Source organism: Nocardioides luteus, from assembly GCF_014648595.1.
GTDB classification, from domain to species: Bacteria; Actinomycetota; Actinomycetes; order Propionibacteriales; family Nocardioidaceae; genus Nocardioides; species Nocardioides luteus.
In genome coordinates, this window is sequence record NZ_BMRK01000031.1 from 1 (window position 1) to 42,179 (window position 42,179).

Annotated in this window: 43 protein-coding genes, 3 tRNA genes and 3 pseudogenes; 34 read left to right on the forward strand and 15 right to left on the reverse strand. The window is 70.0% G+C overall.

Going from position 1 to position 42,179, the window contains the following annotated elements; translation table 11 throughout:
- From IEY81_RS22880 to IEY81_RS22890, 5 genes and pseudogenes are all read left to right on the forward strand, one after another.
- Positions 1-1,211, forward strand: a 1,211-nt coding sequence (locus IEY81_RS22880; RefSeq protein ID WP_189120809.1) for an HNH endonuclease signature motif containing protein, incomplete at its 5' end; no start/stop codon positions are given.
- Positions 1,212-2,057: 846 nt separating this feature from the next.
- Positions 2,058-2,819, forward strand: a pseudogene (locus tag IEY81_RS24390) (FAD-dependent oxidoreductase); the annotation flags it as partial.
- An 80-nt stretch (positions 2,820-2,899) separates the two neighbouring features.
- Positions 2,900-3,334: pseudogene (locus IEY81_RS24395) on the forward strand (DUF1365 family protein); the annotation flags it as partial.
- Positions 3,335-3,409: 75 nt separating this feature from the next.
- Positions 3,410-3,664 carry a hypothetical protein gene (locus IEY81_RS24400; protein WP_229788108.1) on the forward strand — a complete coding sequence of 85 codons (255 nt, stop codon included), beginning with the start codon at positions 3,410-3,412 and terminating at the stop codon, positions 3,662-3,664.
- A gap of 67 nt (positions 3,665-3,731) precedes the next feature.
- The gene (locus IEY81_RS22890; RefSeq protein ID WP_189120810.1) at positions 3,732-5,090 is read left to right on the forward strand and encodes a cryptochrome/photolyase family protein; all 1,359 of its coding nucleotides are present in this window, start codon (positions 3,732-3,734) and stop codon (positions 5,088-5,090) included.
- Between the two features lie 80 nt (positions 5,091-5,170).
- On the opposite strand, the gene IEY81_RS22895 is transcribed toward IEY81_RS22890, so the two are convergent.
- Entirely contained in the window at positions 5,171-6,442 is a 1,272-nt protein-coding gene (locus IEY81_RS22895) for an ankyrin repeat domain-containing protein (protein ID WP_189120811.1), read from the reverse strand.
- A gap of 160 nt (positions 6,443-6,602) precedes the next feature.
- On the opposite strand from IEY81_RS22895, the gene IEY81_RS22900 reads away from it, so the two are divergent.
- Both IEY81_RS22900 and IEY81_RS22905 read left to right on the forward strand, forming a co-directional pair.
- The gene (locus tag IEY81_RS22900) at positions 6,603-7,871 is read left to right on the forward strand and encodes a sensor histidine kinase (protein WP_189120812.1); all 1,269 of its coding nucleotides are present in this window, start codon (positions 6,603-6,605) and stop codon (positions 7,869-7,871) included.
- Positions 7,864-8,499, forward strand: coding sequence for a response regulator (locus IEY81_RS22905; protein WP_189120813.1), 636 nt, complete (start codon positions 7,864-7,866; stop codon positions 8,497-8,499). Before IEY81_RS22900 ends, IEY81_RS22905 begins: the two co-directional genes overlap by 8 nt.
- A gap of 41 nt (positions 8,500-8,540) precedes the next feature.
- Here IEY81_RS22905 and IEY81_RS22910 read toward each other — a convergent pair whose 3' ends face one another.
- On the reverse strand, positions 8,541-9,794 hold the full coding sequence (locus IEY81_RS22910) for a serine hydrolase domain-containing protein (protein ID WP_189120814.1): 1,254 nt from the start codon (positions 9,792-9,794) through the stop codon (positions 8,541-8,543).
- A 95-nt stretch (positions 9,795-9,889) separates the two neighbouring features.
- On the reverse strand, positions 9,890-10,840 hold the full coding sequence (locus IEY81_RS22915) for a metallophosphoesterase (protein WP_189120815.1): 951 nt from the start codon (positions 10,838-10,840) through the stop codon (positions 9,890-9,892).
- A gap of 117 nt (positions 10,841-10,957) precedes the next feature.
- Here IEY81_RS22915 and IEY81_RS22920 point away from each other — a divergent pair, with 117 nt between their 5' ends.
- A complete protein-coding gene (locus IEY81_RS22920) occupies positions 10,958-12,124 on the forward strand; it encodes a Fic family protein (protein ID WP_189120816.1) in 1,167 nt (388 codons plus the stop codon).
- Between the two features lie 126 nt (positions 12,125-12,250).
- On the opposite strand, the gene IEY81_RS22925 is transcribed toward IEY81_RS22920, so the two are convergent.
- Entirely contained in the window at positions 12,251-12,823 is a 573-nt protein-coding gene (locus IEY81_RS22925) for a type III effector (RefSeq protein WP_229788103.1), read from the reverse strand.
- A gap of 294 nt (positions 12,824-13,117) precedes the next feature.
- Positions 13,118-13,627, reverse strand: a complete 510-nt coding sequence (locus tag IEY81_RS22930) for a type III effector (RefSeq protein WP_189120817.1) — start codon at positions 13,625-13,627, stop codon at positions 13,118-13,120.
- A gap of 242 nt (positions 13,628-13,869) precedes the next feature.
- Here IEY81_RS22930 and IEY81_RS22935 point away from each other — a divergent pair, with 242 nt between their 5' ends.
- The 11 genes from IEY81_RS22935 to IEY81_RS22985 all read left to right on the forward strand — a co-directional run bounded on the left by IEY81_RS22935 (position 13,870) and on the right by IEY81_RS22985 (position 20,928).
- Complete coding sequence (locus IEY81_RS22935) at positions 13,870-14,898, forward strand: pirin family protein (RefSeq protein ID WP_189120818.1); 1,029 nt, start codon at positions 13,870-13,872, stop codon at positions 14,896-14,898.
- Positions 14,899-14,930: 32 nt separating this feature from the next.
- On the forward strand, positions 14,931-15,869 hold the full coding sequence (locus IEY81_RS22940; protein ID WP_189120819.1) for an ROK family protein: 939 nt from the start codon (positions 14,931-14,933) through the stop codon (positions 15,867-15,869).
- The gene (locus tag IEY81_RS22945) at positions 15,866-16,255 is read left to right on the forward strand and encodes a CidA/LrgA family protein (protein WP_189120820.1); all 390 of its coding nucleotides are present in this window, start codon (positions 15,866-15,868) and stop codon (positions 16,253-16,255) included. Before IEY81_RS22940 ends, IEY81_RS22945 begins: the two co-directional genes overlap by 4 nt.
- On the forward strand, positions 16,252-16,929 hold the full coding sequence (locus IEY81_RS22950) for an LrgB family protein (protein WP_189120821.1): 678 nt from the start codon (positions 16,252-16,254) through the stop codon (positions 16,927-16,929). Before IEY81_RS22945 ends, IEY81_RS22950 begins: the two co-directional genes overlap by 4 nt.
- Positions 16,930-16,956: 27 nt before the next feature.
- Positions 16,957-18,387 carry an amidase gene (locus tag IEY81_RS22955; protein WP_189120822.1) on the forward strand — a complete coding sequence of 477 codons (1,431 nt, stop codon included), beginning with the start codon at positions 16,957-16,959 and terminating at the stop codon, positions 18,385-18,387.
- A 73-nt stretch (positions 18,388-18,460) separates the two neighbouring features.
- Positions 18,461-18,533: transfer RNA gene (locus IEY81_RS22960), tRNA-Thr, on the forward strand.
- Between the two features lie 50 nt (positions 18,534-18,583).
- A tRNA-Met gene (locus IEY81_RS22965) sits at positions 18,584-18,657 on the forward strand.
- Positions 18,658-18,703: 46 nt separating this feature from the next.
- Entirely contained in the window at positions 18,704-18,874 is a 171-nt protein-coding gene (gene rpmG / locus IEY81_RS22970; RefSeq protein WP_091042824.1) for a 50S ribosomal protein L33, read from the forward strand.
- 236 nt (positions 18,875-19,110) lie between these two features.
- On the forward strand, positions 19,111-19,518 hold the full coding sequence (locus tag IEY81_RS22975; protein WP_189120823.1) for an FAS1-like dehydratase domain-containing protein: 408 nt from the start codon (positions 19,111-19,113) through the stop codon (positions 19,516-19,518).
- Complete coding sequence (locus tag IEY81_RS22980; protein ID WP_189120824.1) at positions 19,518-19,916, forward strand: MaoC/PaaZ C-terminal domain-containing protein; 399 nt, start codon at positions 19,518-19,520, stop codon at positions 19,914-19,916. Before IEY81_RS22975 ends, IEY81_RS22980 begins: the two co-directional genes overlap by 1 nt.
- Complete coding sequence (locus IEY81_RS22985) at positions 19,909-20,928, forward strand: UDP-N-acetylmuramate dehydrogenase (RefSeq protein ID WP_189120825.1); 1,020 nt, start codon at positions 19,909-19,911, stop codon at positions 20,926-20,928. The genes IEY81_RS22980 and IEY81_RS22985 overlap by 8 nt, the downstream gene beginning before the upstream one ends.
- Here the strand turns inward: IEY81_RS22985 and IEY81_RS22990 are convergent.
- Both IEY81_RS22990 and IEY81_RS22995 read right to left on the reverse strand, forming a co-directional pair.
- Positions 20,906-21,577 carry a response regulator gene (locus IEY81_RS22990; protein WP_189120826.1) on the reverse strand — a complete coding sequence of 224 codons (672 nt, stop codon included), beginning with the start codon at positions 21,575-21,577 and terminating at the stop codon, positions 20,906-20,908. The two genes, IEY81_RS22985 and IEY81_RS22990, sit on opposite strands and share 23 nt — an antisense overlap.
- A complete protein-coding gene (locus IEY81_RS22995) occupies positions 21,574-22,683 on the reverse strand; it encodes a sensor histidine kinase (protein ID WP_189120827.1) in 1,110 nt (369 codons plus the stop codon). The genes IEY81_RS22990 and IEY81_RS22995 overlap by 4 nt, the downstream gene beginning before the upstream one ends.
- A 169-nt stretch (positions 22,684-22,852) precedes the next feature.
- Between IEY81_RS22995 and IEY81_RS23000 the strand changes: the two genes are divergently transcribed.
- Positions 22,853-23,209 carry a DUF6223 family protein gene (locus IEY81_RS23000; RefSeq protein WP_189120828.1) on the forward strand — a complete coding sequence of 119 codons (357 nt, stop codon included), beginning with the start codon at positions 22,853-22,855 and terminating at the stop codon, positions 23,207-23,209.
- On the opposite strand, the gene rlmC is transcribed toward IEY81_RS23000, so the two are convergent.
- The 5 genes from rlmC to IEY81_RS23025 are packed head-to-tail and all read right to left on the reverse strand — an operon-like array spanning position 23,206 to position 27,683.
- Positions 23,206-24,318 carry a 23S rRNA (uracil(747)-C(5))-methyltransferase RlmC gene (rlmC, locus tag IEY81_RS23005; RefSeq protein WP_189120829.1) on the reverse strand — a complete coding sequence of 371 codons (1,113 nt, stop codon included), beginning with the start codon at positions 24,316-24,318 and terminating at the stop codon, positions 23,206-23,208. The genes IEY81_RS23000 and rlmC overlap by 4 nt on opposite strands.
- A 3-nt stretch (positions 24,319-24,321) precedes the next feature.
- Positions 24,322-24,726, reverse strand: a complete 405-nt coding sequence (locus IEY81_RS23010) for a DUF4190 domain-containing protein (protein WP_189120830.1) — start codon at positions 24,724-24,726, stop codon at positions 24,322-24,324.
- Positions 24,727-24,729: 3 nt separating this feature from the next.
- Positions 24,730-25,323: a DUF4190 domain-containing protein gene (locus IEY81_RS23015; RefSeq protein WP_189120831.1), complete on the reverse strand. Its 594-nt coding sequence runs from the start codon at positions 25,321-25,323 to the stop codon at positions 24,730-24,732.
- Positions 25,324-25,338: 15 nt separating this feature from the next.
- Complete coding sequence (locus IEY81_RS23020; protein ID WP_268244515.1) at positions 25,339-26,403, reverse strand: adenosine deaminase; 1,065 nt, start codon at positions 26,401-26,403, stop codon at positions 25,339-25,341.
- Positions 26,400-27,683, reverse strand: coding sequence for an aspartate aminotransferase type Ic (locus tag IEY81_RS23025; RefSeq protein ID WP_189120832.1), 1,284 nt, complete (start codon positions 27,681-27,683; stop codon positions 26,400-26,402). The genes IEY81_RS23020 and IEY81_RS23025 overlap by 4 nt, the downstream gene beginning before the upstream one ends.
- 151 nt (positions 27,684-27,834) lie before the next feature.
- Between IEY81_RS23025 and IEY81_RS23030 the strand changes: the two genes are divergently transcribed.
- From IEY81_RS23030 to nusG, 3 genes are all read left to right on the forward strand, one after another.
- A tRNA-Trp gene (locus IEY81_RS23030) sits at positions 27,835-27,907 on the forward strand.
- A 45-nt stretch (positions 27,908-27,952) separates the two neighbouring features.
- Entirely contained in the window at positions 27,953-28,201 is a 249-nt protein-coding gene (secE, locus tag IEY81_RS23035) for a preprotein translocase subunit SecE (RefSeq protein WP_189120833.1), read from the forward strand.
- Positions 28,202-28,263: 62 nt separating this feature from the next.
- Positions 28,264-29,079: a transcription termination/antitermination protein NusG gene (gene nusG / locus IEY81_RS23040; protein WP_229788104.1), complete on the forward strand. Its 816-nt coding sequence runs from the start codon at positions 28,264-28,266 to the stop codon at positions 29,077-29,079.
- Positions 29,080-29,525: 446 nt separating this feature from the next.
- Here the strand turns inward: nusG and IEY81_RS23045 are convergent, their stop codons facing one another.
- Positions 29,526-30,719 carry a lytic murein transglycosylase gene (locus tag IEY81_RS23045; protein WP_189120835.1) on the reverse strand — a complete coding sequence of 398 codons (1,194 nt, stop codon included), beginning with the start codon at positions 30,717-30,719 and terminating at the stop codon, positions 29,526-29,528.
- Positions 30,720-30,961: 242 nt separating this feature from the next.
- Here IEY81_RS23045 and rplK point away from each other — a divergent pair, with 242 nt between their 5' ends.
- The 8 genes from rplK to IEY81_RS23085 all read left to right on the forward strand — a co-directional run bounded on the left by rplK (position 30,962) and on the right by IEY81_RS23085 (position 38,036).
- Positions 30,962-31,390 carry a 50S ribosomal protein L11 gene (rplK, locus tag IEY81_RS23050; protein WP_189120836.1) on the forward strand — a complete coding sequence of 143 codons (429 nt, stop codon included), beginning with the start codon at positions 30,962-30,964 and terminating at the stop codon, positions 31,388-31,390.
- Positions 31,391-31,452: 62 nt separating this feature from the next.
- Positions 31,453-32,169, forward strand: coding sequence for a 50S ribosomal protein L1 (gene rplA / locus IEY81_RS23055; protein WP_189120837.1), 717 nt, complete (start codon positions 31,453-31,455; stop codon positions 32,167-32,169).
- A 154-nt stretch (positions 32,170-32,323) separates the two neighbouring features.
- Positions 32,324-33,886 carry a carboxylesterase/lipase family protein gene (locus tag IEY81_RS23060; RefSeq protein WP_189120838.1) on the forward strand — a complete coding sequence of 521 codons (1,563 nt, stop codon included), beginning with the start codon at positions 32,324-32,326 and terminating at the stop codon, positions 33,884-33,886.
- A 78-nt stretch (positions 33,887-33,964) separates the two neighbouring features.
- Complete coding sequence (locus IEY81_RS23065; protein ID WP_189120839.1) at positions 33,965-34,756, forward strand: transporter substrate-binding domain-containing protein; 792 nt, start codon at positions 33,965-33,967, stop codon at positions 34,754-34,756.
- Positions 34,753-35,571 (forward strand): amino acid ABC transporter permease, encoded by an 819-nt coding sequence (locus tag IEY81_RS23070; protein ID WP_229788105.1) that lies wholly within the window; start codon positions 34,753-34,755, stop codon positions 35,569-35,571. The genes IEY81_RS23065 and IEY81_RS23070 overlap by 4 nt, the downstream gene beginning before the upstream one ends.
- Positions 35,571-36,332 (forward strand): amino acid ABC transporter ATP-binding protein, encoded by a 762-nt coding sequence (locus tag IEY81_RS23075; protein WP_189120840.1) that lies wholly within the window; start codon positions 35,571-35,573, stop codon positions 36,330-36,332. The genes IEY81_RS23070 and IEY81_RS23075 overlap by 1 nt, the downstream gene beginning before the upstream one ends.
- Before the next feature lie 108 nt (positions 36,333-36,440).
- On the forward strand, positions 36,441-37,316 hold the full coding sequence (locus IEY81_RS23080; protein ID WP_189120841.1) for a phosphotransferase family protein: 876 nt from the start codon (positions 36,441-36,443) through the stop codon (positions 37,314-37,316).
- Positions 37,317-37,325: 9 nt separating this feature from the next.
- Complete coding sequence (locus IEY81_RS23085; protein WP_189120842.1) at positions 37,326-38,036, forward strand: maleylpyruvate isomerase family mycothiol-dependent enzyme; 711 nt, start codon at positions 37,326-37,328, stop codon at positions 38,034-38,036.
- On the opposite strand, the gene IEY81_RS23090 is transcribed toward IEY81_RS23085, so the two are convergent.
- Positions 38,016-39,218: an MFS transporter gene (locus IEY81_RS23090; protein ID WP_229788106.1), complete on the reverse strand. Its 1,203-nt coding sequence runs from the start codon at positions 39,216-39,218 to the stop codon at positions 38,016-38,018. The two genes, IEY81_RS23085 and IEY81_RS23090, sit on opposite strands and share 21 nt — an antisense overlap.
- 149 nt (positions 39,219-39,367) lie before the next feature.
- Positions 39,368-40,357, reverse strand: coding sequence for an aldo/keto reductase (locus IEY81_RS23095; RefSeq protein ID WP_189120843.1), 990 nt, complete (start codon positions 40,355-40,357; stop codon positions 39,368-39,370).
- A gap of 246 nt (positions 40,358-40,603) precedes the next feature.
- On the opposite strand from IEY81_RS23095, the gene rplJ reads away from it, so the two are divergent.
- The 3 genes and pseudogenes from rplJ to IEY81_RS24580 form a co-directional block, all read left to right on the forward strand.
- Positions 40,604-41,185, forward strand: coding sequence for a 50S ribosomal protein L10 (gene rplJ, locus IEY81_RS23100; protein WP_189120844.1), 582 nt, complete (start codon positions 40,604-40,606; stop codon positions 41,183-41,185).
- 92 nt (positions 41,186-41,277) lie between these two features.
- The gene (gene rplL, locus IEY81_RS23105) at positions 41,278-41,667 is read left to right on the forward strand and encodes a 50S ribosomal protein L7/L12 (protein ID WP_189120845.1); all 390 of its coding nucleotides are present in this window, start codon (positions 41,278-41,280) and stop codon (positions 41,665-41,667) included.
- A gap of 400 nt (positions 41,668-42,067) precedes the next feature.
- Positions 42,068-42,179: pseudogene (locus IEY81_RS24580) on the forward strand (ABC transporter ATP-binding protein); the annotation flags it as partial.

The window sequence follows — 42,179 nt, forward strand, 5'->3', positions numbered from 1 at the left end:
ACCTGAGCGCCATCGAAGCCTCCCTCGACGACCTCCTCACCCGCGACCCGGCTTACTGGCAGACCAGTCAGAAGAAGGACGCGCTCTCGCGACTCGAGAAGATCCAAGCCAAACAGGCCGCGGTGAAACTCCGGCTGCTCGCCGCCTCGGGGGACATCGCTGAAGAGACCGGCGCCAAGGACGTCTCCGGGTGGATGCGCACCGAGCTCCTCGTTGACAAGGGCGTCGCCCGATCGCAGGTGAACCTCGCCGAGAGTCTCGCCAAGTACGAGCTGGTCGCTGCGGGTCTGGCCGAAGGTGTGTTGTCGCAGGACAAGGCTCGGGTGATCACCAAAGCCCTTGACCAGATCGAGACCGACCCGGCCGCCAGCACCGAAGACCTCCTCCTGGCCGAGAAGCTGCTGGTCGAGCACGCCACCTGGTGGACCGCGAATGAGTTGAAGGTCGCCGGCAAGCGGATCCTGATGATGGTCGACCCCGACCGGTTCGAAGCCGCTGAAGCCAAAGCACTACAGCGGGAAGAAGAGCACGCCCAACGACGCACGTTCTTCCAGTCCCGCGACAACGGCGACGGCACGGTAGACATCCACGCCCGGGTCTCTCGCGCCGTCGGGCTGCGGCTACGCACCATGCTGGACTCGCTGGCACAGCCGCGGAAGTGGTCCGCGGAGGAGAAGGGCCGCAAAGCCCCCTATGACCGGTTGCTGGGTCAGGCGTTCGCGCGGGTCATCGAGACCTACGACGTAGAGAACCTGCCGCGTCATGGTGGCCACGCGACCACAGTCTTCGTGACCATGAGCCTGGACGAGCTCCGCAAAGACCTCGCCACCGCCTCCCTCGGCTTCGACGGTGAGAAGATCACCGCCGCCGAGGCCAGAAGGATGGCGTGCAACGCCGACCTCGTCCCCGTCGTGTTGGGCACGGACTCGGAGATCCTCGACCTCGGCCGCACCGCCCGCCTGGCGCATCCGATCCAACACCGCGCACTCCGGCTCCGAGACAAGTGCTGTCAGGCAGAGGACTGCGACGCACCAGCAGCCTGGACCGAAGCCCACCATCTGAAACCCTGGTCCGAAGGTGGCAAGACCAACCTTGCCGACATGGTCCTGCTGTGTCCGAGTGACCACCGGCGGATCCACGATCCGCACTACGACCACGAACGGCTGCCCAACGGGCAGATCCGGTTCAACCGACGCGCCCTCACGCCCTGACCCTCACCCCGGAGGTCGAGCTTGTCGAGACCCCTCTTCGAGCAACGTCGGCCGCCGGTCTGTTGTGGGCCCCCGGGCTGATCTTTCGCGGAGGGTGGTCTCGACGAGCTCGACCTCCGGGACGCCGGGTCTCGACAAGCTCGACCACCGGTGGTGCCGATCTCGGCGACGTCGGCCGGGTCGAGCCCCCTCCCTCTTGCGCGACGCCGGCCCCAGCCTGAGCCTGTTTCCTGGCACCGGCCTGGTCCTGCAAAGAGGTGGTCTCGACAAGCTCGACCACCGGTGTTGGTGTGTCTGCGAAGGGTATCGACAAGCTCGACCTCCGGGGACTTGGGTCTCGACAGGCTCGACCTCCGCGTCCGGGCTCAGGGCGATCGTCCTCGGCACGGACTGTGTTGGTCTCGACACGCCTTCGCCCAGGGGCTCCGGCGGCTCGACCAGCGGGGGCGAGGGGTTCCCCGCCCGAGGTCGCCGCCGGCTCTCGAAATCACATGAGCCCGCGCCACACCCCTCGCCGCCGCACCGATACTGGCGGAATCTTTCTCGATCGGGTGCCGGGTCAAGGATGGCCGGAGGCCACTGCGCAAGCGGCGCCCGAAGGGCGTCCTTGACGCGGCGCGTGATCGAGAAACACTGGGAGATCGGGTCGGCGGCGAACCTGGGAACGAAGAACACAGTCGCTGACCGATGTCCGCACGCAGGGTGGTCTCGACAAGCTCGACCACCGAGACCCCTCCAGCGAAAAAAAGTTGAAACTGAACGAAATCCGATAGCCCCTCGACCCCGAAGACAAGGTGACGGCGCGCGCTCGCGCCTACCCCCACGTCGATATCGAGGAGCCCCGGAATGAGCAGCAGCCCCGACCACCAGCCCCGCCGGATCGCGGTGGTGGGCAGCGGCATCGCCGGACTGACGGCTGCGTACGTCGCCTCTCGCCACAGCGAGGTCACCCTGTTCGAGGGCGACGACCGGCTCGGTGGCCTGGCCGGCACACCGCACCTCGCCACGGCCGTCGACACCGGATTCGTGCACGACCGGCGTACGCATCCGATGCTGCAGCGCCTCCTCGACGAGCTCGGGGTGCAGCCGCAGACCGCTGGGACGTCGATGTCGGTTCGCTCGGAGAAGGACGCCGAGTACGCCGCGGTGCGCGGGATCCACGGTCTGCTGCCCGACCGTCGTGCCGCGCGGCGGGCTCACCTGCGGATGCTCGCCGAGGTGGTGCGGTTCCAGCGCCTCGCGCGGGCGCTGATCATCGCGGCCGAGCCTGACCACCGCACCCTGGACTCCTTCCTGGACGAGCACGGCTTCACTCCGCACTTCCGCGACCACTATCTGGCGCCGCTGGTCGCCGCGGTGTGGTCGTGCGACCTGGCCATGGCGCTGGACCTCCCGGTCCGCCACCTCTTCGAGTTCTTCGACCATCTCGGTGTGCTGGATGCGGTCGGGTCGCCGCGCTGGCGCACGGTCTCCGGCGGATCGGTGACGTACGTCGACCGGGTCGCTGCGACGATTCGCGAGCGTGGTGGCCGAGTGCGGACCTCGACGAGGGTGGTCGACATCGTCGAGACGGCCGCCGGCACCGAGATCACCGACGGCAGCGGCCACGTCGAGCTCTTCGACGCGGTCGTGCTGGCCACCCACCCCGCACAGTCACTGGCCATGCTCGGCGACTCCGACGCCACCCAGTGGCAGATCCTCGGCACCGACGCCGGCCTGCCACCCGCCGACGAGGCGGACTCCGCATCCGCGCAGCCACTGGGTCCGCCGTCGACGCCTCCCGCCGAGTCCGAGGAGGCCCCCGTGACCGGCGTGTACCGAACCACGATCGGTCACGCCCGCCGAGCGCATCTGCCAGTGAGCAGGTTCACGCATCCTGCTCACTGGCAGGTGGTCGACCTGGGTCGGCTGCCCGACCACGGACTCCTCGGCCGCTTCGAGGCGCGGGACCGTCTCGGCGACCCGAGACGCGCGATCCGGGAGAACCTCGACGCCTTCCTCGCGCCGGCCACGGAATCGCTTTCGGCGACGCCCGCGTACTGCTGGCGACCCAGCCTCGTGCGCTCGGCTTCTGCTTCAGCCCGATCAGCGTCTACTGGTGCACCTCGCGGTCGGGGGAGCCGCTGGCCACCGTCGTCGAGGTGCTCAACCCCTACGGCGCCCGACGCGCCCACCTCGTCCGCCCCGGCGATCTCAATGTGCCGCCGCCCGACGGTCGGCTCACGCTGACGGTTCGGCTGCAGACCGAGGCGGGCGCGCACGTCGCGTCCGTACGCGGCCACCGGATCGCGACCGCACCGCGGCTCCGGATGCTGCTGCGCGCGGCCCCGGCGGCGCTGATCGGCGCGGGCCTGGTCCAGGCGCAACGGATCGCGCTGGCGATCCGCCGGCTTCCTCTCCGTTATCGGCCCCTGCGCGGCCAGGTCGGTGCGCCGCGCGGAGTGCTCGGATGAGCGAGCCTCGTCAGGGGTGGCGTGGTGGACTTGTGGGACGGCCACGACTCGACGCGGAGGTGAACCGATGACGGACGAGAGGCGCGTGCTCTGGTTCCGACGGGACCTGAGACTGCTCGACCACCCGGCGCTGCTGGCCGCTGCGGCGGACGGCGCCGAGGTGATCCCGCTCTACGTGCTCGACGAGCGGCTGATCTCGCCGGCAGGTCCCAACCGGGTCGCCTGGGTGATGGCCTCGGTCAAGGCGCTCGCCGACGACCTGGCCGAGCACGGCGTCACCCTGGTCGTTCGTCACGGCGATCCCGCGAAGGTGCTGCCCGAGCTGGTCGAGGAGACCGGCGCGAGCGAGGTGCACATCAGCTCCGACCACGGCCCCTATGGTCGCGAACGCGACGACCGAGTCCGGTCGGCGCTCGGCGACGTGCCGCTGATCGAGACCGGGTCGCCTTACGCAGTGACGCCCGGCCGCCTGGCGACCGGAGACGGCACCGCCTACCAGGTCTTCTCGCCCTACTACCGGGCGTGGGTCGCCCACGGCTGGCGCGACCCCGCCGAGAGCGACCCGAAGAAGGTGTCCTGGGCATCCGCCCCGAGCGAGGAGCTGCCGGAGGTGGAGCTGCCCGAAGGCGTACGCCTCGAGCCGGGGGAGGCCGCCGCGCGCCGCCACTGGGCGGACGCGCTCGACCGGGTCGCCGACTACGCCACCGCGCGTGACCGCCCGGACCTCGACGCCACCTCTCGGATCTCGCCTTACCTCAAGGTCGGTGCGCTCCATCCGCGCACCGTCCTGGCCGACCTGGCCGGTCACGAAGGGGCCGAGCCGTTCCAGCGCGAGCTCGCCTTCCGGGACTTCTACGCCGACGTCCTCCACCACCGTCCGGAGACCGCGCGGGAGTACGCCCGGCCCGAGCTCCGCGGCCTGCCGTACGTCACCGGCGATGCCCTGCTCGAGCACCTCGACGCCTGGCGCGAGGGCCGCACCGGCTTTCCGCTGGTCGACGCCGGCATGCGCCAGCTGCTGGCGGAGGGGTGGATGCACAACCGGGTGCGGATGCTGGTCGCCTCGTTCCTGGTCAAGGACCTCGGTGTCGAGTGGACCCACGGCGCCCGGCACTTCATGCGCCACCTGATCGACGGCGACCTGGCCAGCAACCAGCACGGCTGGCAGTGGGCCGCCGGCAGCGGCACCGACGCGGCCCCCTACTTCCGGGTCTTCAACCCGACCACCCAGGCCCGCAAGTTCGACCCCGACGGCACCTACATCCGCCGCTGGATCCCGGAGCTCCGCGACCTGAGCGGCAAGGCGATCCACGAGCCCTGGACCGCCCCCGACGGCCTCCCCGAGGGATACCCCGAGCCCATCGTCGACCACGCCGAAGCGCGTGCCACGACCCTCGAGGCCTACTACGCCCTCCGCGACCGCTGACCTCGGGGCGGGGTCTCGACAAGCTCGACCTCCGGTGACCGGGTCGTCCTCGGTGGTCGAGCTTGTCGAGACCCCCGAGGTCAGCCGCCGTGCTGCTCGATGATCCGGGCGACCTCGGTGAAGCTGCGGTTGCGGGCGTGCTGGAGGGGGGTCACGCCGTCGCGGTCGGCGATGTCGGCGTCGGCACCGTGGGCGAGCAGAGCGCGGACGACGCGCTGCCAGCGCTCGGACCCCTCGCCGAGGATCACCGCCTCGAGGAGGGCGGTCCAGCCCAGGTCATTGACGTGGTTGACGTCGATCTGGGTGCGAGCGACCCGCTCCACGTACTCCGCGTGCCCGCGCTCGCTGGCGGGGATGATCGAGAGGCCGCCGTAGCGGTTGCGCACGGTCAGGTCCGGGTCGACGGTGAGCAGCAGCTCGGCCATCGGGACGCTGCCGGTGACCCCGGTGACCAGCCACGGGGTGTCGTGCCGGCCGTCGAGGGCGTCCGGGTCGGCGCCCAGATGGACGAGCAGGCGGGCCGTCTCGAGACGGTCGTCGGTGACGGCGAGCAGGAGCGGCGTACGCCGGTTGCCGTCGCGCGCCTCCAGGTCGGCGCCGGCGCGGAGGGCTGCCGCGGCGGCGTCGGTCTCACCCGCGGACGCGGCCCGCAGGAGCCGGCGGTCCGCGTCGCCGACCTCGGCCTCAGCAGCGCGCAGCGTCGACACGATCGCCTCGAACCCTCGCTCCTCGGCGTGCTGGAGAGCGGTCCTGCCGTCGCGTCCCGCCTCGATCGACAGATCGACACCGGCGGCGACGAGCACCCGCACCGTGTCGGCCGCGTCCGGGCCGTCGTCGCCCAGGACTATCGCCTCGTGCAGCGCGGTCCAGCCCAGGTTGTTGACGTGGTCCAGAGCGATGCCGGCCTGCACCAGCCGGCCGACGATGTCCGCGTGGCCGCGCTCGGCGGCGCGGATGAGGGCGGTGCCGTCGTAGGAGTCCTTGGCGTCGATCCGCGCGCCGTGGCGCAGAGTCAGGTCGAGCAGCTCGACGTACCCCTCGCTGGCAGCGATGAGGTAGGCGCTCTGCTGGGTCTCGTCGGCGTAGTTCACGTCGGCGCCGGCCAGCACCAGCTCCCGGGCACGCGCGAGGTCGTTGTCCCAGGCGGCCTTGATCAGCTGCTCGTTCATCCGCTTCTGCTCCTCGGGATCGGGGGTGTTGGCTGTCGGCGTCTCGACCGGCGCGGAGGCGGCGGGAGAGGCCGAACGATCGCTCGGAGCGGTCCCGGTCGGAGTCTCCCCGCATCCTGCCAGCAGCAGCGCCAAGCTGGCGGTCGCCACCGGTCCGGTCCACCGCAGTCGGGACGTGTGCATGCTTCTCCTCGGGTCGGTCGAGCTGATGTCTCAACCATCGCCGGGAGACCGGGCCCGGACATCGGGCGACCGGCGACGCGTCGATAGCCGTCCGGCGACACCCCGGATAGCCGATCGGATGATGCCGCCGCGCCGCAGCCCGGCCTAGCCTGGGACCACCATGACCGACACAGCGGCAGCGACGAACGCAGCGCCGAATCCAGCGCCGAAACCCGGGCCCGCCGGTGGGATACTGGCCGGCCAGACGCTGCTGGACCGCTGGCTGCACATCTCACTGGTGGTGCTCGTCGTCGCCTCCGTCGCGCGCTACCTGCAGGGCCACGGCCTCGGCGACCAGGCCGCGGTGGTGCTTCCCGGCGCCGCCCTTCTCCTGGTCGCGTACGCAGCCGGCCGCCGTCTCACCGGCACGGCCGCGATCGCCTGGCTGGTCGCGGTGATCACCTGCTGGACGGTGCTGGCGCTGATCGCGCCGTCGTTCTCCTGGGCCGCGGTGCCGCTGGTCTTCGTGGCGCTTCGGGTGCTGCCGTTCCGGTGGGCGGTGGCCGCGACCGTCTTTCTGGTCGCGGTCGTCGCGGTCGCCTGGAGCCGGATGACCGGGGCCGCCGACCCGACCGTGCTGCTCGGACCGGTCTGCGTCGCGGTGCTAGCGGTGACCGCCTACCGAGCCCTCGAGCGTGACGCGGTGACCCGCCGCGCCCTCCTCGCCGACCTCGAGGCCGCCCAGGACGAGGTTGCCGACGCGGAGCGCCGGGCCGGGGTCGTCGCCGAGCGTGCCCGGCTGAGCCGGGAGATCCACGACAGCGTCGCCCAAGGGCTGACCAGCATCAACCTGCTGCTCCAGGCTGCCGACCAGGAGTGGGAGTCGCGTCCCGCCGACGCCCGCGGCCATGTCGACCAGGCCGCCACCATGGCCCGCACGTCGCTCGACGAGGCGCGCCGGGTCGTACGCGACCTCGCACCGACCGAGCTGACCGGCGGCTCCGCGCTGGTCACCGCCGTGCGCCAGGTCGCCGACGACGTCGCGGCCACCACCGGACTCACCGTCCCGGTCCACGTTCACGGCGACCCGCACGAGGTCGGCGGCCGGGTCGCCACCGCCGTCGTACGCACTCTGCGCGGCGCCCTCGCCAACGTCGCCGAGCACGCCGACGCCGCCACGGCGGTCGTCTCCCTCACCTTCCACGAGGCTGCCGTCGCCCTCGACGTACGCGACGACGGGGCCGGCTTCGACCCCGCTGCGATCAGCGACGACGCCGACGGGCTCCGCGGCCGTGGGCTGGCCGGGATGCGGGCCCGTGCCCGCCTCCTGGGCGGCGACCTGGCCGTCGAGAGCGCGCCCGGCGAGGGGACCGTGGTCGCGGTCTCGTTCGAGGCCGCCCAGCAGACGACCACCCAACAGACACCGCTACAAGGGGAGCGACGTGGCTGAGCAACACATCCGAGTGGTGCTGGTCGACGACCATCCGGTCGTCCGGGCCGGCGTACGCGCCCTGGTCGACGCCCAGGGCGACCTCGACGTCGTCGGCGAGGCGGCCGACTCGGCCCGGGCGCTCGCGGTCGTCGAGGAGACGCGGCCCGACGTGGTGCTGATGGACCTCAGCCTCGGCGAGGGACCGGGCGGTGCGGAGACGACACGGCTGGTGCGCGCGATGCCGTCGCCGCCGCAGGTGCTGGTGCTGACCACCTACGACACCGAGGCCGACGTGCTCGAGGCCGTCGACGCCGGGGCGGCGGGCTATCTGCTGAAGGACGCCCCGCCCGAGGAGCTCTTCCGAGCCATCCGCGGCACTGCCCGCGGGGAGACCGTGCTCGCACCCTCGGTCGCCTCCCGGCTGCTGCAGCGGGCCGCGTCACCGGCGCCGAAGGTGAGCCCGCGCGAGGTCGAGATTCTGCGCCTGCTCGCCAAGGGCCTCGGCAACAAGGAGATGGCCCGCGAGCTCCTGGTCAGCGAGGCGACGGTCAAGTCCCACCTCTCGCACATCTACACCAAGCTCGGTGTCGACACGCGGGCCGGCGCCGTCGCCACGGCGATCGAGCGTCGCATCCTGCGACCCTGACCTCCGGGCGGCGGCGCCGCGGCGATCACGCCGAGGGAGGGTCAGCAGGTCGCGAGCAGCATCGGCTCGAGGAGCACCCCGATGTCGAAGATGGGCTCGGTGTTCCCGGAGTAGTCCCGGCCGCTCCAGCCCAGAGTGATCTGCCGGGTGCCGTCCGGCGATCCCCAGCTGATCGACTGGGTGCCGAAGTGGGCGCCGTCGTGGCCGTAGAGCAGCTCACCCGGGTTGCACGGGTCCTCCACCGCGTAGATCCCGAAGCCGTAGGACGGGTCGGCGCTGCCCTCGATCGGCGGCAGCATCTGCTCGACGGTCTCCGGGCTGACCAGCTTGCCGGTGAGGAGGGATTCGTTGAGGTCGGCGAGGTCCTCGGTCGTGCTCGTGGCCGCACCGGCGGAGTGGAAGATGCTCGGGTGCAGACCGGTCATCGGCCGCCACTCGTCCTCGTAGAAGCCGGCGTTCTCCAGGAACGGCCCCTTCTTGCGGGCATCGGTCGGGTAGTCGCTCTGCTTCATGCCGGCGGGCTTCAGCACCCGCTTGCGGACGAGGTCCTCGATCCGCTGGCCGGTCTCCTTCTCGAGCATGACGCCGAGGGCGACGTAGCCGTAGTTGGAGTAGGAGAAGTCGGTGCCCGGCTCGAAGAGCCAGCCGGTCTCGCGCATCACGGCGAGGTGCTCGGCCTCGGAGTAGTACTCCCGCAGCGCGTCGATCGTCTGGTCCCACGAGCTCGGGTCATCGATGCGGTCCAGCATCAGCTCCTCGGGTCCGCGTGGCGCACCGGAGGTGTGGCTGAGCAGGTGCTGGATCGTCACGCCCTCCGGGAACGTGCCCGGCAGCAGGTCGTTGGCGGGCGTGTCCAGGGTCCAGCTGCCGCGCTCGACCTCCTGCATCACCAGAGTCGAGATCAGCGTCTTGGTGTTGCTGGCGATGTCGAAGCGGTCGCCGGGCTTGACCGCCGTCTTCTTCCCGGCCTCGCGTACGCCACCCGCTCCCGACCACTCCAGGTCGGGCGTCTCGACGCGGGCGGTGACGCCCACGGCCCCGTCGGCGATCACCGCGTCGACGGCCGCGTCGAGGTCGTCGGCGGTCGGGGCCGACTGGGCGCGGAGACCGCGGTGGGACGCGGCGGCCCGCTCGGCGATCGCGGTCGCCTCCCGGGTCAGCGCCATCGGGTCCGGCGCCATCGCCGTCGCGCCGGGCTCGGGCTCCGGGTCGGCGTACGCCGCCGGCATGATCGAGAGGGGGAGGAGGACCGCGGCGAGCGCTGCGGTGCCCGTGCGGACGATGGTCCGAGACATTGCTGCTCCTGTCGTCGTTGACGTTTCGCAACCATCGTTCCGGGTCGCGACGTGCACCCGCATCAGCCTCGAGTCGGAGATCGGTGCGACTTCGGTCAGTCTCGGAGCTGACGCCGCGCCGCGCGGGCTGCCTTGCCCTTCTTGGAGAAGAGCTGGCGGCGCTCCTCAGGCGTCATCTCGGTGAGCTTCGCCAGCACCGAGGACGGGAAGCCGGCCACCTCCGGCGCCTTCCCGATCGGGACGGTGGTGTGCACGACCGGTGCGCCGGGGACGCCGCCGGCGCCCTCGTCGTAGAGGTGGACCAGCGAGATCGCCTGGTGGCCGTCGACCGAGGCGGAGTAACGGTCGAGGGTCGCCGGGGCGGCGGTGTAGCAGCTGGCGGAGGCGACCGAGACGGGGATGCCGGCGAAGGTCGTGCTGGTCGAGTAGTGCAGGTGACCGGCGAGGATGGCGCGTACGTCGGTGCCCTCGAGCACCGGGGCGAGCCGGTCCTGGCCGTCGAGCTCGATGATCACGCTGGCCTCGTTGAGCGGCAGCGGTACCGGCGGGTGGTGCATCGCGAGCAGCGTGCCGTGCGGCGCCGGCTCGGAGAGCACCTCGGCCAGCCAGTCCAGCTGCGGCTGGGTGATGTCGCCGTGGTGCCACCCGGGCACGGTCGTGTCGAGGGCGATGATCCGCAGGCCGTCGATGTCGTGGACCCGGTCCTGCGGCGCGTCCGAGGCCTCGCCGAAGAGCACCTCGGAGTAGATCTCACGCTCGTCGTGGTTGCCCATCAGCCAGATGATCTCGGCGCCGAGCTCGTCGGCGACCGGCTCGACCTGCTCCCGCAGGCGGATGTAGGCGTCGCGCTCGCCCAGGTCGGCGAGGTCGCCGGTGAAGACGAGGGCCTGCGGTGGCGTCACCATCCCGCGCAGGCGCTCCAGCGCGAGCTCGAAGCCGGGGTTGGGATCGACCTTCCCGAAGATCTTCCGGTCACCGGCGTAGAGATGGGGATCGGAGAGGTGGGCGATCGCGTGGCGGGGAGAGGGGTACTGACCGAACTGCACGATCCCCAGCGTAGAGCGGTGGCGGGTTTGGAAGTTGTCCCGAAACTCCCAAGGCCCGCTTGGAAGTTCCCGTCAACTTCCAACTCGACAGGCTGTTGAGTGGTAAGTTTGCCGGTCATGGATCCGGAGAGATACCAGGCTCCGCAGTTCGGAACCGCCACTCGGGAGCCCGGCAACAAATGGGGCTACTGGTACTACCGACCTGCCCACATCCCGCGGGACCTGGCGCTGCAGCCGCTCACCGTGAAGGCGCTCTCCGACGCCGATGCCGCGCTGGGGCGGCTCCAGGGCGTGAGCGCGCTGATCCAGGATCCCGAGCTGCTGATCGGGCCATACCTGACCCAGGAGGCCGTCGCCTCCTCGCGGATCGAGGGCACCCAGACCTCCCTCGAGGAGGTCCTCCAGGACGAGGCCAGCGGGCAGGCGACCCGCAGCGAGGACGTCGCGGAGGTCAAGGCCTACCTCGCCGCCACCCGCCAGGGGTTCGAGCTCATCCGCACCTGGCCGCTCAGCCAGCGGCTCGTCCTCGAGCTCCACAAGACGCTGCTCACCGGCGTACGCGGCCAGGAGCGCCACCCCGGCGAGTTCCGGCGGACGCCGGTCTGGGTCGGGTCGCCGACCGACAACCCCACCACCGCTGCGTACGTCCCGCCGCTCCCGTCCGACCTGCCCGAGCTGATCGCCGACTGGGAGGAGTACGTCAACGTCCCCGACCTCAGCCCGACGCTGGTGCGGTGCGCGCTGATGCACTACCAGTTCGAGACCATCCACCCGTTCCTCGACGGCAACGGCCGCATCGGCCGGCTGCTGATCAACCTGATGCTGATGGAGGAGGGGCGGATGACCACCCCGCTGCTCTATCTCTCCGGCTACATCGAGGCCAACCGGCAGACCTACTACCAGCGGCTGCAGCGCGTCCGGGAGGACGGCGAGATGCAGGAGTGGCTGCAGTTCTTCCTCACCGCGGTGCGGCGCTCGGCGGAGGACGCCACGACCAGGTCGGAGCGGCTGGTCGCGCTGCGCGAGGCCTATCTGGAGGAGGCGGCCACCTCCCGGGCCAACCTGTCCGGGCTGGTCACGCTGCTGTTCGCGAACCCCTACCTGACCGTGAAGCGCGTCCAGGACGCGACCGGGCTGACCAACCAGGGTGCGCGCAACCTGATCCAGGACGCCGAGCGACGCGGGTGGATCGAGGCGGCCGGGCGCTCCGGCCGCGGCGGCCGGCACTACTGGGTGGGCAGGGCGGTCATGGACGTGATCGAGGAGCCGCTGGCGTACGACTGACGGGCTGGCATCCGGCGGCGGGAGAACGTGCAGGTGGCCCTGACCGTGCGATGCACGGACAGGGCCACCTGTGGATGGTTGCCGAGTGTTCGGTAGGGGGTGATCACTCAGCCATGCTCAGGTTCCTCAGAAGCCGAGGGGAGCCAGCGGGTTCGGGATCTGGTCCACGTCGACACCGTCGAGGGCCGGGTTGTCCTTCTTCATGAGGAAGGAGACCTGGTCCAGCTCGGCCGGGGAGAGCTCGCTCGGGAGCGCGCCGCCCATGATCTTGTCCATCACGATGCCCGGGGCGCCGACGTAGACGCCGGAGACGACCATGGCGGCACCGGTGCCGACCTGGTGAGCGCCACCGTCCCAGTTGACCCAGGCCTTCTTCTGAGCGTCGCTCAGCTCGCCGCCGGTGGCACCGGCGAGGATGAGGCCCGGAGCGCCGACCCAGGCGCCGCTGACCATGCGGGCAGCGCCGCCGGCGACCTGACCGGCGCCACAGATGAAGTCGGCCCACGCCTTCTGGCTCGAGGGGGACAGGTCGGTCGCGATGCCGGTGTTCTCCTCGACGCACTCGGTCGCGGTGCGGTTGTGGTCGTCGGTGTGGGTGAGCGGGGCGGCGGAGGCGGAGCCCATGCTCAGCGCGATGGCGACACCCGAGAAGGCGGCGACGGCCGCGGAGCGGCGGAGCAGCCCTGTCATCTTGTTCATTTCGTACCTTTCATCGATCAATTCGAATTGAAACATCACGCACGGACACGACCCCCGGATCGATAAGCTATCGATACGTTCGCGTCCGAGACTCGATGCTAGGTACGTCAACGGAGATAGTTGACAGCGACACGGGTGTTTCGCACGCAACTAAATGACAAGTAAAATGTAAAGAAGTAACGCTCTTCAAAGTGCAACGTTCGGCGTCATACCTGCGTAAAACGGCCTCAGGTGGCCCCGTTCGCGCGCGGTCTGCGCGCGTGGGGCCACCTGGAGACGGTGCAGCTGCTGGGCCTACGGGGTGGGAACGCCGTCGAGGACCGGGCTGTCCTGCGGGATGAGGAACGAGATCTCCTCGAGCTCGCTCGGCGACAGGTCGCCCGGGGTCGCGCCGCCGGCGATCTTGTCGAAGATGTAGCCCGGGGCGCCGACGTAGACGCCGGAGACGATCATCGCCGCGCCGAGGCCGACCTTGTGGCCACCCTCGTCCCAGTTCTCCCAGGCAGCAGCCTGCTCCGGGGTCAGCGGGGCGCCGGTGGCGCCCGCGATGAGCAGGCCCGGGGCGCCGGTCCAGGCGCCGCTCACCATCTGGGCGAGGCCGCCGCCGACGAGAGCGCCGCCGAGGAGGAAGTCCTCCCACGCCTTCTGCGTGGAGGGGGAGAGGTCCGAGGTCGTGGTGCTGACCGCGGTGGTGGTGGTGTCGACCGGAGCAGCCGTGGCCGTTCCCGTGGTCATGGCGAAGGCGACACCCGAGAAGGCGGCGACGGCCGCGGTGCGGCGGAGCAGCCCTGTCTTCTTGCTCATTTCAAACCTTTCGTCGTTCGATCCGATTCGGTGATCACGGATGGTGACGCGGCAACACATGAGGGTCGACAGGTCATCACCCGCCCTACGAACGTAGGAAAATCGACCGGACGCGTGTGGCTGCGACACGGCAGCACCGTTACCGATCAGATGTAAACGTGACCCAGTGGAAAGAGCGGTCGACGACCCCTGGGTCCTCGCTTCCGCGCGCCCGCGCGGGAACCAGGAGTAGCGTTCCGGGCATGACCAACCTGGATGCACATCCCACCGAAGTCGAGTGCGTCGGGGGGGCCGGGGACGAAGGCGTGGAGATCCAGATCATCGCCCCGCGCGACGTGCCACTGGGTGGTCCGCGAGCGATGAACGTACGCCGCACCCTGCCCGCCCGCACCCGCTCGCTGATCGGCGCGTGGTGCTTCCTGGACCACTACGGTCCCGACGACGTCGTCGTCTCCGGCGGGATGGATGTGCCGCCGCACCCGCACACCGGGCTGGCGACGGTCTCGTGGCTGTTCACCGGGGAGATCGAGCACCGCGACTCGGTCGGCACCGTGGCGATGGTGCGGCCCGGCGAGGTCAACCTGATGACGGCAGGGCGTGGGATCTCCCACTCGGAGAACTCCACGCCCGAGACCACGGTCCTGCACGGCGCGCAGCTGTGGCTCGCTCTGCCCGACGAGTTCCGTGACGTCGAGCCGGCCTTCGAGAACCACCGTCCGGAGCCGGTCGAGCGCGACGGTGCCACGGTCCGGGTCTTCCTGGGCTCGCTCCTGGGCGAGACGTCGCCGGTGCGTACCCGCTCCGAGATCCTGGGCGCCGAGATCCTGCTCGAGCCCGGCGCCCACCTGGAGCTCCAGGTCGACGAGCGCTTCGAGCACGGCGTGCTGGTCGACACCGGCGAGGTCTCGATGACCGGCATCGGCGCGTCCGGCCCGGCTTCGGCGACCGTGGAGAAGGACTCGCTGGCGTACGCGCCTCCCGGCGCCACCACGATGGTCCTGCAGGCCGGCGAGGCCTGGACGCGGCTGCTCCTGCTCGGCGGTCCGCCGTTCGGCGAGTCGATCATCATGTGGTGGAACTTCGTCGGGCGCACCCACGACGAGGTCGTCGGCTACCGCCAGCAGTGGCAGGACCAGATCGTCCGCGGCGGCGAGCTGGTCGAGGACTCCCAAGACGTGGACGCGGGTCGTTTCGGCGTGGTCGAGGGCAACCATCAGCGGCCGATCCCTGCGCCGCCGCTGCCCAACGCCAGGCTCCGCTCGCGGTCTTAGGGCGGGCCGTCGCTCGTGCATAGACTGCAGCCGTGAGTGACGAATCCTCAGAGCCCGGGGTGGTGCTGGCCGTGGCCGTGGGCCGCAGCCGCAGCCAGGCGGCGGTCTTCGACCTCGCCGGACGCGAGCTGGCCGGTGACACCCGTGACCACGAGGTCGGCATCTCCGCCGAGGCGCTGATGCCCGAGATCGTCGAGCGGCTGACCAAGATGGTGACCTCGATCGACCTGCCGGTGCTGGCGACCGGGATGAGCCTGCCCGGTGTGGTCAACCCCGATCTCGGGATGAGCATCGACACCCCGGCGATGGGTGGCTGGGACGGCGTCCAGCTGGCTCCCTACTTCGCCTCGCTGACCGACGCGCCCCTGATCCTCGCCCACGACGCGCACGCGCTGGCCCGCTCGGAGCTCTTCAACTCCGACCACGTCGTACGCAACGCGCTGGTCGTCAAGGCCTCCACCGGCCTCGGCCTCGGCATCATCACCGACGGCAAGGTCGTCACCGGCGCGCTCGGCGCGGCCGGCGAGATCGGCCACACCCGCATCGACGCCGCCGGCGACCGGCCCTGCCGCTGCGGCTCGACCGGCTGCCTGGAGACGGTCGCCTCCGGCTGGGCGCTGGCCCAGCGGCTCACCGACTCCGGTGTCCCCGCCGGCCACGTGCGCGACCTGGTCGCCGCCGCGCTCGCCGGCGATGCCGTCGCGCGCGGGCTGCTGCGCGAGGGCGGGCGCCAGCTCGGTGAGGTGGTGGCCACGGCCGTCAACCTGCTCAACCCGGAGGTCGTCGTCATCGGCGGCGACATGGCCGGCGCCTTCGACCTCTACACCGCCGGCGTGCGGGAGAGCGTCTACGCCCGCGCCAACCCGATCGCGACCCGCGAGCTCACGTTCATGGCTCAGCTGCACGGAGACTCCTCCGGCCTGGTCGGCTGCGCCGCGATGGCCATCGAGTCGCTGACCGACGCGCAATGATCGTCGGCCTGCTCTGGCTTCTCGGATGCCAGCTGGCCGGAACCGCGATCGCCGAGCTCACCGGGATCCCCGTCCCGGGCCCCGTGGTGGGGATGCTGCTGCTCTTCATCGTGCTGGTCGTGCGCCGCCGCGACGGCGAGAGCGACCCGGTCATCCAGGTCGGTGACTACTTCCTCTCCCACCTGCAGCTCTTCTTCGTCCCGGCCGGCGTCGGCGTCATCGTCTACCTCGCCTTCATCCGCGACGCGGTCGCGCCGATCGTCGTCGCCCTGCTCGGCTCCTGGCTGCTCGGCCTGGCCACCGTGGGGTGGGTGCTGAGCCTGTTCCTCCGTCGCCTCTCCGAGTCCGCCGGCACCGAAGGTGCTCCCGGGGAGGAGATCGAGTGAGCACGATCCTGTGGCTGTTCGTGACGGTGGCCGCGTACGAGCTGGGGCGGTGGCTGCGCAAGCGGACCCACTCACCGCTCGCCCAGCCCGCCGCGGTGGCGATCGTGATCGTCGGTGCCCTGATGACGGTCAGCGGCACGAGCTACGACGACTACGCCGACGCCACCGCGCTGATCACCTTCCTGCTCGGCCCGGCGACCGTGGCGCTGGCGATCCCGCTCTATCACCAGGTGGCCCGGCTGAAGGGGCTGCTGGTGCCGGTGCTGGTGGCGCTGACCGCCGGCGCGGTGGTCTCGATGGTGAGCGGCATCCTGCTGGTGCGCTGGCTCGGTGGCAGCGAGGTGCTGGAGCGGACGATGGCGACCAAGTCGGTCACCGCGCCCGTGACGATCGCGCTCGCCGAGCGGCTCGGCGGCTACCCGGAGCTGTCGGCCTGCTTCGCGATCGTGATCGGCATCGTCGGCGCGATGATCGCACCGCGCGTGCTCGACCTGTTGGGGATCCGTGACCGGCGAGCTCGCGGCATCGCGGTCGGCGCGGTCTCGCACGGCATCGGCACCGCCCGGATGCTGGAGGAGAGCCCGGTCGAAGGTGCGTTCTCCGGCCTGGCGATGGGACTGACCGCGGTTGTGACATGTCTCCTGCTCCCGCTCGTGGCGTACGTCCTCCACTGACCTGATCCACGCCTTAACGTTGGACTCATGGCTCGAGTCCACGCCTTCACCGACGACGTGCTCGGCACCCTCGACGCGGTCGGGGTCGCCGAGGCTCTGCGTCGCGGCGACTTCAGCACCCGGGAGGCGGTCGAGGCGTCCATCGCCCGGATCGAGGCGGTCGACCCGGCGCTCGGCGGGATGGCCTACCGCACGTTCGACCGGGCGCGGGTCCAGGCGCGAGCTCCGCGCGCGGGCTTCTTCGCCGGGGTGCCCACGCTGATCAAGGACAACACCGACGTCGCCGGCGTGCCCACCCGCAACGGCACCGACTCCTACGTGATGCCGCCCGCCTCCCGCAACGGCGAGATGACCAAGCTGCTCTTCAAGCTCGGGCTGCTCTCGCTGGGCAAGACCCAGCTCTCCGAGTTCGGCTTCTCGGGCACCGCCGAGCACGCCCGCCTCGGCGCGGTGCGCAACCCGTGGGACACCGGCCGGGTGGCTGGCGCGTCCTCGGCCGGCTCGGGGGCGCTGGTGGCGGCCGGGGCGGTGCCGCTCGCCCACGGCAACGACGGCGGCGGCTCGATCCGGATCCCGGCCGGCGCCTGCGGCCTGGTCGGCCTCAAGCCGACCCGCGACCGACTGCCGCAGGACCCGCTCTACGGGTTGCTGCCGCTCAAGATCGTCACCGACGGGGTGCTGACCCGGTCCGTACGCGACACCGCCGCCTTCTTCCGGGAGGCCGAGAAGGCCCACCACACCTCACTGCCGCCGATCGGCGACGTCACCGGCCCGGGGTCGAAGCGACTGCGCTTCGCCGTCTACACCGGCGCGCTGGGGCGGGAGGCCAGCCCCGAGGTCGCCGACCTGACGCTGAAGACCGCCGCGGTGCTCGAGGAGCTCGGTCACACCGTCGAGACCGTGGCGCCGCCGGTCCCCGAGACCTTCGCCGACGACTTCGTCCTCTACTGGGGCACCCTCGCGGTCGCGCTGGTCAACGCCGGCCCGCTCCGCGGCAAGACCTGGGACCGGAAGCGCCTCGACAACCTCACCGTCGGCCTGGCGCAGCACACGATCAAGAACGCCAAGTACGTGCCCGCCGCCATCGTCCGGCTCCGCAAGGCCCAGGCGATCGCGGAGGGGTTCCACGCTGCGTACGACGTCGTCCTGACGCCGACCGTCGCCCACGAGACCCCGGAGCTCGGCCGGCTGGCGCCGAGCCAGGCCTACGACCTGGTGATGAAGCGGCTGATGGACTGGGTCGCGTTCACCCCGTGGCAGAACGTCACCGGAGGTCCAGCGGTGTCGCTGCCCGTGCAGCAGACCCTGGCCGGGCTGCCGCAGGGGATGATGTTCGGGGCGGCTCCGGGACGCGAGCGAATGCTGCTCGAGCTCTCCTACGAGCTCGAGGAAGCGATGGGATTCGCTCCCATCTGGGAGCCGGATCGGGCTGCCGAGGACCCCTCTGACCTGGGATGATGTGGCTCTCGCGGAGAGGGGTCGCCTCGATTTGTTGCGTATGGCGGCGTGCCGTAATGTTCTCTCACGCAACGCCCCTTTAGCTCAGTCGGCAGAGCGTCTCCATGGTAAGGAGAAGGTCTACGGTTCGATTCCGTAAAGGGGCTCTGGAGTTCGGGACCCGCAGCAGGAATGTTGCGGGCCTGATTCCTGTTGAGGCGGGGTAGCTCAGGCGGTTAGAGCGCACGACTCATAATCGTGAGGTCGCGGGTTCGATCCCCGCCCCCGCTACCGCCAAAGACCGCATCACCTCGATCAGCACCGTAAGGACTCTCCCGTGGCCAGCAAGAGCAGCGACGTTCGCCCGAAGATCACCCTCGCTTGCACCGAGTGCAAGGAGCGGAACTACATCTCGAAGAAGAACCGTCGGAACGACCCCGACCGGATCGAGCTCAACAAGTACTGCCCGCGTTGCCGCAAGCACACCGCGCACCGCGAGACCCGCTGATCCTGCACTTCACAGTAAGAGCGCGACGCTGATCAGCGCTCCGAACGCCCCGCCCCCGCCACTGAGTTCCAGATGGCCGAGAGGCGGGGCGTTCGTCATTTTGCCGAGACGTCGCGCCGGTCGGCCGAGACGTCGCCTACGTCGGCCGAATGGTCAGCCGGTTGCCGCCTCGGCCGACGTACGTGACGCCTCGGCCGACGCGGGCGACTTCTCGGCAGGCCATTAGAGTTGGCCGCATGGCAGTTGATGGGTCGCTCGTAGGGCGCGTGTTTCCTCCGACCAGGCCCTATCGGGTCACCGACGAGAAGGTGCGGGAGTTCGCTGCCGCCACCGGCGTGGGCTGGGAGAGCGGTGACCCGGTCCCGGCGACGTTCCCGATCGTGCTCGCCTTCGATGCGATGAACGCCTTCCTCGACGAGGTCGAGGTCGAGCTGTCGCGGATCGTCCACGGCGAGCAGAAGTTCTCCTACACCCGTCCGATCGCGCCCGGCGACGTGCTGACCGCGACCCTGAGCGTGGCGTCGGTGCGGCAGATCGGCGGCAACGACATCATCGGCACCGTCTCCGAGATCACCGACGACTCCGGCGCTGTCGTGTGCACCACCTCGGCCACCCTGGTCCACCGAGCGGCGGAGGTCGCCTGATGACGCTGGAAGCGGGAGCCGAGCTGGCTCCGAAGACCTACCCCGTGACCCGGGCGTCGCTGGTGCGCTACGCGGGAGCGAGCGGCGACTTCAACCCGATCCACTGGTCCGACCGGGTCGCCACCGCCGTCGGTCTCCCCGGCGTGATCGCCCACGGCATGTTCACGATGGCGCTGGTCGCCCGGGCCGTCTCGGAGTGGACCGACGGTGCCGAGGTCGTCGACCTCGGCGCCAAGTTCACCAACCCCGTGGTCGTCCCCGACGACGACGAGGGCACCACCGTGACCGTCAGCGGCACCGTGAAGTCCGTCGAGGGCGGCCTCGCGACGATCGCCCTGACCGTGGTCTCCGGCGACCAGAAGGTCCTCGGCATGCCGAAGGTCTCCGTACGTGTCTGAGCTGCTCTCCCACCACACCACGTTCCATCTCGGCGGTCCCGCGGCGGAGTTCGTCACCGCGACCACCGAGGAGCAGATCATCCAGGCCGTGACCGCGGCCGACGCCGCCGGGACGGACGTGCTCGTCCTCGGCGGCGGCAGCAACCTGGTCGTCGCCGACGCCGGCTTCGCCGGCACGGTCGTCAAGCTCGCCACCACGGGCGTGACGCCGGTCCCCGCCGACGACGGGGCGATGCTCGTCACCGTGGCCGCCGGCGAGACCTGGGACGACTTCGTGGCTACCGCCGTCGACAAGGGCTGGAGCGGGATCGAGGCGCTCTCCGGCATCCCCGGGAGCGTGGGCGCCACCCCGATCCAGAACGTCGGTGCGTACGGTCAGGACGTCTCCCAGACCATCACCTCGGTCAAGGTCTTCGACCGCCAGCTCCGCGGCCCACGCACCTTCACCGCCGAGGAGTGCCGCTTCGGTTACCGCTGGTCGCGGTTCAAGGCCGAGCCCGACCGCCACGTCGTCCTCGAGGTGACCTTCCGCCTCGGCACCGACGGCGCCACCGGCTCCCCGATCGCCTACGCCCAGCTCGCCGGCGCCCTCGGCGTCGGGCAGGGCACCCGGGTGCCGTCCAAGCAGATCCGCGAGGCCGTCCTGGCGCTGCGCCGCAGCAAGGGCATGGTCATCGACGAGGCCGATCACGACACCTGGTCGGCGGGCTCGTTCTTCACCAACCCTGTCGTTGCCCCCGAGGACGTCCCCGACGGCGCCCCCGCCTACCCCCAGCCCGACGGCACCGTGAAGACCTCCGCCGCCTGGCTCATCGACCACGCCGGCTTCACCAAGGGCCACGGCAACTCCCGCGTCGCCCTCTCGACCAAGCACACCCTCGCCCTCACCAACCGCGGCGACGGCACCACCGAGGACCTGCTCGCCCTGGCGAGAGAGGTACGCGACGGGGTCGAGGCGGCGTACGGCATCGTCCTCGTCAACGAGCCCGTCATGCTCGGCGTGGAGCTCTAGGGGAGACCAGCCCCGACTCATACGCCACGACCACGAGCTGCGCCCGGTCGCGCGCGTGCAGCTTGGTCATCGCCCGGTGGATGTGCGTCTTGGCCGTCAGCACGCTGATCACCATCGCCTCGGCGACCTCGTCGTTGGTGTGTCCGCGGGCGACCAGGGCGACCGCCTCGCGCTCCCGGTTGGTGAGCTCCTCGAGACCCTGCGGGGCCTCGGTGGGAGAGGGCTGGCTGACGTAGTGGTCGATCAGGGTGCGGGTCACCGACGGCGCGAGGAGGGCGTCGCCTCGGGCCGCGACCCGGACCGCCTGCACGAAGTCCTCCGGCTGGACGTCCTTGACGAGGAAGCCGGCTGCGCCGGCGCGCAGCGCCTCCAGGACGTACTCGTCCATGCCGTAGTTGGTCAGGATGACGACGTGGACACCGTACAGGGACGGGTCGCCCGCGATCCGTCGGGTCGCCTCGAGCCCGTCGGCCACCGGCATCTGGATGTCGATCATCGCCACGTCCGGACGGTGCTCGCGGGCGAGCGTGACCGCCTGCAGCCCGTCACCTGCCTCGGCGACCACCTCGATGTCGTCCTCGATGTCGAGGAGCGCTCGGAAACCGCTGCGGATGAGCGGCTGGTCGTCGACGAGGAGCACCCGGATCACGGCGTACGCTCCACCGGCAGCCGCGCCTCGACCAGGAACCCGCCCTCGTCGCGGGGCCGGGAGCGGAGCTCTCCGCCGAGGGCGGAGACGCGTTCGTGCATGCCGAGCAGGCCGACGCCGGGCTCGGTCGACGCAGAGGCGCCGGTGCCGTCGTCCTCGACCCGGATGGCGAGCGAGTCGGGTCGATGGTCGATGTGGACGAGCGCGGTCGTCGCTGCGGCATGACGGGTCACGTTGGTCAGGGCCTCCTGGACGATCCGGTAGGCCGTACGGCCCACCGCGACCGGCACCGCGCCGGCATGGCCGTCGACGCTCAGCGTGACCTGGAGACCGGCAGCACCGGCGGACCCCACCAGGTCACGTACGTCCTCGAGCCCCCGCGGCGGGTCGCGGTCGTCGTCGCGCAGCGCCGTGAGCGTCGCCCGCAGCTCCCGGGCAGCCTCGCGTCCCGCCTCCCGGATCGCCAGCAGCGACTCGGGGACCTCGTCGCCGCGCCGCTGGGCGACGTGGACCGCAGCCTCCGACTGCACCTTGATCACCGAGATCTGATGGGTGAGCGAGTCGTGCAGCTCGCGGGCGATGTGCAGGCGCTCGTCGTCGGCCCGGCGCTGCGCTGCTGCTTCCCGGGTGCGCTCGGCCTCGTCGGCACGCTGCTCGGCCTGGCGCAGCGCCTCGCCGGCGGCTCCGGCCGCGATCAGCCACGCGATCTCGAGCGCCCCGCGCGCCTGCTCGGAGGCCGCCCCGAGGTCGCCGGTGGACGCGTAGGCCACCAGGACCAACCCGCTCTGCATCAGCACCGCCGCGACGACGGTGACCAGCCGGTGTCCCTCCCGCACCGCTGCGTAGACCGCCACGAGGAACGCGATCACGGCCACGTCCAGACCGAGCCCCTGGAACACCAGGCCGCAGCCGCCGCTCGCGAGCAGGACCGCGACCGGAGCCCGGCGGCGGACCACCAGCAGCAACCCGCTCGCGACCAGGGCGGCGTAGGCGACAGGCTCATCGGCGGGCCCGGGGTGGTCCCCGCCCAGGGCAGCGGCCAGCTGGGCCAGGGCCACTCCCGCGCCGATGACCCAGTCCACGACCGTGATCCGCCGCCTGGCCATGCGAGCAGGATATGCCCACCGCCCGGCTCGCGAGTCCGTCTCGCGCAGGACTTCCGACTACCACGGATGCAGTAGCGGCGGCGCCGAAGAGTCCACGTCAGCAGGACGACATCGGAGCGCGGCTCCGAGACGATCGAAGTGTCAACGGAACTCGTGGAAGGAGCCTCAGATGTCACTCAACGACCTACTCATCTCTGCCGACGGCGAGGTCGGCGCCTACACCCTGACCACCGCCCGACTGTGGGCGACGCTCGCCGCGTTCGCCGGGCTGGCCGGCACGGTGGCCGGTGTCGCGGCCCTGCTCCGTGCCGTACGCGGCGTCGGAAACCGCGGCCGCAACGGCGCGTACGTCGCGCTCGGCTGCGGTGCGGTCGCGCTGGTCGTCGGCGTCGTCAACCTGCTGGTCGCCGACGGCGGCCCCGGCACGGGCAACGGCGTCGTCGGCGGAGGTATGGCGATCGTCCTGGGTCTGGCCGGGATCGTCCTCGGCGCGCTCGCCCTCGGCCGGGCCCGTCGCGTCGCCTAGCGCCGCTCGAGGAGGAGCAGCACCTCGTGGTGGTCGGTGTTGGGGAACATGTCGAGCAGGCGTGCGGACACCGGCCGCAGCGAGGGCATGTCGCCCAGGTCGCGGGCGAGGGTGTCGACGTTGCACGAGGAGTAGACGACGTGCTCGACACCCGACTGCTCCAGCCATCCGGCGAGCGCTGAGCCGATGCCCCGCCGAGGTGGGTTGACGACGACCAGGTCGGGAGCGGAGCCGGCGGAGAGGGCGTACGCGGTGGCGTCGCCGGCCACCCAGCGTGTGCCGGGCAGTTCCAGCTCGGCGGCGGTCGAGGCGGCGGCCTCGATCGCCTGCTCGCTGGCCTCGACGCCGAGGACTGCCCTCCCGGGCGCGGCGACGTGGAGGCCGAAGCCGCCGACGCCGCAGTAGAGGTCCCAGACCGAGCTCGGTGAGACCGCCGAGACCAGGTCGCGGGCGTGGCGGTAGAGGGCCGCGGCGACGGCGGTGTTGGTCTGGAAGAAGGAGTGCGGACGCAGCCGGAGGCCGATGCCGTTGACCTCCATCGTCAGCGCCTCACGGGAGGTCAGGAAGATCTCCTCGGGGCCCTCGATCACGGCCTTGTGCTCGGGCTGCACGTTCACCGAGGCGACCGCGACCGGGAGCTCCTCGAGCAGCGCCGGAAGGTGCTTGCGCAGCCGCGACAGCGCCTCCGTCGAGCGCAGCACCCAGCGCACCATCAGCTCCCCGCTCGGCGCCTCGGTGACGATGACGTGCTTGAGCTCGCCGCGCCGCTCCGGCACCGAGTAGGGAGTCATTCGGGCGGTGGTGACGAACCGGGACAGGGCCGGCAAGGAAGCCTGTAGGCCGGGCGTGTGCAGCGGGCACGCGAGCAGGTCCACCCCGAGACCGTCGTGGGAGAGGATCCCGAGGGTCGGCGCCTCCGCCGAGCCGGCGACGACCATCTTCGCCTTGTTGCGGAAACCGGCCTCCGGGCTGGAGACCGGTTCCTGCCAACGTACGTCGCCGAGAGCATCTGCGACCCGGCGCTGCTTCTGGGCGAGCTGGTCGGCGTAGGCCATCTCCAGCCAGCGGCAGGAGCGGCAGGCGCCGGAGGTGAAGTAGCCGCAGTCCATCCGTCAGATTCGGGTGCTCAGCATCGCGTTGATGCTGTCGAACGTGGTGGTGTCGGCCTCCCGCGAGGTCACCACGATCATCACGATGATGAAGACGATGTAGGCGACCCAGAAGAGCAGGAACAGCGCTCCGAGGATCGTGCCGATCAGACCGGTGATGAAGCCGGCCTGCGCGTTGCCGCGGCCGCCGTAGGTGGTCGGGTTGGCGTCGATCTCGGCCATCGCCCGCTTGCCCTTGATCCAGCCGAAGGGTGCGACGAAGACGCCGAGACCGCCGCACATGACCGAGAGGCACAGGCCGACGATGCCGAAGACCATCGCGTTGTTGGCCTCGGGGTGGGGCGGAAGCTGCTGGAACCCGTACGGCGCGGGTGCGGGCTGGTAGCCCGGCGGGGGAGTGTCCGTCATCGCTCAGAACTCGCTGTCGTAGCTGTCGTAGCTCGAACCACCGTCGAACCCACCGCTGATCCCGATGATGATGAACACCACGACGAGGATGATCGACAGCACCAGCAGGACGGTGCCGATGATGCCGAGGATGAACCCTGCCTGGGCGTTGCCGCGGCCGGTCAGGGCGCCGTTGGAGGCGTCGATGCGCTTCTTCGCCGCGAGACCCATGAACAGGGCGAACGGCGAGAGGACGATCGGGAGACCGCAGACGATCGACCCGGCGAGACCAATGATGCCCAGCACCATCGACGTGGTCGCGCCGCCGTCGGGGGTGCCGACCTGGCCGCCGTACGCCGCCGGCGAGCCGTAGGGCGCCTGGCCGTAGCCCGGCTGAGCACCATGACCCGGCTGAGCGCCGTAGCCGGCCGGCGGTGGGGTCTGTCCGTAGGCGGCCGTCGGCGCCGGCGGGACCGGCGGGTTCTGGTCGTAGCTCGCGCCGCCGTAGGGGTTCGGCGGCTGCTCGGTCGGGGTCTGCTCGGTGGGCGACGGCGGAGGCGGAGTGGGGGCGTCGGCCGGCTGGTTCGAGTCGTTCTGCTCGTCGGACGGGTTCGTCATGGCCGACATTCTGTCTTAACTCTGCGGTTCCGTGCTCTCCGAGGGCTTCTCGAGCCAGTCGTCGACCTCGGCGAGGAGCCCCTTCTTGGTCGACTCGGGCGCGGTCGAGGCGGTGATCGACATCCGCGCGAGATCGGCGAGCGTCTCGTCGCTGAGCTCGTGGGCGGCTCGCATGGTCGCGTACTGCGCCGCCAGCCGGGACCCGAACAGCAGCGGGTCGTCGGCCCCCAGCGCCACGGTCGCTCCCGCCTCGAGCAGCTGCGGGAGCGGCACCGAGGTGAGATCGGAGTAGACCCCGAGCGAGACGTTGGACGTCGGGCAGACCTCCAGCGCGACGCCGGCCCGCACGATCTCGTCGAGCAGCGCCGGATCCTCGGCCGCGCGTACGCCGTGACCCAGCCGGGTCGCGTGCAGCCGGTGGAGCACGGTGCGGATGTGCTCGGGACCGCGCAGCTCACCGCCGTGGGGCATCAGCCGCAGTCCGGCCCGCTCGGCGATCTTGAAGGCATGGTCGAACTCCTCGGTGCGCCCACGCCGCTCGTCGTTGGAGAGCCCGAAGCCGACGACACCGCGGTCGACGTACTGCGAGGCCAGCCGCGCCAGCGTGCGCGCGTCCAGTGGGTGGCGGGTGCGGTTGGAGGCGATGATCACCGCGATCCCGAGCCCGGTCTCCCGCTCGGCGTCCGCGACGGCCGAGAGCACCAGGTCGGTGAAGGCGGTGATGCCGCCGAACTTCGCCGCATAGCCAGACGGGTCGACCTGGATCTCGAGCCACCGCCCGCCGTCGCGGACGTCGTCCTCGGCGACCTCCATCACGAGCCGCCGGATGTCGGCCTCCGTACGCAGCACCGACCGCGCCACGTCGTAGAGCCGCTGGAAGCGGAACCAGCCCTTCTCGTCGGCCGCGCTCAGGGTCGGCGGCCAGTCCGAGACCAGCTGCTCGGGCAGCCGGATCCCGTCCCGGGTCGCCAGCTCGAGCAGGGTCTCGTGGCGCATCGCACCGGTGAAGTGCAGGTGCAGATGCGCCTTCGGGAGCGTACGCAGGTCGCGCCGGTCGGCAGGGGTGGACACGGACGTCACGCGAGCAACTTCTCCGCGGCTGCCAGCTTCACGCACACGGTGACGACCTCCATGGCCCCGCTGACCTGCTCCAGCGGCGGGAACGAGGGGGCGAGCCGGATGTTGGTGTCCTCCGGGTCGACCTTGCCGGGGAAGGCGGAGCCGGCCGGGGTCAGCGCGACGCCGGCGCCCTTGGCCAGCTCGATCACCCGGCTGGCGGTGCCGGGGAGGACGTCGAGGCTGACGAAGTAGCCACCTGCGGGCTTGGTCCACGTCGCCACACCGAGCGAGCCGAGCTCGGCGGCGAGGGCGTCCTCGACGGCGGCGAAGCGCGGCGCGAGCAGCTCGCGATGCTTGGCCATGTGGTCGCGTACGCCCGCGGCGGAGCCGAAGAACTCCGCGTGGCGCAGGTGGTTGACCTTGTCGGGGCCGATCGCACCGTGGCTGAGGTGGCCGAGCCACCAGGCGACGTTCTCCTTCGAGCCGCCGAAGAAGCCGACGCCGGCGCCTGCGTAGGTGACCTTGGAGGTCGAGGCGAAGATCAGCGGACGGTGGGGGTGGCCGGCGGCGTTGGCCAGCGAGAGCACGTCGGCGGTCTTGGTCTCGGCCGGGGTGAGGTGGTGCAGCGCGTAGGCGTTGTCCCAGAAGATCTTGAAGTCGGGCGCCGCCGTCGGCATCGAGGCGAGTCGCTCGGCGATCTCCTGCGATGTGGTGTCACCGGTCGGGTTGGCGTAGGTCGGCACCAGCCACATGCCCTTGATCGCGGGGTCGTCGGCGACCAGGGCGGCGACGGCGTCCGCGTCGGGACCGTCGGGACCCATCGGGACGGTCACCATCTCGATCCCGAACCACTCCAGCAGCGTGAAGTGGCGGTCGTAGCCCGGCACCGGGCAGACGAACTTCACCGTCTCCTCGCGACCCCACGGACGCTCGCTGTCGACGCCGCCGTGGAGCCAGAGGTACATCAGCGTGTCGCGCATCATCGTGAGGCTCGAGTTGCCTCCGGCGATGAGCTGGTCGGTCTCCAGACCGAGCAGCTCGGCGTAGATCTCACGGATCTCGATGCCACCGGCCAGACCGCCGTAGTTGCGCGTGTCGGTGCCGTCCGGGGCCGTCGTCGACTTGGGGAGCTGGAGCAGGCCGTCGGAGAGGTTGAGCTGGTCGGCCGAGGGCTTGCCCCGGGTCAGGTCCAGCTTCAGGCCCTGGGCGACCAGGCCGTCGTACGCCGTGCGCTGCTCCGTCGCGAACGCTTCGAGTTCCTCGCGCGAGAGCTCGGCGAGGGGGCGGGGATCTGAGGTCATGACAGCAATCCTATGTGTCAGCACACCCCGTAGGTCGACCCCGGCGACCCCGGTTTTGTGCGCGTCATCGCACAGTGCGTAGACTCACCGTTGGTGGTCTTCCCACATGGTCAGCTGCGCCCTCAACCGCGCCGTTGATGCAGACCTCCGTAGGGCACTAGCTCAACTGGCAGAGCATCGGTCTCCAAAACCGAAGGTTGGGGGTTCAAGTCCCTCGTGCCCTGCAAAGCCGGACCAGCGATGGAAACGTTTCGAGAGAAGGTGGCGGCGTGACGGACAGCAAGGCAGCAGTCCCGACTCCGAACGAGAAGAAGTCGGAGAAGCGCACCAGTCTCCCGACGTTCTACCGCCAGGTCGTGGCCGAGCTCCGCAAGGTCGTCTGGCCGACGCAGCAGCAGCTCACGACGTACTTCATCGTGGTTCTGGTCTTCGTCCTGGTCATGATGGCGATCACCGCGGGCCTTGACCTCGGGTTCGGCAAGTTGATGTTCTGGGTGTTCGGCGGCCGCGACGCGTGATCGCGTGGGCCCCGGCCCGCGGAACACACCCGATACACACATTCAACGGTTTGGAGCAGGACGTGTCTGAGCAGGACTACACCGAGGAGACCGAGGTCCTCGAGACGGCCGAGGCTGCCTCCGACGTGCCTGCAGAGGCCGAGGTCGACGAGGCTGACGAGTCCGGCGAGGCCGGCGACGCCGCCGAGACCGAGGGCTCCTTCGACGAGATCGTCGAGGGTGAGGCCCCCGAGGCCGCCGACGACGACCCGCTCGAGGCGTTCCGCCGTGAGCTGTGGGCGAAGCCGGGCGACTGGTTCGTGATCCACACCTACTCGGGCATGGAGAACCGGGTGAAGTCCAACCTGGAGAACCGCATCGTCTCCCTCAACATGGAGGACTACATCCACGAGATTGTGGTCCCCACCGAGGAGGTCCCGGAGATCAAGAACGGCCAGCGCAAGATGGTCAAGCGCACCGTTCTCCCCGGTTACGTCCTGGTCCGCATGGACCTCACCGACGAGTCCTGGGCCGCCGTACGCCACACCCCCTCCGTCACCGGTTTCGTCGGCCACAGCCACCAGCCCGTGCCGCTGTCGATGACCGAGGTCGAGAACATGCTCGCCCCGGCCGTCGTCGCCCAGGCCGAGGCCGAGGCTGCCGCCGCCGGTGAGGCCGCGACCGCCACCTCCGGCGCCACCGGCACCGCCAAGAAGCCGGTCGAGGTCGTCGACTTCGCCGAGGGCGACTCGGTCACCGTCGTCGACGGCCCCTTCGCCACCCTCCACGCGACCATCACCGAGCTCAACGCCGAGTCGCAGCGCGTCAAGGCGCTCGTCGAGATCTTCGGCCGCGAGACCCCTGTCGAACTGTCGTTCAACCAGATCGAGAAGGTCTGAGCCTGCGGCCCTGCGAGCGAAGCGAGCAGGGTCGCAACGCGAAGAGGTCGAGCGAGCGCAGCGGGTGAGCCTGCGAACCCGCGAAGCGGGTCGAGACCCAGCGTAGAAGCTTCATCACACCGAATGCCCGGGCATCGAGCCCGGGCATTCGGCATTTGTCGGGAGTCGGCAGCAGGACTGGCTCGCCGTGGGTCCCTTCGCTGGTCGAGCCGCCGGAGCCGCTAGGCGGAGGCGTGTCGAGACCAACACGGCCCCCTCGGCGCTCGATGAGACCGTGTTGGTCTCGACACGCTCGGCCGCAAGCGGCCTCGCGGCTCGACCAGCGGAGGCTCAGGTGGCCTCGGCCTCGGGGCTTTGAGTCGCTGGGCTTTCGTTCGGGGGTCTCGACAAGCTCGACCTCCGGTTCCCCCGCTGGTCGAGCCACCGGACACGCTGAGCGGAGTGCGTTACGGGATCGTCTTGATCAGCCACTCGACGTACCCGGTGATGTCGGTGACGACACCCGGGACGGCGGCTTTGGTCTCGGGGACGGACTTGCCGAGCAGGCGGACGCCGCAGGCGTCGATGGCGCGGTTGGTGTCCCAGCCGGAGGCGAGGTCGGGGAAGCGGGCGGCCAGCTCGTCGGCGCAGATCGCGCGGCGCTCGGTGCGGGTGGCCGCTTTGCCGTCGTCGGTCGGGGTGGCGCTGGGGCTGGGGGTGGTCGAGGGGGAAGCACTCGGCTTGGTGCCGGACTGGGCGCCGGGCGTCGGCTTCGGGGCGGATGCCGTGGCCTGCTTCTTCCCCGGCTTCTTCTCACCCTTCTTGCCGGCGTTCTTGCCGCCCTTCTTTCCGGCCTTCTCCCCGTGACCAGGGCCGGGCTCGGCGTGCGCGGGGGCGGCGGCGAGCTCGATCTCGTCGCTGCCGTAGGGGCTGTCGGCGTAGCCCTTGGCGATCTTCAGCACGGTCGAGACGTACGCCTTGCTGTGGTTGTAGCGCTCGAGCGCGGCGAGCTGACCCTCGCGGGTGGAGAGGTCGTCGTCGCCGGAGCAGAGGTAGACGGCGGCGGCGAGGGCGGCGTCGTCGATGTCCTGCGGGTTGCGTACGCCGTCGCCGTCCCCGTCGACGGCGACCAGCGGCCACGTGGAGGGCACGAACTGCATCGGGCCGACGGCGCGGTCGCCGCTGGTGAGCTCGTCGACGGCGCCGGCGTCGGTGTCCGGGGCTGGGTCGCCGGCGGGGGTCTTCAGCGTGGGGCCGTAGATGGCCGGGACGGCCAGGCCGGAGTCGTTGAGACGGCTGCTCTTCAGGCGGCCGTGGTCGGATTCGACCATCCCGACGGCGGCGATCAGCGTCCAGTCGAGGGCGCAGGCGCGGTCGGCGGTGGTCACCACGGCGGAGGCCCGCTGGTAGGCGGCCAGTGCGGCCATCGGGATGTCACGGCCGTTGGCCAGCGCGATGGCGATGGTGCCGGTGCGGGCGCCCTTGTGGGAGCTCTGCGCCGGGGCGGGCTCGGTGACGCTCGCGGGCTGGTCGATGACCGAGGTCACCATGGTCTCGCCGCCGGGCAGCTTGACCGGTCCCTCGGGAGCGAAACCGGCGCCGGTGGCGGCAGCGGTCCAGGCGGCCGAGAGGGCGGCGAGCGGTACGAGTGCGGCGAACATGGACAGTTTGCCGAGGCGCTTGTTCAACAACGAGGCTCCCTTTGTAAATCCCGGGGGGAGTATGTCAGGAGGAGTGGCGGCCGTCACCCGCCGGGTCTCACTCAGTGGGTCGGCCTCGCTGATTTCGTGAACTCCGGTGGATCACGGACAATTGACAAGTTGCGAGAGCAACACAGCAGGTGGCAGAGGCCAAAACCAACGTTCGGCTTCGTCATGACCACGAGAAGGAAGAGATCTCAAGAATGCCTCCGAAGAAGAAGATCGCAGCGCTCGTCAAGGTGCAGCTGCAGGCCGGCTCCGCGACCCCCGCCCCGCCGGTCGGTACCGCACTCGGTCCGCACGGCGTGAACATCATGGAGTTCTGCAAGGCGTACAACGCGCAGACCGAGTCCATGCGCGGCAACGTGATCCCCGTCGAGATCACCATCTACGAGGACCGCTCGTTCACCTTCATCACGAAGACCCCGCCGGCCGCCGAGCTGATCAAGAAGGCCGCCGGTCTCAAGAAGGGCTCGTCCGTCCCGCACAAGGACAAGGTCGGCAAGCTGACCAAGGACCAGGTGCGCGAGATCGCGACCACCAAGATGCCCGACCTCAACGCGGAGGACATCGACGCCGCGATGAAGATCGTCGAGGGCACCGCCCGCTCCATGGGCGTCACCACCGACTGAAACCGTGGGAGAGCCGCGCTGGCTCGCTAACCACATCTCCTCTTAACCACTAAGGAATCATCATGCAGCGCAGCAAGACCTACCGCGCGGCGTCGGAGCAGTTCGACAAGAACGAGCTCTACGCCCCGCTGGCCGCGATCAAGATCGCCAAGGGTGCCAGCAAGAAGAAGTTCGACGAGACCGTCGACGTCGTCATGCGTCTCGGTGTCGACCCCCGTAAGGCCGACCAGATGGTGCGCGGCACCGTCAGCCTGCCGCACGGCACCGGTAAGACGATGCGCGTCATCGTCTTCGCCGCTGCTCCGGACAAGGCCGAGGCCGCTCGCGCCGCCGGCGCGGACGTCGTCGGTGGCGACGACCTCATCGAGAAGGTCTCCGGTGGCTGGCTCGACTTCGACGCCGTCGTCGCGACCCCGGACATGATGGGCAAGGTCGGCCGCCTCGGTCGCGTGCTCGGCCCGCGTGGCCTCATGCCGAACCCGAAGACCGGCACCGTCACCCCGGACCCGGCCAAGGCCGTGACCGACATCAAGGGCGGCAAGATCGACTTCCGGGTCGACCGCCACGCCAACCTTCACTTCATCATCGGCAAGGCCTCCTTCTCCGAGACCCAGCTCGCTGAGAACTACGCCGCTGCTCTCGAGGAGGTGCTTCGTCTGAAGCCGTCCTCCTCCAAGGGCCGCTACCTGAAGAAGGTCACCCTCTCGACCACCATGGGCCCCGGCGTCCAGGTCGACCCCAACCGCATCAAGAATGTGACGGGTGAGGACGAGGCCTGAGCCTCTCCGACCAGCTGATCGAGCGCCGCTGCCCAACCGGGCGGCGGCGCTCGGTGCATTTTGTGCGCTGCGTACGTCTTCTTTCTGTTCCTCCGGCACTGCCGGGCGAAGGCGCCGACCTCCTAGCCTCGGGAGGTCGACGAAAGGAACATCTGTGCTCAGACTCCGCGTTCTCGTCCCGGCTCTCGCCTCGGCCGCCCTGGTCCTCACTGGCCTGACCTCCGCCTCGGCGGCCCCTCCCGGCTCGTCCGACCCGGTGGTCGCAACCGACAAGGGCCTGGTCCGGGGCCTCGCCCACGACGGTTACCGCACCTTCCAAGGCATTCCGTACGCAGCGCCACCCGTCGGTGAACGACGCTGGCGCGCGCCGGCACCCGCCGCGCGATGGACCGGCGTGCGGCCGGCCACCGAACCCGGCAGCCAGTGCGCGCAGATCGGCCCGGCGTACGGAGGAGAGACGACGTACGAGGAGGACTGCTTGTTCCTCAACGTCTTCACCCCCACGCGGCCGGGGAAGCGGAAGCCGGTGATGGTGTGGTTCCACGGCGGCGGCAACACCACCGGATCGAGCTCGAGCTACGACGCGAGCAAGCTTGCCGTCGAGGGTGACGTCGTGGTGGTGACCGCCAACTACCGGCTGGGCGCGATCGGGTGGTTGGCGCACCAGGCGCTCGACGGGACGTACGAGTCCGGCAACTACGGGCTGCTCGACCAGCAGGCCGCGCTGCGCTGGGTGCAGCGCAACGCCGGCGCGTTCGGCGGCGACCGTCGCAACGTGACCGTCTTCGGCGAATCCGCAGGGTCGATCGACACCTGCGCCCAGATCGCCTCGCCGGCGGCGGCCGGGCTGTTCCACAAGGCGATCCCGCAGAGCGGCTCGTGCGCGTCGCCCTCCAGGACCGAAGCCGGTGCCGAGGCGGAGGGCCAACGGCTGGCGAGCGCAGTCGGCTGCGCGGACGCCCCCGATGTCGCGGCATGCCTGCGGGCGGCTCCGGTCAAGGAGCTGAACGAGGCGTTCGCCGCCGGCGGTCTCAACGCCGGACCGGTCGTCGGCGACCCGCGCGTGCTGCCCCGCACCTACTCCGAGGCGATCGCGTCGGGGCGGTTCAACCGGGTCCCCGTGCTGCACGGCTCGACCCTCGACGAGATGCGCCTCTACGTCGGGCTCGAGTATCCGCAGCCGATCACCGCAACGAAGTACGAGGAGGTCGTACGCAGCACCTACGGCCCCGCGGCCGATGCCGTTCTCGCCCTCTACCCGGCCGATGCCTACGACGACCCGCGCCTCGCGCTGGCGGCGATCCGCACCGACTCGGCGGGCGGCCTCTCGACCTGCGCTCACCAGGACGCGTTCGAGGAGCTCACCGACGCCGGGGTGAAGGTCTTCGCCTATCAGTTCGCCGACCGGGGTGCGCCGCCGCTGATCGACCTACCGGGATTCGATGAAGGTGCCGAGCACGCCACCGAGCTGACGTTCCTCTTCCCGGGCCTGCTCGGAGAGCTCGATGCCGCGCAGACGAAGCTGTCCGACACGATGGTCTCCTACTGGACCTCGTTCGCCCACCACGGCCGCCCGGTCGCCCCGGGCGCACCCCGTTGGGCGGCGTTCCGGGGTTCTGACGACGTACTCCAGCTGGCCCCTGGCGCAGACGGCATCCGGACGGTCGACACCGCCGAGGCGAGCAACTGTTCCTTCTGGCGGAACGTCCTCGGGTGACGTACGACACAGTCCGCTGGCCCGTAACCCTGAGGGGTGGCGGGTCAGCGGCGTCTAAAGCGTCGTAGAGTTCGCCGCATGAATCTGCGGAAGCTTGCTGCGGCCCTGACCGTATCTGCCCTGGGGATCGCACTCACCGCCTGCGGCGGCGGTGACGAGGGTGGCACCTCACCGTCGGGTGCGAAGCTGGTCAAGGCCGACACCCTGACCATCTGTACGCACCTCCCCTACAAGCCGTTCGAGTTCAACGAGGGCGGCGAGGTCGTCGGTTTCGACGTCGACGTGCTCAAGATCGCGGCCAAGGCCGAGCAGATCGACACCGAGGTCGTCAACATCGGCTGGGAGACCATCGTCTCCGGCGAGGCGCTCAACTCGGGCAAGTGCGACGTCGCCGCGGGCGCGATGACGATCAACGAGGAGCGGGAGAAGGTCATGGACTTCACCGAGCCTTACTTCGAGGCCACCCAGGCGCTCCTCGTCAAGAAGGGTGCGGGCTTCGCCTCGCTCGACGACCTCGGCGGCAAGACCATCGCGGTCCAGGAGGCCACCACGGGTGCCGACTACGTCAAGGACAACGCTCCCAAGGACGCCAAGATCATCACGCTCGAGGACTCGGCGCTGATGATGCAGGCGGTCAAGAGCGGCAAGGCCGACGCCGGCGTCAACGACAACGGTCTGCTCTACGACTTCGTCAAGTCGAACACCGACATGGAGATCACCAGCGAGTTCCAGACCGGTGAGGCCTATGGCTTCTCGGTCAAGAAGAACGGCAACGACAAGCTGCTCGACGTGCTCAACAAGGGCATCAACGACAAGGCCGCGTACGACGAGGTCTACAAGAAGTGGTTCGGGGAGGCTGCCGCGCAGTGACCGACGCGGCGGTGGTTCCCAAGAAGCGGATGTCGCCGCGCAAACGCGCGGCGCTCGTCCGATACGTCCAGTACGCGCTGCTGCTGCTGCTGGTCCTCTTCATCATCCTGATCGCTGACTGGGGCGAGATCAGGCGTGCGTTCCTCGACCTGGACATCGCGGGTGCGCAGTTCCCGAACGTGATCGTGATCGCCCTGAAGAACACGATCATCTACACCGCCTGCGGTTTCGCGTTCGGTCTGGCGCTCGGACTGGTCCTGGCGCTGATGCGGCTCTCGAGCGTCGGTCCCTACCGGTGGATCTCCACCGGCATCATCGAGCTCTTCCGCGGACTGCCCGCGCTGGTCGTCTTCCTGGTCCTGGGCCTCGGCTACTCCCTGGCTTTCGGCAAGCAGCTGCCCGGAGGCAACCTCGGCACGGTCACGCTCGCGCTCGGTCTGGTCGGTGGGGCCTACATGGCCGAGACGATCCGGGCCGGCATCCAGGCGGTGCCGAAGGGGCAGTACGAGGCAGCGCGCACGCTGGGCATGACCCACACCCGCGCGATGGTGACGATCGTCCTGCCGCAGGCGTTCCGGGTGATCCTGCCCCCGCTGACCAACGAGCTGATCCTGCTCACCAAGGACTCCTCGCTGGTCTACATCCTGGGGCTCTCGCTGGACGAGTACGAGCTCACCGCCTTCGGTCGGGAGGCGATGAACGCCAACGCCAACCTGACCCCGATGGTGACGATCGCGCTCTGCTACCTGCTGATCACGGTGCCGCTCTCGATCGTCGTACGCCGTATGGAAGCCAAGTCCGGGAAGGCCCGCTGATGACCGAGACGACAGTGAACGTGGACCGCGGCGCGGCGGCCATCGACGTACAGAACCTGCACAAGTACTTCGGTGACAACGAGGTGCTCAAGGGCATCGACTTCCACATCGGTCGCGGTGAGGTCGTCTGCGTGGTCGGGCCCTCCGGGTCCGGGAAGTCGACGCTGCTGCGGTGCGTGAACATGCTGGAGCAGCCGACCAGCGGCACCATCCTGGTCGAGGGCGACGAGATCACCGACCCGGACGCGGACGTCGATGCGCTCCGCGCCCGGATCGGGATGGTCTTCCAGTCGTTCAACCTGTTCCCGCACATGACGGTGCTGCGCAACCTCACCGTCGCGCAGGAGAAGGTGCTGAAGCGCGGCCGCGCCGAGTCGGTCGAGATCGCCAGGGCCAACCTGGAGAAGGTCGGGCTCTCCGACAAGGCCGACGCCTACCCGGCCCACCTCTCCGGCGGCCAGCAGCAGCGCGTCGCCATCGCCCGGGCGCTGTCGATGAACCCCGACATGATGCTCTTCGACGAGCCCACCTCGGCGCTCGACCCGGAGCTGGTCGGCGACGTCCTCGCGGTCATGAAGTCCCTCGCCGCCGAGGGCATGACGATGATGGTCGTCACCCACGAGATGGGCTTCGCCCGCGAGGTGGCCGACAAGGTCGTCTTCATGGACGGCGGCGTCATCGTCGAGGAGGGCGCTCCCGCCGACGTCCTCGGCAACCCGCAGCACGAGCGCACCCAGGCGTTCCTCTCCCGGGTGCTCTGATCGTTCACCGAGGTACCTCGGTCAGGCTGCGCTTCCTTCGTGGAACTCCGCGAAGGAAGCGGCAGCTGGCTGAGTCACCTCGGTGAGCAGACCGCCTAGGCTGCGGGCGTGATCACCGATCCCGAGGTCGACTGCTCTGCTGCGCTCGCATGGGTCGAGGAGGTGCTGGGGAAGCGGGTCGAGGGCGTCCGTCGTCTCTCCGGCGGGTGGACCTCGACGATGCTGGCGATCACCGTGGGCGGGCACGAGTCGGTCGTGCTCCGGCTGATGACCAACGAACCGTGGCGTACGCACGGGGAGCCGCTCACCACGCGGGAGAGCGAGATCCAGCGGATGCTGGTGAACACGACGGTGCCCGCTCCGCGGTCGCTCGCGCTCGATGCCACGGGCGAGCGATGTGGTCATCCGGCTCATCTGATGACGCTGCTACCGGGCACGATCGAGCCCCAGCGCACGGACGATGCCTCGATCGCCGGGCTCGCGGGTCTGTTGGCGGACATCCACGCGACCGAGCCGACGATCGAGGTACGCGGCTACCAGTCGTGGGCTTGGGAGGCGAAGTTCGTCGTGCCGGCCTGGGCCACGGACGCGCAGCTGTGGGAGGACGCGTTCGCGCTGCTGCGCGGCGAGCCGCCGACGTACGAGCCGTGCTTCATCCATCGCGACTTCCAGCCGCGCAACGTGCTGTGGGCCGACGGCGGGATCAGTGGGATCGTCGACTGGGTCGAGACCTCGATCGGCCCGGCCTGGCTGGACGTCGCCCACTGCGCGACCAACCTCGCGATCACGCACGGCACCGAGGTCGCGGACCGGTTCGCCGATGCGTACGTCATGGCGACCGGTTGTGACCCGCAGCCGTACTTCGACGTCATGGACGTGGTCGGCTTCTTGCCGCCGCCCGAGAGGGCGTCGTTCATCGACGATCCGCTCGAGCTGGCCCGGCTCGAGGAGCGACTCGCAGCGGTGCTGCCGCGCTGCCAGTAGGGTCGGGGCGTGCTGACGCCCGACGACTACCTCACGATTCTCGGCGAGCTGCAGGCCGAGGTCGCCAATGCGCTGAAGCGCGCCGATCCGGACCTGCCGGTGCCGAGCTGTGACGACTGGTCGGTGGGGGACCTGGCCGACCATCTGGCCGGCATCCACCACTGGGCCGCCGCGATGGCGCGCGACGAGGACGAGGTGCCGCTGCCTGTGCCGCTGGACCTGGTCGCGACCTACGAGGAGCAGGCCGCCGAGCTGCGTACGACGCTCGCGACCCTGGGGCCGGAGCGGATCGGTCGGACGCTCAGCGGTCTGAGCGAGGACGGGCGCGGTCCGGTCTCGTTCTGGTTCCGGCGGCAGGTGCACGAGACCCTGATCCATCTCTGGGACATCCGCTCGGCGATGGGCCTGGCGGCGCCGGAGGTGTCCGCGGAGCTGTGGGCCGACGACGTCGACGAGGTGCTGACCGTGATGTACCCGCGGCAGGTCGCGCTGAAGCGCATCCGGAAGATCGTCACGTTCATCGAGGTCACGGCGACCGACGTCGACCGGAGCTGGTCGATCGGTGCTCCCAACGCGGTGCAGAAGGTCGCTCTCGCAGGGTCTGCACGCGAGCTGGCGCTGCTGCTCTGGGGCCGTACGTCACCACGGTCCGCCGAGGTGACCGTCACCGGTGACGGGGCGGCCCTGGCGGAGGCACTCTCACGCGCGATCGTGCCGTAGGCGCGCTCGGTCGGCCTGGCCGATCCAGTAGCCGACCCACACGGTTCCGACGAGCGAGAAGACGCCGATCGCGACCGGCGCGGCCGCGATCGAGAAGAGTGCGGCCAGCCCGGAGACGAGGAGCGGGCCGCCGGTGCCGCCGAGGTCGCCGCACAGCCGCCACCCGCCGAGGAACTGCGCTCGCCCGTCGGCCGGTGCGGCATCGGCGCCGAGCGTCATCACGATCCCCGAGCCGAGCCCGTTGCCGAGCGCGATCAGCGCCATCACCGCACCCAGGCTGAGCGCGTCATGGGTCAGCGGGAGGAGCAGGCAGCCGATGCCGACGGCGAGCACCACCGGGATCGCCACGACCCGACGGCCGCGGTTGTCGAGCAGCCATCCGCCCGGCAGCGTGAGCGCGATGTCGACGAGCGCGGCGCCGGCGAAAAGGAGCGAGACGACCGACGCCTCCAGGTGGATGTGGTCGGCCCAGAGGGGGAGCAGACCGGTGCGTACGGACCTCGAGATGCCGATGATGATCACCGCGATCCCGAGCGTGGCGAAGGTGCGGCGGTGGGCCCAGAGCACGCTGCGTACGCTCAGGTGCCCCTGCTCGCGCGACCTGGAGCGACCGAGCTCGGGCATCCAGCCCCCGATGATCGCCGAGCAGACCGACATCGCGGCGGCGAACAGGAAGATCGCGGCGAGCCCGAAGAAGTGGATCAGTCCGGCGCCGAGCAGCGGCCCGACGAACACGCCGAGCCGGAACGACCCGCCGAGCAACGACATCGCCCGGGCGCGGTGTGTCGGCGGGGTCGCGTCGATGAGGAAGCCCTGCCGCGCGATCAGGAACGCGGTCCAGCTCATCCCGCTCACGAAGACGGCGATGGCGAGCACCGCGACCGAGCTGCTGAGGAACGCCACGGTCATCGCGACCGCGTCGAGCGCACCTGCGTACATCAGCGTCCGGCGCTCGCCGATCCGTGCCACCAGCGATCCCGCGGGCAGCGAGGTGGCCAGCGACCCGATCCCGAGCAGGGCCACGACGAACGCCGCCGTCGACGCGCTCGCGCCCAGGTCGGAGGCCCGCAGGGCCAGGATCGGCATGACCGCGCCGTGGCCCATGGAGCTGACGATCGAGGGTGCGTACGCCACCACCGCGATGTCTCGGAACCGGAACTCGGTCGTCGTCTCCGTGGTCACCCCTTTACTCTGCCCGATTCGTTACCAATGCTCACTATTTATACGCCAGCCGAGACGTCACCCCGGTCGGCCGAAGCGTCACGCAGGTCGGCCGAGACGGCACTGTCGTGACCACTCGGCCGACGCCGGCGACGCCTCGGCGGGGGTGGTCACCAGCGGGAGTGGACGGCCTCGCGGAAGTGGGTGTCGTAGATGCGGCGTACGCCGGTGAGCAGCTCGTCGGAGAGCGGCGGGAGCGAGCCGGCGGCGGCGTTGGCGTGGGCCTGGTCGGGGTTGCGGGCGCCGGGGATGACCGTCGTGACGCCGGGCTGCTGAGCGACCCAGGCGAGGGCGACCTGGGCGGGGGTGGCGCCCTCGGGCCCGTGCTCGGCGACCAGCGCGGAGAACTCCTGGGCGGCCTCGACACCGGTGGTGAAGTCGACGCCGGAGAAGGTCTCGCCGACGTCGAAGGCCTCGCCGTTGCGGTTGAAGGTGCGGTGGTCGTCGGCGGCGAAGGTGGTCGAGGCCGAGTAGCGCCCCGAGAGCAGCCCCGAGGCCAGCGGCACCCGCGCGATGATCCCGACACCGGCCTCCGCCGCGGCGGGGAGCACCTGGTCGAGCGGCTTGAGCCGGAACGCGTTGAGGATGATCTGCACCGAGGCCAGGTGGGGCCTCGCGATCGCGGCCAGCGCCTGGTCGCAGGTCTCCACGCTGACCCCGTAGGCGGCGATGACACCCTCCGAGACGAGTGTGTCGAGCGCGTCGTAGGTGGCCGAGGACTCGATGGTCTCCGTCGGCGGGCAGTGCAGCTGCACCAGGTCGATCGTGTCGACGCCGAGGTTGGTTCGGGAGCGGTCGAGCCACTCCCGGAAGGCGTCCAGCGTGTAGTTGGCGGGGATCTGCTCGACCCGACGGCCCATCTTGGTCGCCACGAAGACGTCGTCGTGGGACTTCAGGAACCGACCGATGACCTGCTCGCTGCGGCCGTCGCCGTAGACGTCGGCGGTGTCGAGGAAGGTCACCCCGTCATCGACCGCGGCCTCCAGCACCGCCAGCGCGTCCGACTCGCTGACCTCGCCCCAGTCGGCGCCGAGCTGCCAGGTGCCGAGACCGATGACCGACGCAGCGCGGTCGATCCTTCCGAAGGTGTGGCTCTCCATGCTGCAAACCTACTGGTCCCCGTCGATTTGGCGGTGCCCCGAGACGTACGCATAATTGTTGATCGAAACCAGAGACCGCCGGTTGTCAGGTGTGCATGCACCCGATCGAAGGTTCCGCAGAGTGCGGACGGCCTGCGTAGGTGAAGAGCAAGACGCGATCGTACGTCACGCCCTGAGCCTGCGCTCAGGGCGTTTGTCGTTCACGGGCCCTCGCCGGTGGGATCGATTCCCGGAAGAAGGAGACCCATGGCGCGGGCTGAAAGGCAGGCTGCCGTCGCTGAGATCGCTGAGAAGTTCAGCGCCTCGAGCGGTGCCCTGCTCACCGAGTACCGTGGTCTCACCGTCGGCGAGCTGAAGACTCTTCGCCGCTCGCTCGGTGAGAACGCCAACTATGGCGTGGTCAAGAACACGCTGACCAAGATCGCCGCCAAGCAGAGCGGCATCGAGGGTTTCGACGACCTGCTGACCGGCCCGACCGCGATCGCCTTCATCCAGGGTGACGTCGTCGAGGCGGCCAAGGGTCTGCGTGACTTTGCCAAGGCCAACCCCAACCTTGTCATCAAGGGTGGATACCTCGACGGCAACGTCATCGACGCTGCCGAGGTCGGCAAGCTCGCCGACCTCGAGTCGCGCGAGGTCCTGCTTGCCAAGCTTGCGGGCGCGATGACCGCGTCGCTGTCGCAGGCGCTCTACGCCTTCAACGCCCTGCCCTCGAAGGCCGCGCAGCTCGCTGCCGCCCTCGAGACCAAGGCCGCGGAGGACCCCTCGATCCTCGCAGGTGGTGCCGCTGAGCCGGCCGCCGCCGAGGAGGCTCCGGCCGAGGCCTGATGGCCCCGGTCGTAACTAACACCACCTGTAACCCGGTCCTGACGCGCTACGACAAGAAACCGCGCGGGGCCACCAAGAAAGGAAATGCCATCATGGCGAAGCTCTCCACCGACGAGCTGCTCGACGCTTTCAAGGAGCTCACCCTCATCGAGCTCTCCGAGTTCGTCAAGGCCTTCGAGGACACCTTCGGCGTCACCGCTGCCGCCCCGGTCGCGGTTGCCGCCGCCGGCGGTGCCCCGGGCGCCCCGGCCGCCGAGGCCGCTGCTGAGAAGGACGAGTTCGACGTCATTCTCGAGTCCGCCGGCGACAAGAAGATCAACGTCATCAAGGAGGTGCGCGCCCTGACCTCCCTCGGTCTGAAGGAGGCCAAGGAGCTCGTCGAGGGTGCCCCCAAGGCTGTCCTCGAGGCCGCCAACAAGGAGACCGCTGACAAGGCGAAGGAGGCCCTCGAGGCCGCCGGCGCCACCGTCACCGTCAAGTGATCTGAGGGCTACGGCCCGTCTTCATCGAGCCCGGGCTCGGCGGATGTCCGCCGGTCCCGGGCTCGATACATTGTGGAAACAGTTCCACAACAGATCGGCCAGGCGTCAGCGCTGTGGTGCGATCGATCCAACCGCGGGTGGCTACTCAGGAGTAGCCGCCCGCGACTTGTTTGGTTATCTTGAACACATACCGGGGACGAAACGTCGCAATCCGATCGCTCGTGCCCGCCGGGGGATTTCGTCTCGGGTGGTGATCATCGTCGCCGTTCGCAGGCCACTATGGTTTACAAATGTGTGACGCGTGTCGCAGGCAATGCGTAACCCCCGTCACATTCCGCCGTTAGTCGGGCAGGGGACTTGAGGGAGACCCCCGCGCGAACATGGAAGGGAGCCGGCCCGGATGGGTGTAGACGTAAAGATCGATGGGCTGACCAAGAGCTTCGGCAAGCAACTCATCTGGAAAGACGTCACGCTGACTCTGCCTGCGGGCGAGATCAGCGTGATGCTGGGTC

Bases quoted from the DNA above. Each gene is read 5' to 3' on its own strand.
- IEY81_RS22890 (WP_189120810.1), top strand. From the start codon at position 3,732: ATGACGGACGAGAGGCGCGTGCTCTGGTTCCGACGGGACCTGAGACTG.
- IEY81_RS22895 (WP_189120811.1), bottom strand. From the start codon at position 6,442: ATGCACACGTCCCGACTGCGGTGGACCGGACCGGTGGCGACCGCCAGC.
- IEY81_RS22900 (WP_189120812.1), top strand. From the start codon at position 6,603: ATGACCGACACAGCGGCAGCGACGAACGCAGCGCCGAATCCAGCGCCG.
- IEY81_RS22910 (WP_189120814.1), bottom strand. From the start codon at position 9,794: ATGTCTCGGACCATCGTCCGCACGGGCACCGCAGCGCTCGCCGCGGTC.
- IEY81_RS22920 (WP_189120816.1), top strand. From the start codon at position 10,958: ATGGATCCGGAGAGATACCAGGCTCCGCAGTTCGGAACCGCCACTCGG.
- IEY81_RS22925 (WP_229788103.1), bottom strand. From the start codon at position 12,823: ATGAACAAGATGACAGGGCTGCTCCGCCGCTCCGCGGCCGTCGCCGCC.
- IEY81_RS22930 (WP_189120817.1), bottom strand. From the start codon at position 13,627: ATGAGCAAGAAGACAGGGCTGCTCCGCCGCACCGCGGCCGTCGCCGCC.
- IEY81_RS22935 (WP_189120818.1), top strand. From the start codon at position 13,870: ATGACCAACCTGGATGCACATCCCACCGAAGTCGAGTGCGTCGGGGGG.
- IEY81_RS22945 (WP_189120820.1), top strand. From the start codon at position 15,866: ATGATCGTCGGCCTGCTCTGGCTTCTCGGATGCCAGCTGGCCGGAACC.
- IEY81_RS22955 (WP_189120822.1), top strand. From the start codon at position 16,957: ATGGCTCGAGTCCACGCCTTCACCGACGACGTGCTCGGCACCCTCGAC.
- IEY81_RS22975 (WP_189120823.1), top strand. From the start codon at position 19,111: ATGGCAGTTGATGGGTCGCTCGTAGGGCGCGTGTTTCCTCCGACCAGG.
- IEY81_RS22980 (WP_189120824.1), top strand. From the start codon at position 19,518: ATGACGCTGGAAGCGGGAGCCGAGCTGGCTCCGAAGACCTACCCCGTG.
- IEY81_RS22995 (WP_189120827.1), bottom strand. From the start codon at position 22,683: ATGGCCAGGCGGCGGATCACGGTCGTGGACTGGGTCATCGGCGCGGGA.
- IEY81_RS23000 (WP_189120828.1), top strand. From the start codon at position 22,853: ATGTCACTCAACGACCTACTCATCTCTGCCGACGGCGAGGTCGGCGCC.
- rlmC (WP_189120829.1), bottom strand. From the start codon at position 24,318: ATGGACTGCGGCTACTTCACCTCCGGCGCCTGCCGCTCCTGCCGCTGG.
- IEY81_RS23010 (WP_189120830.1), bottom strand. From the start codon at position 24,726: ATGACGGACACTCCCCCGCCGGGCTACCAGCCCGCACCCGCGCCGTAC.
- IEY81_RS23015 (WP_189120831.1), bottom strand. From the start codon at position 25,323: ATGACGAACCCGTCCGACGAGCAGAACGACTCGAACCAGCCGGCCGAC.
- IEY81_RS23025 (WP_189120832.1), bottom strand. From the start codon at position 27,683: ATGACCTCAGATCCCCGCCCCCTCGCCGAGCTCTCGCGCGAGGAACTC.
- IEY81_RS23045 (WP_189120835.1), bottom strand. From the start codon at position 30,719: ATGTTCGCCGCACTCGTACCGCTCGCCGCCCTCTCGGCCGCCTGGACC.
- rplK (WP_189120836.1), top strand. From the start codon at position 30,962: ATGCCTCCGAAGAAGAAGATCGCAGCGCTCGTCAAGGTGCAGCTGCAG.
- rplA (WP_189120837.1), top strand. From the start codon at position 31,453: ATGCAGCGCAGCAAGACCTACCGCGCGGCGTCGGAGCAGTTCGACAAG.
- IEY81_RS23065 (WP_189120839.1), top strand. From the start codon at position 33,965: ATGAATCTGCGGAAGCTTGCTGCGGCCCTGACCGTATCTGCCCTGGGG.
- IEY81_RS23075 (WP_189120840.1), top strand. From the start codon at position 35,571: ATGACCGAGACGACAGTGAACGTGGACCGCGGCGCGGCGGCCATCGAC.
- IEY81_RS23095 (WP_189120843.1), bottom strand. From the start codon at position 40,357: ATGGAGAGCCACACCTTCGGAAGGATCGACCGCGCTGCGTCGGTCATC.
- rplJ (WP_189120844.1), top strand. From the start codon at position 40,604: ATGGCGCGGGCTGAAAGGCAGGCTGCCGTCGCTGAGATCGCTGAGAAG.
- rplL (WP_189120845.1), top strand. From the start codon at position 41,278: ATGGCGAAGCTCTCCACCGACGAGCTGCTCGACGCTTTCAAGGAGCTC.